The 55,772-nt window shown below is 64.5% G+C and carries 57 protein-coding genes and 1 riboswitch (1 of these 58 cut by a window edge); of the genes, 33 read left to right on the forward strand and 24 right to left on the reverse strand.

Annotated features, from left to right (window positions below):
* The 3 genes in view from flhF to P3T23_RS05910 are tightly spaced (at most 30 nt apart) and all read left to right on the forward strand, a layout consistent with a single transcriptional unit that may run on beyond the window.
* Positions 1-224 carry the 3' portion of a flagellar biosynthesis protein FlhF gene (flhF, locus tag P3T23_RS05900; protein WP_429315237.1) on the forward strand. 1,987 nt of this gene lie to the left of the window's left edge, so the window shows 224 of its 2,211 coding nt (coding positions 1,988-2,211); its start codon lies off the left edge, out of view; it ends in the stop codon at positions 222-224.
* Positions 217-1,086 carry an AAA family ATPase gene (locus P3T23_RS05905; protein ID WP_429315238.1) on the forward strand — a complete coding sequence of 290 codons (870 nt, stop codon included), beginning with the start codon at positions 217-219 and terminating at the stop codon, positions 1,084-1,086. The genes flhF and P3T23_RS05905 overlap by 8 nt, the downstream gene beginning before the upstream one ends.
* Positions 1,087-1,116: 30 nt before the next feature.
* Positions 1,117-1,851 (forward strand): RNA polymerase sigma factor FliA, encoded by a 735-nt coding sequence (locus P3T23_RS05910; protein WP_133661315.1) that lies wholly within the window; start codon positions 1,117-1,119, stop codon positions 1,849-1,851.
* A 115-nt stretch (positions 1,852-1,966) separates the two neighbouring features.
* Here the strand turns inward: P3T23_RS05910 and P3T23_RS05915 are convergent, their stop codons facing one another.
* The 5 genes from P3T23_RS05915 to flgA all read right to left on the reverse strand — a co-directional run bounded on the left by P3T23_RS05915 (position 1,967) and on the right by flgA (position 5,397).
* On the reverse strand, positions 1,967-2,254 hold the full coding sequence (locus tag P3T23_RS05915) for a type II toxin-antitoxin system RelE/ParE family toxin (RefSeq protein WP_429315239.1): 288 nt from the start codon (positions 2,252-2,254) through the stop codon (positions 1,967-1,969).
* Complete coding sequence (locus P3T23_RS05920) at positions 2,251-2,727, reverse strand: hypothetical protein (RefSeq protein WP_429315240.1); 477 nt, start codon at positions 2,725-2,727, stop codon at positions 2,251-2,253. Before P3T23_RS05920 ends, P3T23_RS05915 begins: the two co-directional genes overlap by 4 nt.
* Before the next feature lie 287 nt (positions 2,728-3,014).
* Positions 3,015-3,464 carry a flagella synthesis protein FlgN gene (locus P3T23_RS05925; protein ID WP_429315241.1) on the reverse strand — a complete coding sequence of 150 codons (450 nt, stop codon included), beginning with the start codon at positions 3,462-3,464 and terminating at the stop codon, positions 3,015-3,017.
* A 95-nt stretch (positions 3,465-3,559) separates the two neighbouring features.
* Entirely contained in the window at positions 3,560-3,916 is a 357-nt protein-coding gene (gene flgM / locus P3T23_RS05930; RefSeq protein WP_429315242.1) for a flagellar biosynthesis anti-sigma factor FlgM, read from the reverse strand.
* 140 nt (positions 3,917-4,056) lie between these two features.
* Complete coding sequence (gene flgA / locus P3T23_RS05935; protein WP_429315243.1) at positions 4,057-5,397, reverse strand: flagellar basal body P-ring formation chaperone FlgA; 1,341 nt, start codon at positions 5,395-5,397, stop codon at positions 4,057-4,059.
* A gap of 236 nt (positions 5,398-5,633) precedes the next feature.
* Here flgA and flgB point away from each other — a divergent pair, with 236 nt between their 5' ends.
* The 12 genes from flgB (at position 5,634) to flgL (ending at position 17,944) form a co-directional block, all read left to right on the forward strand.
* The gene (flgB, locus tag P3T23_RS05940; protein WP_429315244.1) at positions 5,634-6,125 is read left to right on the forward strand and encodes a flagellar basal body rod protein FlgB; all 492 of its coding nucleotides are present in this window, start codon (positions 5,634-5,636) and stop codon (positions 6,123-6,125) included.
* Positions 6,126-6,224: 99 nt separating this feature from the next.
* Positions 6,225-6,650: a flagellar basal body rod protein FlgC gene (flgC, locus tag P3T23_RS05945; protein WP_429315245.1), complete on the forward strand. Its 426-nt coding sequence runs from the start codon at positions 6,225-6,227 to the stop codon at positions 6,648-6,650.
* 11 nt (positions 6,651-6,661) lie between these two features.
* Positions 6,662-7,372 (forward strand): flagellar hook assembly protein FlgD, encoded by a 711-nt coding sequence (gene flgD, locus P3T23_RS05950; protein ID WP_429315246.1) that lies wholly within the window; start codon positions 6,662-6,664, stop codon positions 7,370-7,372.
* Between the two features lie 33 nt (positions 7,373-7,405).
* Positions 7,406-8,911 (forward strand): flagellar hook-basal body complex protein, encoded by a 1,506-nt coding sequence (locus P3T23_RS05955; protein ID WP_429315247.1) that lies wholly within the window; start codon positions 7,406-7,408, stop codon positions 8,909-8,911.
* Positions 8,912-8,934: 23 nt separating this feature from the next.
* Positions 8,935-9,693, forward strand: coding sequence for a flagellar basal-body rod protein FlgF (gene flgF, locus P3T23_RS05960; protein ID WP_429315248.1), 759 nt, complete (start codon positions 8,935-8,937; stop codon positions 9,691-9,693).
* A 41-nt stretch (positions 9,694-9,734) separates the two neighbouring features.
* Complete coding sequence (gene flgG / locus P3T23_RS05965) at positions 9,735-10,523, forward strand: flagellar basal-body rod protein FlgG (protein WP_429315249.1); 789 nt, start codon at positions 9,735-9,737, stop codon at positions 10,521-10,523.
* Positions 10,524-10,561: 38 nt separating this feature from the next.
* Positions 10,562-11,272, forward strand: a complete 711-nt coding sequence (gene flgH, locus P3T23_RS05970) for a flagellar basal body L-ring protein FlgH (protein ID WP_429315250.1) — start codon at positions 10,562-10,564, stop codon at positions 11,270-11,272.
* A 2-nt stretch (positions 11,273-11,274) separates the two neighbouring features.
* A complete protein-coding gene (locus P3T23_RS05975; protein ID WP_429315361.1) occupies positions 11,275-12,492 on the forward strand; it encodes a flagellar basal body P-ring protein FlgI in 1,218 nt (405 codons plus the stop codon).
* Positions 12,493-12,501: 9 nt separating this feature from the next.
* On the forward strand, positions 12,502-13,431 hold the full coding sequence (gene flgJ / locus P3T23_RS05980) for a flagellar assembly peptidoglycan hydrolase FlgJ (RefSeq protein WP_429315251.1): 930 nt from the start codon (positions 12,502-12,504) through the stop codon (positions 13,429-13,431).
* Between the two features lie 274 nt (positions 13,432-13,705).
* Positions 13,706-14,470, forward strand: coding sequence for a flagellar brake protein (locus P3T23_RS05985; protein WP_429315252.1), 765 nt, complete (start codon positions 13,706-13,708; stop codon positions 14,468-14,470).
* Between the two features lie 238 nt (positions 14,471-14,708).
* Complete coding sequence (gene flgK, locus P3T23_RS05990) at positions 14,709-16,709, forward strand: flagellar hook-associated protein FlgK (RefSeq protein WP_429315253.1); 2,001 nt, start codon at positions 14,709-14,711, stop codon at positions 16,707-16,709.
* A 14-nt stretch (positions 16,710-16,723) separates the two neighbouring features.
* The gene (gene flgL, locus P3T23_RS05995) at positions 16,724-17,944 is read left to right on the forward strand and encodes a flagellar hook-associated protein FlgL (RefSeq protein ID WP_429315254.1); all 1,221 of its coding nucleotides are present in this window, start codon (positions 16,724-16,726) and stop codon (positions 17,942-17,944) included.
* Positions 17,945-18,056: 112 nt separating this feature from the next.
* Here flgL and fliR read toward each other — a convergent pair whose 3' ends face one another.
* The 14 genes from fliR to fliF all read right to left on the reverse strand — a co-directional run bounded on the left by fliR (position 18,057) and on the right by fliF (position 30,592).
* Positions 18,057-18,839 (reverse strand): flagellar biosynthetic protein FliR, encoded by a 783-nt coding sequence (fliR, locus tag P3T23_RS06000; RefSeq protein ID WP_429315255.1) that lies wholly within the window; start codon positions 18,837-18,839, stop codon positions 18,057-18,059.
* Between the two features lie 25 nt (positions 18,840-18,864).
* Complete coding sequence (gene fliQ, locus P3T23_RS06005) at positions 18,865-19,134, reverse strand: flagellar biosynthesis protein FliQ (RefSeq protein ID WP_133661297.1); 270 nt, start codon at positions 19,132-19,134, stop codon at positions 18,865-18,867.
* A gap of 25 nt (positions 19,135-19,159) precedes the next feature.
* The gene (gene fliP, locus P3T23_RS06010; protein ID WP_429315256.1) at positions 19,160-20,029 is read right to left on the reverse strand and encodes a flagellar type III secretion system pore protein FliP; all 870 of its coding nucleotides are present in this window, start codon (positions 20,027-20,029) and stop codon (positions 19,160-19,162) included.
* Positions 20,030-20,614, reverse strand: a complete 585-nt coding sequence (fliO, locus tag P3T23_RS06015) for a flagellar biosynthetic protein FliO (protein ID WP_429315257.1) — start codon at positions 20,612-20,614, stop codon at positions 20,030-20,032.
* Entirely contained in the window at positions 20,611-21,078 is a 468-nt protein-coding gene (gene fliN, locus P3T23_RS06020) for a flagellar motor switch protein FliN (protein WP_429315258.1), read from the reverse strand. Before fliN ends, fliO begins: the two co-directional genes overlap by 4 nt.
* Positions 21,071-22,069: a flagellar motor switch protein FliM gene (fliM, locus tag P3T23_RS06025; protein ID WP_429315259.1), complete on the reverse strand. Its 999-nt coding sequence runs from the start codon at positions 22,067-22,069 to the stop codon at positions 21,071-21,073. The genes fliN and fliM overlap by 8 nt, the downstream gene beginning before the upstream one ends.
* Positions 22,070-22,124: 55 nt before the next feature.
* Positions 22,125-22,637, reverse strand: coding sequence for a flagellar basal body-associated protein FliL (fliL, locus tag P3T23_RS06030; RefSeq protein ID WP_429315260.1), 513 nt, complete (start codon positions 22,635-22,637; stop codon positions 22,125-22,127).
* An 87-nt stretch (positions 22,638-22,724) separates the two neighbouring features.
* Entirely contained in the window at positions 22,725-23,057 is a 333-nt protein-coding gene (locus P3T23_RS06035; RefSeq protein WP_429315261.1) for a hypothetical protein, read from the reverse strand.
* A 500-nt stretch (positions 23,058-23,557) separates the two neighbouring features.
* On the reverse strand, positions 23,558-25,126 hold the full coding sequence (locus tag P3T23_RS06040) for a flagellar hook-length control protein FliK (protein WP_429315262.1): 1,569 nt from the start codon (positions 25,124-25,126) through the stop codon (positions 23,558-23,560).
* A gap of 54 nt (positions 25,127-25,180) precedes the next feature.
* Positions 25,181-25,630, reverse strand: a complete 450-nt coding sequence (gene fliJ / locus P3T23_RS06045) for a flagellar export protein FliJ (protein ID WP_429315263.1) — start codon at positions 25,628-25,630, stop codon at positions 25,181-25,183.
* 11 nt (positions 25,631-25,641) lie between these two features.
* Positions 25,642-27,183: a flagellar protein export ATPase FliI gene (fliI, locus tag P3T23_RS06050; protein ID WP_429315264.1), complete on the reverse strand. Its 1,542-nt coding sequence runs from the start codon at positions 27,181-27,183 to the stop codon at positions 25,642-25,644.
* Positions 27,177-27,845 (reverse strand): flagellar assembly protein FliH, encoded by a 669-nt coding sequence (fliH, locus tag P3T23_RS06055; RefSeq protein WP_429315265.1) that lies wholly within the window; start codon positions 27,843-27,845, stop codon positions 27,177-27,179. The genes fliI and fliH overlap by 7 nt, the downstream gene beginning before the upstream one ends.
* Positions 27,838-28,833 (reverse strand): flagellar motor switch protein FliG, encoded by a 996-nt coding sequence (gene fliG / locus P3T23_RS06060; protein WP_429315266.1) that lies wholly within the window; start codon positions 28,831-28,833, stop codon positions 27,838-27,840. The genes fliH and fliG overlap by 8 nt, the downstream gene beginning before the upstream one ends.
* Entirely contained in the window at positions 28,823-30,592 is a 1,770-nt protein-coding gene (gene fliF / locus P3T23_RS06065; protein ID WP_429315267.1) for a flagellar basal-body MS-ring/collar protein FliF, read from the reverse strand. Before fliF ends, fliG begins: the two co-directional genes overlap by 11 nt.
* Positions 30,593-30,828: 236 nt before the next feature.
* On the opposite strand from fliF, the gene fliE reads away from it, so the two are divergent.
* The 5 genes from fliE (at position 30,829) to P3T23_RS06090 (ending at position 34,058) form a co-directional block, all read left to right on the forward strand.
* Entirely contained in the window at positions 30,829-31,164 is a 336-nt protein-coding gene (fliE, locus tag P3T23_RS06070) for a flagellar hook-basal body complex protein FliE (protein ID WP_429315268.1), read from the forward strand.
* A gap of 255 nt (positions 31,165-31,419) precedes the next feature.
* Positions 31,420-31,854, forward strand: coding sequence for a flagellar export chaperone FliS (gene fliS, locus P3T23_RS06075; RefSeq protein ID WP_429315269.1), 435 nt, complete (start codon positions 31,420-31,422; stop codon positions 31,852-31,854).
* Positions 31,851-32,180: a flagellar protein FliT gene (locus P3T23_RS06080; RefSeq protein WP_429315270.1), complete on the forward strand. Its 330-nt coding sequence runs from the start codon at positions 31,851-31,853 to the stop codon at positions 32,178-32,180. Before fliS ends, P3T23_RS06080 begins: the two co-directional genes overlap by 4 nt.
* Positions 32,181-32,259: 79 nt before the next feature.
* Positions 32,260-33,705 (forward strand): flagellar hook-length control protein FliK, encoded by a 1,446-nt coding sequence (locus P3T23_RS06085; RefSeq protein ID WP_429315271.1) that lies wholly within the window; start codon positions 32,260-32,262, stop codon positions 33,703-33,705.
* A complete protein-coding gene (locus tag P3T23_RS06090) occupies positions 33,702-34,058 on the forward strand; it encodes an EscU/YscU/HrcU family type III secretion system export apparatus switch protein (RefSeq protein ID WP_429315272.1) in 357 nt (118 codons plus the stop codon). Before P3T23_RS06085 ends, P3T23_RS06090 begins: the two co-directional genes overlap by 4 nt.
* A gap of 29 nt (positions 34,059-34,087) precedes the next feature.
* On the opposite strand, the gene P3T23_RS06095 is transcribed toward P3T23_RS06090, so the two are convergent.
* Positions 34,088-35,527, reverse strand: coding sequence for a coniferyl aldehyde dehydrogenase (locus P3T23_RS06095; RefSeq protein ID WP_429315273.1), 1,440 nt, complete (start codon positions 35,525-35,527; stop codon positions 34,088-34,090).
* Positions 35,528-35,612: 85 nt separating this feature from the next.
* Positions 35,613-37,289 (reverse strand): isovaleryl-CoA dehydrogenase, encoded by a 1,677-nt coding sequence (locus P3T23_RS06100; RefSeq protein ID WP_429315274.1) that lies wholly within the window; start codon positions 37,287-37,289, stop codon positions 35,613-35,615.
* 308 nt (positions 37,290-37,597) lie between these two features.
* On the opposite strand from P3T23_RS06100, the gene P3T23_RS06105 reads away from it, so the two are divergent.
* On the forward strand, positions 37,598-39,229 hold the full coding sequence (locus tag P3T23_RS06105) for a GMC family oxidoreductase (protein WP_429315275.1): 1,632 nt from the start codon (positions 37,598-37,600) through the stop codon (positions 39,227-39,229).
* Here the strand turns inward: P3T23_RS06105 and P3T23_RS06110 are convergent.
* The gene (locus P3T23_RS06110; RefSeq protein WP_429315276.1) at positions 39,171-40,124 is read right to left on the reverse strand and encodes a LysR substrate-binding domain-containing protein; all 954 of its coding nucleotides are present in this window, start codon (positions 40,122-40,124) and stop codon (positions 39,171-39,173) included. The genes P3T23_RS06105 and P3T23_RS06110 overlap by 59 nt on opposite strands.
* Positions 40,125-40,237: 113 nt before the next feature.
* Here P3T23_RS06110 and P3T23_RS06115 point away from each other — a divergent pair, with 113 nt between their 5' ends.
* The 12 genes from P3T23_RS06115 (at position 40,238) to P3T23_RS06170 (ending at position 53,781) form a co-directional block, all read left to right on the forward strand.
* A complete protein-coding gene (locus tag P3T23_RS06115; RefSeq protein ID WP_429315277.1) occupies positions 40,238-40,684 on the forward strand; it encodes a CidA/LrgA family protein in 447 nt (148 codons plus the stop codon).
* 32 nt (positions 40,685-40,716) lie between these two features.
* Positions 40,717-41,439 (forward strand): LrgB family protein, encoded by a 723-nt coding sequence (locus P3T23_RS06120; RefSeq protein WP_429315278.1) that lies wholly within the window; start codon positions 40,717-40,719, stop codon positions 41,437-41,439.
* Between the two features lie 71 nt (positions 41,440-41,510).
* A riboswitch (S-adenosyl-L-homocysteine riboswitch) is annotated at positions 41,511-41,646 on the forward strand.
* A gap of 31 nt (positions 41,647-41,677) precedes the next feature.
* Positions 41,678-43,099 (forward strand): adenosylhomocysteinase, encoded by a 1,422-nt coding sequence (gene ahcY, locus P3T23_RS06125; RefSeq protein WP_133661276.1) that lies wholly within the window; start codon positions 41,678-41,680, stop codon positions 43,097-43,099.
* 246 nt (positions 43,100-43,345) lie between these two features.
* Positions 43,346-43,699, forward strand: coding sequence for a phage holin family protein (locus tag P3T23_RS06130; protein WP_133661275.1), 354 nt, complete (start codon positions 43,346-43,348; stop codon positions 43,697-43,699).
* Between the two features lie 33 nt (positions 43,700-43,732).
* Positions 43,733-44,563, forward strand: coding sequence for a methylenetetrahydrofolate reductase [NAD(P)H] (gene metF / locus P3T23_RS06135; protein ID WP_429315279.1), 831 nt, complete (start codon positions 43,733-43,735; stop codon positions 44,561-44,563).
* A 197-nt stretch (positions 44,564-44,760) separates the two neighbouring features.
* Positions 44,761-46,404 (forward strand): ABC transporter substrate-binding protein, encoded by a 1,644-nt coding sequence (locus P3T23_RS06140; protein WP_429315280.1) that lies wholly within the window; start codon positions 44,761-44,763, stop codon positions 46,402-46,404.
* A 189-nt stretch (positions 46,405-46,593) separates the two neighbouring features.
* On the forward strand, positions 46,594-48,225 hold the full coding sequence (locus tag P3T23_RS06145; RefSeq protein ID WP_429315281.1) for an ABC transporter substrate-binding protein: 1,632 nt from the start codon (positions 46,594-46,596) through the stop codon (positions 48,223-48,225).
* Between the two features lie 129 nt (positions 48,226-48,354).
* Entirely contained in the window at positions 48,355-49,365 is a 1,011-nt protein-coding gene (locus P3T23_RS06150; protein ID WP_429315282.1) for an ABC transporter permease subunit, read from the forward strand.
* Positions 49,366-49,452: 87 nt separating this feature from the next.
* Positions 49,453-50,370 carry an ABC transporter permease subunit gene (locus tag P3T23_RS06155; protein ID WP_429315283.1) on the forward strand — a complete coding sequence of 306 codons (918 nt, stop codon included), beginning with the start codon at positions 49,453-49,455 and terminating at the stop codon, positions 50,368-50,370.
* A 93-nt stretch (positions 50,371-50,463) separates the two neighbouring features.
* Positions 50,464-51,468 (forward strand): ABC transporter ATP-binding protein, encoded by a 1,005-nt coding sequence (locus P3T23_RS06160; RefSeq protein ID WP_429315362.1) that lies wholly within the window; start codon positions 50,464-50,466, stop codon positions 51,466-51,468.
* Positions 51,465-52,490 carry a peptide ABC transporter ATP-binding protein gene (locus P3T23_RS06165; protein WP_429315284.1) on the forward strand — a complete coding sequence of 342 codons (1,026 nt, stop codon included), beginning with the start codon at positions 51,465-51,467 and terminating at the stop codon, positions 52,488-52,490. Before P3T23_RS06160 ends, P3T23_RS06165 begins: the two co-directional genes overlap by 4 nt.
* Positions 52,483-53,781 (forward strand): TraB/GumN family protein, encoded by a 1,299-nt coding sequence (locus P3T23_RS06170; protein WP_429315285.1) that lies wholly within the window; start codon positions 52,483-52,485, stop codon positions 53,779-53,781. Before P3T23_RS06165 ends, P3T23_RS06170 begins: the two co-directional genes overlap by 8 nt.
* A gap of 58 nt (positions 53,782-53,839) precedes the next feature.
* Here the strand turns inward: P3T23_RS06170 and P3T23_RS06175 are convergent, their stop codons facing one another.
* Complete coding sequence (locus P3T23_RS06175; RefSeq protein ID WP_429315286.1) at positions 53,840-54,793, reverse strand: DUF979 domain-containing protein; 954 nt, start codon at positions 54,791-54,793, stop codon at positions 53,840-53,842.
* Positions 54,790-55,554 (reverse strand): DUF969 domain-containing protein, encoded by a 765-nt coding sequence (locus P3T23_RS06180; RefSeq protein WP_429315287.1) that lies wholly within the window; start codon positions 55,552-55,554, stop codon positions 54,790-54,792. Before P3T23_RS06180 ends, P3T23_RS06175 begins: the two co-directional genes overlap by 4 nt.
* Between the last annotated feature and the right edge of the window lie 218 nt (positions 55,555-55,772).

The raw sequence follows: 55,772 nt of genomic DNA on the forward strand, positions 1-55,772 counted from the left end.
TCGATACGGTGATCCGCTACAGGCTGCCGGTGCACTACGTTTCGACTGGCCAGAAGGTGCCGGAAAACCTCTACGTGGCGACAAAGAAATTCCTGATCAAGAGCGCGTTCTGCATTCCGCGCGACGGCTCGCCGTTCGTGCCGCACGACGACGATATCCCGGCGTTGCTCTCGGCCCTGTCGGCCCGTTCGACCGCGGAACTGCACGAGGTTCGTTTTGGATAAATTCGTGCTGGACCAGGCGGAAGGTCTGCGGCGGCTGCTCGCGCGCTCAGGCGCGCGCGTGGTGGCCGTGACGGGTGGCTCGGTGGGCGTCGGCCGCACGACGACCGTTGTGAATCTGGCGGCCGCGCTCACGGAGCAGGGCAAGGATGTGCTGGTGATCGACGAGTGCCCCGGTGAAAACGGGGTAAGCGCGCAGCTCGGCGGCGTGCGCGGCGCGGGCAATTTTTCGGCCGTGATACGCGGTGAAATGGCGCTCGAAGAAGCCGTCGGGCGGCATGCACTGGGCTTCGCCGTGCTGGCCGCATCGCGGGGCAATCGCGAAGGATGCACGCCGGAGCAGCTCGCCATCCTGTTGAGCGGACCGGCCGACATCGTGCTGATCGACGCCCAGCTGGATCGCGACGGTTCGCTGTCGACGCTCGCGATGCAGTCGAACGACGTGATGATCGTCACGCGCGTGGCGGGGCAGGCGATCACTGACGCGTACGCCTGCATGAAACGTCTGCATTACGCCCACGCGATCCCGCAGTTTCGCGTGCTGGTGAACCATGTTCAGAGCGTGTCCGATGCGACCGCCGCCTTCGAGAATCTGGCGGGCGTGGCGGGGCGCTACCTGACGGTGTCGCTCGAGAACGCCGGCTGCATCGCAGCCGATCCGCGGATGGCGCGGGCGGTGGAGCTGTCGCGCTGCGTCGTCGATGCCTTTCCGTCGACACCGGCCGCGCGGGACTACCGGCATGTCGCCGCAGAACTGCAGTACTGGCCGATGCGGCCAGCGATGTCGTCGCGCACGCCCGGAGCGGCTTTGGCGACAGTAACAGCGGCGCAACACGCCGACCAACCGTCTGCGCAGCACGCCTGAGGGGCGGGGCACGCAGACAAGGGGAGCACGATGTACAACGCTCAGGGAAAGATTTCCCAGGCCGACGTCCTGGCAAAGTACGCACCGCTGGTGCGGCGCCTCGGCCTGCAGCTCGTCGCCAAAATGCCGGCGAGCGTCGATCTCGACGATCTGATCCAGGCCGGCATGATCGGCCTGCTGGATGCGGCGAGCCGATACAAGGAAGATCAGGGCGCCCAGTTCGAGACCTACGCAAGCCAGCGGATTCGCGGCGCGATGCTCGACGAGCTGCGCAGCAACGACTGGCTGCCACGCAGCCTGCGGCGCACGTCGCGTGAGGTCGAGACGGCCGTGCACAAGGTCGAGCAGAATCTCGGGCGCTCGGCGAGCGAGGCGGAAATCGCCGAGCAGTTGAAGATGCCGCTCGACGAGTATCAGTCGATGTTGCAGGACCTGCACGGCAGCCAGCTGATCTATTACGAAGACTTCGATCGTTCCGCTGACGATGAGCCGTTCCTCGACCGGTATTGTGTCGATCGTGCGGATCCGTTGTCGGCATTGCTCGACGAGAGCCTGCGTTCGGCGCTGGTCGAAGCGATCGAGCGCCTGCCGGAACGGGAGAAGCTGTTGATGTCGCTGTACTACGAGCGCGGCCTGAATCTGCGCGAGATCGGCGCAGTGATGGAAGTCAGCGAATCGCGGGTCTGCCAGTTGCACAGCCAGGCGGTCGCGCGTCTGCGTACGCGTCTGCGCGAGATGGCCTGGGCAGGGGCCGAGGTGAGCTGAGGGTGAGCTAAGGGCAGGTTGAGGGAGGTTGAGGGACGTTGAGGGAGGTTGAGGGAGATTGAGTGAGGTTGAGGGAGGTTGAGGCCGGCGTTCCGTTGGACGCGAGGCCCTCGGGCTAGACCTGGGCGACCGGTTGCTGGCGGGCGTGGCGAACCCGCAGTATGTCCACCCGCTGTTGTTCGTCATCGACGCGATAGACGATCACGTAGTTCGCCGCGACGACAATCTCCCGTGTGCCGGCGACGCGTCCTTCCCGATACAGACGCGGATGCGCGGAGAGGACGTCGGTCCTGCTGCGAACGAGCGCGCCGAATTCCGCCGCTGCGTGCGGACTGTCGGCAGCGATGAAGTCGATGATCTCCAGCAACTGTTCCAGCGCGCGCGGCCGCCAGACTACCCTCATCGGGCTGCTTTCCGCTTACTGGCGCTCACATAGGCCGCGAGGCGCGCTTCCAGCTGGGCCATCGCGTCGGCGTGATCGATGCCGGGCGCAGAAGGGTTGCCAGCTTCCGCCAGCCCCGCTTCGATATCGGCGATGAACGCCACATGTTCTGCCGCGGCCTCGTGCTTCGCTTTCATCTCCGCCGCCGAATCCGGACGGCTCCACGCCCGCCGGGGCGCATCCGGATTCCACTCTGCCAGCGCGAAACGTCCTTCGGTGAGACCCAGTTCCCGCAGTACCTTCAGCGCCTGCACCGGATCGCGGAACGTCCTGCGCTGCCGGCCGTTGGACGTCACCAGTTCGGCTGCTCCCCGCTCGCGCGTTTCGAATTCGATGTAGAAACTGTTCCCGTCCGCGCGCAGGACGGCCGACACGACCCCCCCTGAGTTCACGGCAGCAGTGGCTTGGGCGACATCAAACGTGGTGAGGGTCATAAGAACTCCAAGGCGAGGGTCAGCAACGACCTGATCGATGGAGTGTAGCATTTCAGTCCACGAAATGCAGCTATTCGTGGCGTGGTTCGGTGTTGTGATTGCAGTGTCCAATGGCGCTCATCCTCGAAGAATCGACAGGCAGCTGCCCGGTCGGGGCGCAAGCCGCGATGCCGGGCAACTTCAACGTCATTGGAAGGCAAAATGCGTTCGTCGGACACCTGGCCGGACGGCCAGTGGAGGCGTGGGTGCTTGGGCCAGCGCAAGCCCGTTATTAGCGTGAACAGGCCCTAAAGGCTGCTGTAGGCCGGAATCCGTCCGTCCGGACCGTAGAATCCGACCTTTTCCGTCGTGACCGCGACGTTGAGCGCGGTCAATGCCCGCTGGTTGTATTCCATGCGCGTGCGGATCAGCGAGCCGTTGAGCGTGTTGGAGCGTTGCGCGCGTTCGGCGGCTTTTTGCAGCAGGGACCACTGCGCGGCGATCCGCGTATCGCTGCCCGCCGCCAGTTCCATGCCTTTCCAGCCGCCGGGGAAACCCAGTTCGGCCAGCTGCGTATCGCGCATTTTCTCGAGCGTCGCGAGCTTTCCTACCAGTTCGGTTTTCTTCTCGACGATCGGCGGGAGCATTTCAAGCGGCTCTACCGCCGTGAGGGCCTTTTCTTCCAGGGCCAGAACCGAGGCGAACGCCTCTACGGTCGAATACTCGTCGATGACGGTGGCAAGCAGGGCGTCTTTCATCACAACTCGCTAAACACGCTGGTCCGCGCGTTGCACGCGGACCCTGTTTCACAAATGCCGCCCGGCACCTGGCGCACCTTGCCTCGGTGCGTCGATCAGTTGCCGGTCGACTGGCTCTTGTTCTGCAACAGGTTGCGCGCCGTTTCCAGCACGCCGTCGGCGATCTTGCCCGAGTCGATCGTCAGCGACCCGTTCTGGATCGCCTGCTTGATCGAGTCGACGTGCGCCGTATCGATGTCAGCGGCGCCCGAACTCGCGAGGCCGTGCAGATGCCCGGAGAGACCCGACAGGCTCACGTTCGCGTCACCGCCCGACGTGCTGCGGGACGTCGACGCCGCCGCGCCCGCACCGGTCGTGCCGGCGCCGGTGGTCGACGCATCGCCTTGCTGCGTACGCTGCAGGCCGTCTTTCAACGTCTGCAGACCTGAACTGGTGGTGGAATCAACTTTCACGATTGGCTTCCTGATGATTTGAATGTGATAACGGCAATCACCAATCGAAACTTTAGCTCAATCGTCACCGCCCTTTTTGGGGTTGATCTCACCGGAATTTCACCTTCGCGCCGTCGCCCCGAGGCCTTCCATCTCGAATCCTAAAGCTGGATCTCGACGGTCCCGCCGTCCTTCACGACACCCTGGATGATCTGTCCTGTGGCCGTCTTGACCCGTACTGGCTGGCCTGGCGCCGCGTTGTTCATCGCGCTGCCTTCCGACGAAATAGCGAAGCCGGGGCCCTGGGCGACGACCCTGACCGTCTGCCCAATGGTCACCGAGGAAGCGCTGCGCAGTATGTCCTGACGCAGAGGCAAGCCTGCTGCGACGCGCATCAATGCGACGGAGCCGACTGCCTGCGAGGGGTCCGTGACGATCGCCTGCGGCATGTTGGTCAGATCGCCGTCACGGGCGACGAGATCGGCGGCAGTCAGCATTTCGCCCGGCGCGATGGCGCGCGAGGCAAGGTAGTAGGTGGCGTGCAGCGAAATCCGCGCCTGCAGGTAAAGCGTCCACGGATGTTCGCCGGCGCAGCGTACACCGACCGTGGTACGGCCCCACAGACGCGTGCCGGTCGGCATGAACGGCGCGAGCGCCGTGCATGCCGCGAGGCCGCGCGGAAAGACCGGCGCGACGGTGATGTCGATCTTGCCGGGCAGGCCGGCCGCCTGCTGCTGGAGAAACGCGAGCGCGGCGCGGCGGATCGATTCGGCGTCCTGCTGTCCGGCGGCCGTGGGCTGCACGGGCTGGGCCACCGGCCGGGAAGCAGCGCTGCCTTGCTGGGCCTCGGCCTGAAGCCGGACTTGCGAGGCCGGGACTACCCGACCGATGTCGTTGGCGGGTACACCCGCGCTGCTGCCTGAGCGCAACTGCGGCGGCTCTCCGCGCGACGCAAGCGGGTCGAGCGAGCCGCCCGAAGTGCCCGAACCATCGGGCGGATTCATCGCAACGGCCTGCGCCGCTGCGGGCTGCTGCCCCACCGCCCGGGCCGGCGCGACCACGACCGGCAGCACTTGCCGGCTTGCTGTCTGCTGGCTCGCGCGCGTCAGCGCGGGCTGTTGAACGGGCGCCGCGGCAACGCCTGCGCCCGGGATCACAATCGCGCCGTCCGCCTTTGCCGCGCTGGCGAAGCGATCTCCGTTGTTGCGCTCGTCTGCTGAAGGCGCCGCCACCGGCATCTGCGTGGCGGCCGCTGCTGCCGGCGGGGCAGCGACGGCAGCAGGCGCGTTCACACGTTCCGCCAACGCAGCCAGCGCGGCGGGATTCTTTTCGGCGGGGCCGGGAATCACGATCGGTCCGCCCGCCTCCTGTGCGCGGGTGCTGACCGGCAGCACGATGGCGACGCTGCCGGCGGCGAACATTGCCCATGCCGCCAGCGTCCGCGCGGCACCAGCGCCGGCGCGGCGCGCTGTGCGGGGGACATCGGAAGCGGACAGGCCCATCGTGATTCTCCATCGAATGCATCAGTACGAATCGCATTCTAGAGACGCCACCCGTTGCGCAAACGTTGAATAGAGGGCGGCTTCCCCGGTTATTCGTCCGATTGCCGCTTGCATTGCGCCCATAAGATGCACCACATGCAAAAAAAGGCCTTGCTGGCCGCCAGCCACTCTTTCGTCTCGCGTGAGATGGAAGGAGGCCGGCGCAGGAAGCCTCGGACCGTCATCCGGAGAGAACCATGCTGGACAAACTCGATGCCGAATTCGCCTTTGGCCGTCAGGCGCTCGATGTGCGCGCTTATCGCCAGGAACTGCTGTCGTCGAATATCGCGAACGCCGACACGCCAGGCTACAAGGCACGTGATGTCGATTTCGCGTCGTCGCTCGCCGGCGCGCTGAAGAAGAGTGGGGGCGCCACGCCCGGCGCGTCGAACAGTTCGTCGCTGGCGATGACGCAGCCGGCCAGCGTAACGAGCGGCATGTCGATGGTGTCCACCGAGCCGGGCCACATGACGGGCAAGGCCTCCCTGCAGGCGACCGGCGGCCCGACCGACGACTTCGGCACCGTGGCTTACCGCATCCCGACCCAGCCTGCGCTTGACGGCAACACGGTCGATCTCGACGCCGAGCGGGTCCAGTTCGCCGACAACTCGCTGCACTTCGAGTCGGGCATGACCGTGTTGTCGCAACAGATCAAGACGATGCTCTCGGCCATCACGTCGGGCTCGTAACGAAGCACGCAGTTGCAAGGCACCACCTTTGAGCACCGCCAGAAACCACACGCTACGGGACTAGAAGCCGGACACACCGGCAAGAGAGGTCAGCAAGCCATGCCATCCCTGATGAACATTTTCAACGTCGCCGGTTCGGCGTTGTCCGCGCAGTCGCAGCGGCTCAACGTTACGGCGTCGAATCTCGCCAACGCGGACAGTACGACCGGCCCCGACGGCCAGCCGTACAAGGCGAAGCAGGTCGTGTTCGCCGTGAACCCGATCGGCGGCGCGCGCACCGGCTCCGGCCAGCAGATCGGCGGCGTTCAGGTGACGGGCGTCATCGACGATCCGACGCCGATGAAGACGGCCTACGACCCGAGCAATCCGTCGGCCAACGCGGATGGTTATGTGACGCTGCCCAATGTCGACCCCGTGCAGGAAATGGTCAACATGATCTCGGCCTCGCGCTCGTACCAGGCGAATGTGGAAACACTGAATACCGCGAAACAGCTGATGCTGAAAACGCTAACGATCGGAACCTGAGGAGCATTTCCTTGACGACCAACACCACTATCGGCAGCAACGGCACGACCGTTTCGCAGACGCTGCTCGACACGATGAACGGCACGAACAGCAGCACTTCGAGCACGCAATCGACCGGCAACACGGCAACCGACCTGCAGAACACCTTTCTGCAACTGCTCGTCGCGCAGATGAAGAACCAGGATCCGACGAGCCCGATGGACAGCTCGCAGATGACTTCGCAGCTTGCGCAAATCAACACGGTGACGGGTATCGGCCAGCTCAACACGTCGCTCACGTCGCTGTCGACGCAACTGACGGCCGGCCAGCAGACCCAGGCCGCGAACCTGATCGGCACGACCGTGCTGGCTCCGGGCAGCACCTTCTCCGTCGCGAGCGGCAAGGCCACGGGCTTCGGCGTGACGCTCGCGAACGCCGCGTCGGACCTGCAGGTCGTCGTCAAGAACTCGGCCGGCACGATCGTCAACACGATCGACCTGGGCAAGCAGTCGGCGGGCACGATTCCGGTCGGCTGGACGCCGGTCGACACGGCAGGCAATGCGCTGCCGGACGGCACCTACACGATCACCGCGACGGGCACGGTGGGCGGCAAGGCGGCAACCGCGACGACGTTGTCCGCCGCGACGGTTCAAGGGGTCATCAAGCAGACCGACGGCACCGCGGGCCTCGTCCTGTCGAACGGCAGCACGGTCGGTCTGTCGACTGTGGCCGCCATCATCTAACTGCATCCAGATACATCAGACACGGAGACCGTCATGGGTTACCAGCAAGGGTTGAGCGGTTTGGCAGGCGCGTCGAGCGATCTCGACGTGATCGGCAACAACATCGCCAATGCAAATACGGTGGGCTTCAAGCAGGGCACGGCGCAATTCGCCGACATGTACGCCAATTCGGTGGCCACTGCAGTCAACAACCAGATCGGTATCGGCTCGCGCCTCGCGTCGGTGCAGCAGCAGTTCTCGCAAGGCACGATCACGACGACCAACCAGGCGCTCGACGTCGCGATCAACGGCCAGGGCTTCTTCCAGATGTCGAACAACGGCTCGCTGACGTATTCGCGTAACGGCGTGTTCCAGCTCGACAAGAACGGCTATATCGTCAACGCGGACGGCCTGCAACTGATGGGCTACGCCGCCAACAAGAACGGCATCATCAATTCGGCAGGCACGGTGCCGCTGCAGGTGCCGACGGCGAACATCGCGCCGACCGCGACCACGACCATCACGGCCGGTCTCAACCTGAACGCCCAGGACAACCTCGTGCTCAGCACGCCGACGGTTGCGTTCCCGACGGTCAGCGCCGGCTCGACGCTGGCAAGCAGCGGCGCGACGATCACCAATGGCGCAGCGGGCACCAACGCGAACACCTACACGATCACCTTTACCGGTGCGAACAGCTATAACCTGTCCGACGGCACCACGACCACGGCAGGCACGTACACCGCAGGCCAGGCAATCACACTCGGCAACGGCGAAACGCTGACCCTCACCGGCGCCGCCGTCACTGGCGACGTGGTCACCGTCACGCCCAACCGCCCGGCCTTCAACCAGACCGATTCGACGACCTACAGCTATTCGACTTCGGTCCCGGTGTACGACTCGCTTGGCGGCCAGCAGCAGGTCAACATGTACTTCGTGAAGACGGCCGCCGGCTCGTGGGACGTCTATGCAGGCCCATCGACGGGCACGGCGAGCAAGATCGGCACGGCGCAGTTCGACTCGTCGGGCAACCTGTCGAGCACAACCGACGCCGCCGGCGTTGCGACCGCCACGCCGCTCGCGTTCAACTTCTCGATTCCGAACACCGACGGTTCTGCCTCGCCGCAAAGCCTGCTGCTGAAGATCGGCGGCACGACGCAGTACGGGAGCAAGGACGGCACCAATTCGCTCGCCCAGGACGGTTTCGCCGCCGGCCAGCTGACCAACTTCACGGTCGGCACTGACGGCACGCTCACCGGCAACTATTCGAACGGCCAGACGGCCGCCCTGGGCCAGGTCGTGCTCGCGAACTTTGCGAACCAGAACGGCCTCATCGACCTCGGCAACAACGAGTTTCAGGCAACGGCGGCTTCGGGCGTCGCACAGATCTCGACGCCGGGCAGCACGAACCACGGCACGTTGCAGGGCGGCGCGCTGGAAAACTCGAACGTCGACCTGACGAGCGAACTGGTGAACCTGATCACGGCGCAACGCAACTACCAGGCGAATGCGCAGACGATCAAGACCCAGCAGGCCGTCGATCAAACGCTGATCAACCTGTAAGCGCTGCACTCACCGACACCATCATGGACCGGCTCATATACACCTCGATGTCGGGCGCCACGCAGGCGCTCGATCAGCAGGCTGTGATCGCGAACAACCTCGCGAACGCTTCGACGACGGGCTTTCGCGCGCAGCTCGCGACCTTCCGTGCCGTGCCGATGGCGTTCGGCGACGGCAGCACCGTCAACAACACCACGACCCGGACCTTCGTGCTGTCGTCGACGCCGGGCGCGGACTACACGCCCGGCCCGATCCAGCAGACCGGCAATCCGCTCGATGTCGCCGTGCAGGGCCCGGGCTGGCTGTCCGTGCTCGCCGCCGACGGCAACGAAGCGTACACGCGCGCCGGCGCCTTGCACGTCGATCCGAATGGCCAGCTCGTGACGGCGACGAACCAGCCGGTGCTCGGCACGGGCGGCCCGATTTCGGTGCCGCCGGGCGCCCAGATCACGATCGGCAAGGACGGCACCGTGTCGGCACTGACGCCGGGCGATCCGCCGACCGCCGTCGTGGTCGTCGACCAGCTGAAGATCGTCAACCCCGACCCGGCAACGCTCGCGCACGGCGACGACGGTCTCTATCGCACCTCAGACGGCAACCCGGCCGATGCCGATCCGAACGCGATCGTCATCGGGGGCGCGCTCGAAGGCAGCAATGTGAATCCGGTTGCGGCGATGGTGTCGATGATCACCAACGCGCGGCAGTTCCAGATGCAGACGAAGATGCTCGAAGCCGCCGACCAGAACGACCAGTCGGCCAACAAGCTGCTCGACTTCAGTTAATACCGGCTGCAGGCACGCCTGCGCACCAGGAGAAATACACCGTGAATCGCTCACTCTATATCGCCGCGACCGGCATGAATGCGCAGCAGGCGCAGATGGACGTGATCTCGAACAACCTCGCGAACGTCAGCACCAATGGCTTCAAGGGCTCGCGCGCCGTGTTCGAGGATCTGCTGTATCAGACCATCCGCCAGCCGGGCGCGAACTCGACGCAGCAGACCGAACTGCCGTCGGGCATCCAGCTCGGCACCGGCGTGCAGCAGGTCGCAACGGAACGCCTCTACACGCAGGGCAACCTGCAGCAGACCGGCAATTCGAAGGACGTCGCCATCAACGGCAACGGCTTTTTCCAGGTGCAGATGCCGGACGGCACGACCGCCTACACGCGTGACGGCTCGTTCCAGACCAACGCCCAGGGCCAGCTTGTCACGTCGAGCGGTTATCAGGTGACGCCGCCGATCACGATTCCCGTCAATGCGACGTCGCTCACGATCGGCAGCGACGGCACCGTGTCGATCACCACGGCCGGCTCGACTGCGACGCAGCAGGTGGGCTCGATGCAGCTCGCGACGTTCATCAATCCGGCCGGCCTCGAAGCGAAGGGCGAAAACCTGTTCTCGGAAACCCAGTCGTCGGGTGCGCCGAACGTCTCGCAGCCGGGGCTGAACGGCGCCGGCGCGCTGAATCAGGGCTATGTCGAGGCATCGAACGTGAATGTCGTGCAGGAACTGGTGAACATGATCCAGACCCAGCGCGCGTATGAAATCAACAGCAAGGCCGTGACGACTTCCGACCAGATGCTGCAGACCCTCAGCCAGATGCCGGTTTAACGGCTTGACGGTTTAGAAACAGACAGGCGGTAATCAAGATGTCGCACTCCATCCGACTCCCTAAAGAAACGCGCTGCGCGCGCGCGGTGTGGTTCGCCGCGTTCGCCGGCACGTTGATGGCCGGCCTCGGCGGCTGCGCGCTCGTGCCCAGGGAGCCGATCATCCAGCAGCCGATGACGGCCGCTCCACCGGCGCCGCCGGTGAATTCGTCACCGGGTGCGATCTTCAACCCGGGCTACGCAGGCCGGCCGCTTTTCGAAGACCAGCGGCCGCGCAATGTCGGCGACATCATTACCATCGTCATCGCCGAAAACATCAACGCGACGAAGTCGTCGCAGGCGGCGGCGAACCGCAATGGCAGCACGAAACTCGGCGTGCCGACGGCCGGCTTTCTCAGCGGCCTGTTCAACCGGGTCGACCTCGACGCGAGCGGCGCCAACACGTTCCAGGGCACGGGCGGCGCGAGCGCGGCCAACACCTTCAACGGCACGATTACCGTCACTGTCACCGGCGTGCAGCCGAACGGCAACCTGATCGTCAGCGGTGAAAAGCAGATGCTGATCAACCAGGGCAACGAGTTCGTGCGTTTCTCGGGTGTCGTCAATCCGAACACGATTTCGGGCGCGAACTACGTGTACTCCACCCAGGTGGCGGACGCGAAGATCGAATACTCGGCGAAAGGCTATATCAACGAGGCCGAGAACATGGGTTGGCTGCAACGCTTCTTCCTCAACGTTTCACCGTGGTGATCATGGGACTCGCAATCTGCCGCCGTGCCGGCTTCGCCCGCATCCGCCGTCCGCATGGCCGCTTCGGCTCCGTCTGCCGTGCGCTCGCCCTGTTCGCGCTGACGTGCGCAGCGCTGCCCGTTGCCACGCCGGCGGCCCATGCCGAACGCCTGAAAGACCTTGTGTCGATCCAGGGCGTGCGCGACAACCCGCTGATCGGCTACGGCCTTGTCGTCGGCCTCGACGGCACGGGCGACCAGACCACGCAGACGCCGTTCACGACGCAGACCCTCGCGAACATGCTCGCGAACCTCGGCATCTCGATCAACAACGCGCAGGCCAATGCGGGCAGCAGCAGCGGTTCGTCTTCGCTGTCGAACATCCAGCTGAAAAACGTCGCGGCCGTGATGGTGACGGCGACGTTGCCGCCGTTCGCGCGGCCCGGTGAAGCGATCGATGTGACCGTCTCGTCGCTCGGCAATGCCAAAAGCCTGCGCGGCGGCACGCTGCTGCTCACTCCGCTGAAGGGCGCCGACGGCCAGGTGTACGCGCTTGCGCAGGGCAACATGGCGGTGGGCGGTGCGGGCGCGAGCGCCAACGGCAGCAGGGTGCAGGTGAACCAGCTTGCAGCGGGCCGCATCGCAGGCGGCGCGCTCATCGAGCGCGCCGTGCAGACGTCGATCTCACAAGCCGGCACGATGCAGCTTGAACTCAACGAGATGGATTACGACACGACGCAGCGGATCACCTCGGCCGTGAACAATGCGTTTGGCTTCGGTACCGCCGTCGCGCTCGACGGCCGCACGATCCAGTTGCGCGCGCCGGCCGATCCGGCGCAGCAGGTCGCGTTCATGGCGCAGCTGCAGAATCTCGACGTGAAGCCGGCGCAGGCGGCCGCGAAGGTGATCCTGAACGCGCGCACCGGCTCGATCGTGATGAACCAGATGGTGTCGTTGCAGAACTGCGCTGTCGCGCACGGCAATCTGTCGGTGGTGGTGAATACGACGCCGGTGGTGAGCCAGCCGGGCGCGTTCTCGAACGGCCAGACCGTGGTTGCACAACAGTCGCAGATCCAGTTGAAGCAGGACAACGGGGCGTTGAAGCTCGTCAGTGCGGGAGCGAATCTCGCGGATGTGGTGAAGGCGCTCAACGCCCTTGGGGCGACGCCGGCGGATCTGATGTCGATCCTCCAGGCGATGAAGGCAGCAGGCGCGTTGCGCGCCGACCTCGAAATCATCTAAGGAACAGCGATGAATTCCGATTCGACACTGAACGCACCCGACCTGTCGCAGCGCTTCGCGCTCGACGTGCAGGGCTTCGACGCCATGCGCGCCCAGGCGAAGGCCGCGCCGCAGGAGGCGATGAAGTCCGCCGCGAAGCAGTTCGACGCGGTGTTCACGCAGATGATGCTGAAAAGCATGCGCGAAGCGACGCCCTCCGACGGCCCGTTCGATTCGCATGACAGCGCGACGTTCACGTCGATGCTCGACCAGCAACTGGCGCAGCAGATGTCGAACAAGGGCATCGGCGTGGCCGATGCGATGCTCAAGCAGTTGATGCTTAATTCCGGCATGCAGGCCGGCGACGCGAATGCCGGCAACAGCACCGCACTCAACGCGCTCGCGAAGGCCTATGCGAACCCCGCGAACAATGGCGCGTTGCAGTCGGGTAAGGGTTATTCGGCGAACAGCGCACTGACGCCGCCGATGAAAGGCGACGGCTCGTCGCCGACGGTCGATGCGTTCGTCGACAAGCTCGCGGCGCCCGCCCAGGCCGCCAGCGAGGCGACCGGCATCCCGGCGCGTTTCATCATCGGCCAGGCGGCACTGGAATCGGGTTGGGGCAAGAGCGAGATCAGGAAGCTCGACGGTTCGACGAGCCACAACGTGTTCGGCATCAAGGCGACGAAAGACTGGACCGGCAAGACGGTATCGACGGTCACGACCGAATACGTTGACGGCAAGCCGCAGCGCAAGGTCGAGAAATTCCGCGCCTACGACTCCTACGAACAGGCGATGACCGATTACGCGGGCATGCTGAAAGCGAATCCGCGCTACGCCCAGGTGCTGAATTCGTCGCACGATGTAAACGGCTTTGCGCACGGCATGCAACGCGCCGGCTACGCGACCGACCCGCACTACGCGAAAAAGCTCATCTCGATCATGCAGAGGATGGGCTGACGCGGCGCAAGCTCATGCCGGACATCGCCTCTTTTCGCTGCACTGCGCCGCACTGCCGGTCCCGCGCGGGTTGAACGTTTGCGGAAAATATTTCGCGAGACGGCCCTAAACTTTGGGGATCCGCTGCCGCTAATCAGATAGACCCGATACCGGAAAGGTGCAGTAAGCAACTCCGGCTGAACGCGCGTCTGAAGGCAACGGACGAGGCCTGCAAAACGGCTCCCCGTCCCCACCCGCAGGACGTGCCCGCAAGAACAGGCATACCGGCAAGCTCATGGAAACCACCCAGTCAAATGGCGTCGAAAACAGCCCGGCGGACGACGCTGAAAGCGGCCACGATTTCGGTCGCCGCAATCCGCTGGAAATCGGCGTTCAGCTGCGCAATCTCGTCAACCGTGGCGATTTTCTGACTGTCCAGTACAAGGGCGGACAGCTCGTTACGAAAATTCTCGATGTCGATGTCCGCGGCCGAACGTTTACGTTCGACTGGGGCGCGCTCGCCGAGCAGAACCAGGGATTGCTCGGCGCGCCGCGCAGCCATTTCCACGCGTCGCCGGACGGCGTGCGCGTCGAATTCGCCACGTCGACGCCGCGCGCGACCCAGTTCGAAGGCCGGCCGGCATTCGAGTCGGATTTCCCGGAAGTGCTCTTCTACGTGCAGCGCCGCGAGTATTTCCGCGTCGAGGGGCCGATACTCGATCCGTATATCTGCAGCGGCCGGCTGCCGGAGGGCGGGCCGTTCCGCTTCGACGTGCAGGACCTGTCGCTGGGCGGCGTCGGCATGCGCACGACGGATGAGCGCGTCGCACAGCTACTGCTGGGCGCGCTCTTGCCCGATACCGAACTGAGTCTCGGCGCGCTCGGCAAGCTGACGGTCGACCTCGAACTCGTTTCGACGCGCGCGGTCGCGCAACCGAACGGCACGCAGCGCTATCAGCTTGGTTTTCGCTTCGTCACGCTGCCGGGCAACGCGGAGAACACGCTGCAGCGCCTCATCACGCAGCTTGAAATGAAGCGCCGCTCGCTCGTTCGGGCCTGACGGAAACAGGCCGAAAGCAGGTCAGCCGCAGACCGCGGTCAGTTCAAAAGCAAGCCTAAGGCACGCACGCGAAAATCGCGTGCGCTGCACTCGCGACCGACGCCCGCAGAACACGAAATATCCCGCTAAAAAGGGCGTCCCGATCCGCAATTGGCCCTCAATCTTTTCGCGGGCTGGCCGATATACATGATGTTCAGTCAACTCGGCGGCACCTGTGGGTCGCCATTCAGGATGACGCATGTCCAGTACCCTTTTCAATATCGGCCTCAGTGGACTCAACGCAGCCCAGTGGGGGCTGACGACGACAGGTCAGAACATCAGCAACCAGGCGACGGCCGGCTATTCGGTCGAGCGTCCCGTCTATTCGGAAACGGGTGGGCAGTACACGGGATCGGGCTATCTGCCGCAGGGCGTGTCGACGACGACCGTGCAGCGCCAGTACAGCCAGTACCTGACCACTGAACTGAACACGGCGCAGTCGCAGTCGGGCTCGCTGACGTCCTACTACACGATGATCGCGCAGCTCAATAACGCGGTCGGCAGTCCGACCACGGGTATTTCGAGCGCGATCACGAGCTACTTCACGGGTTTGCAGAACGTCGCCAACAGCGCATCCAATCAGGCCATGCGCCAGACCGCGATGAGCAGCGCGCAGTCGCTCGCCGACCAGATCAACGCTGCGGGCGACCAGTACGACCAGTTGCGCCAGAGCGTGAACACGCAGCTCACCAACACCGTTGCGCAGGTCAACACCTACTCCGCGCAGATCGCGCAGCTGAATACGCAGATTGCGGCCGCCAGCTCGTCCGGTCAACCGCCGAACCAGCTGCTCGACCAGCGCGATCTCGCGGTTTCGAACCTGTCGCAACTCGTCGGCGTGCAGGTCGTGCAGGGCAGCAGCGGCTATAGCGTGTTCATGGGCAACGGCCAGCCGCTCGTGGTGAGCGACAAGAGCTTCAATCTCACCACCATGACTTCGCCGTCGGATCCGACGGAACTCGCGGTGGCGTACGCGGGGCTGGCCGGTCAGAATCCGGCGCCGACGCCGCAGGCCATCCCGGACAGCACCGATGTGGGCGGCCAGCTTGGCGGCCTGCTGACATTCCGCAGCCAGTCGCTTGATCCGGCCGAAGCCCAGCTTGGCGCAATCGCCACGAGCTTCGCGGCCCAGGTGAACGGGCAGAACGCGCTCGGGATCGATCTGTCGGGCAACAAGGGCGGCGCGCTGTTCACGGTCGGTAGCCCGACTGTCTACACCAACCCGAAAAACACCGGCGGCGCGACGCTGGGCGTCTCGTTCGCGAACGCGGCCCAGCCAACGACGAGCGACTACACACTCGCCTTCGACGGCACCAACTACACGCTGACCGACAAGGCGACGGGCAGCATCGTCGGCCAGGCGACGAGCCTGACCAATCCGATCGGCGGGCTGCAGTTCGCGTTGACAGGTTCGATGGCGGCGGGAGACTCGTTCACGGTCGAGCCGACGCGCGCCGCGCTGGGCAACTTCGCGCTGACGACCACGAGCGGCTCGGCAATCGCCGCATCTTCACCGGTGCTCGCGACAGCCGGGACGTCGAACGCCGGGTCGGCGACGATCACGCAGGGCACGGTCACTGCAGGTTACTCGCTGCCTTCGTCGACGACGACACTCACCTATAGCTCGACGGCCGGCGGCCAGTTGACGGGCTTTCCGCCGTACTCGGTCGTGACCGTGGCGGGGACGCCAGCCACCACGTACACGATCAACGCGGCCGGCACGACACCGGTGCCGTACAGCGCCGCTTCGGGCGCGACCCTGACGATCAATGGCGGCGCTACCGTGCCGGCAGGCGGCGCCATGAACGGTGTGACCGTGACGATCAGCGGTGCGCCCTCGAACGGTGACACGTTCGCGATTGCAACGAACACCGGCGGTGGCCAGGACGGCCGCAACGCGCAGGCAATGTCGAACCTCGTGACAGCGAAGCAGCTGAACGGCGGCTCCGTCACGTTGACCGACGCGTACGCGAACTACGTCAACAACATCGGCAATCAGACCAACCAGGTGCAGACGGCGAACACGGCGCAGAGCTCGCTCGTCACGCAGATCACCACCGCACAGCAGGCGGTGTCGGGCGTCAACATCAATGAGGAAGCGGCCAACCTGCTGCAGTATCAGCAGCTGTATCAGGCAAACAGCAAGGTCATCCAGACCGCCAACACGCTGTTCCAGACCATCCTCGGCATTTTCCAGTGAGGCGTTGAACGCATATGCGCATCTCTACGAGCCAGTATTTCGGCATGAACGTCCAGACGATGGACAACCAGCAGTCGACGCTCGCGCAGCTCTACCAGCAGCTCTCCAGCGGCGTGGCAATCAGCACGCCGTCGGACAATCCGGTGGGCGCCGCCCAGGCCGTCCAGCTGAGCATGCAGGCATCGACGCTGTCGCAGTATTCCACCAACCAGAATACTGCGCTCTCGTCGCTGCAGGCGGAAGACTCGACGCTGTCGAGCGTCAACAGCGTGCTGACCAACATCAACACGCTGCTCGTGCGCGCCGGCGACGGCTCGCTCAACGACAGCAACCGGAGCGCGATCGCGACGCAATTGCAGGGTCTGCGCAAGCAGCTGATGGGGCTCGCGAACAGCACCGACGGATCGGGCAATTACCTGTTTGCGGGTTTCCAGTCTGCCAACGCGCCGTTCAGCGTCGGCTCGAGCGGCGCTGTGCAGTACACCGGAGATAACGGCGTACAGAGCGTGCAGGTCACCGGCTCGCGGACCATCGCGACCGGCGACACCGGCGCGCAGGTATTCCTCAGCGTGGGGGCGGCGGGCACGAGTTCGATTCCTTCGGGAGCGGCCGGGAATACCGGTAGCGGGACGATCAGCCCGGTAAGCACGACCAACGCCGGGAGCGCGACCAATGCGGATCAGTTCTCGATTGCGTTCACAAGCCCGACAACCTATACGGTAACCAACGTTACCGCGGGCACGCCTGCGGTAGCCGGGACGTACACCGCTGGCTCGGCGATCGCGCTCGGCGGCGGCCAGACCGTCGCGATCTCGGGGGCGCCGGCCACAGGCGACTCGTTCAGCGTCACGCCTGCGACCCAGGCCGGCACCGACGTGTTTGCTAACCTCGATGCGGTTGTGGCCGCGCTGCAGGTTCCCGTAGGAAGCTCGACGGCGGCGGCAGCGACCCTGAACAACGCACTGACGACGGGCATGAGCAAGCTCGCCAATACGTTGAACAACGTCGTCACGGTGCAGGCTTCGGTCGGTGGCCGCGAAAACGAAGTTCAGGCACTGCAGTCGGTCACGCAGAGCAACTCGCTGCAGACGCAAAGCAACCTGGCCAATTTCACGGATATCGACATGACGAAGGTCGTCAGCAAGTACACGATGACCCAGTACTCGCTGCAGGCGGCGCAGCAAGGCTTCACGATGATCCAGAAGATGTCGCTGTTCAACTACATCAGCAACTGACCGGCAGTGTCATGACTGGCAGAACAAAAAGAAAGCCCGGGGACCGCAAGGCCCCGGGCTTTCTTTCTGTCCGTATCTGAAGTCCATCTGGCGTCGGTCCGGCTGTTCGCCGCTACCGGAAGGCTGCCGCTACGCGTCCCATTTCTTCGATACCGTTGTCGAACAGCCGGGCGAAGTACGGGATCATGTTTGGCAGCATCAGTTGCACGAGCAGGAGACCGACGATCATCGTCAGCGGCAGGCCCACCTGGAAGACACCGATCTGCGGCGCTGCGCGGTTGAGAATGCCGAGCGCGAGGTTGCATATCAGCAAGGCGGTCACGACAGGCAGTGACAGCAGCAGTCCGGCCGAGAGAACCGTGCTGCCATACCCGGCCAGCATGCGCCAGCCGTTCGCACCCAGCAGACTGGCCGATATCGGCACCGACTGGAACGTCGCGATGAGCGCACTCAACATCTGCAGGTGGCCGTCGAAGGCAAGGAACGTGAGGACGGCGATCGCCCACATGTAGCGCGACAGCACGGCGCTCGAGCCGCTCGCGTGAATGTCGAAGAACGTTGCGAAGCCGAGGCCCATGCCGAGCCCGACGATTTCGCCGGTCGCCTCGACCGCGGCGAACACGATCTGCATCGTGAAGCCGAGCGCGATGCCGATCAGGAACTGGTTGACGATAATCCACAAGCCGTCAGACGAGAAGACGCTGACCTGCGGCATGGCGCCGAGCGTCGGTGCGACGATGATCGTCACGAAACCCGAAAGGCCCACCTTCACGCGCGTCGGCACCGACTTGTCACCGAACGCGGGTGCGCTCGCGACGAGCGCGAGAATGCGCACGAACGGCCAGAGAAAGGCGGTCATCCAGGCATTCAGTTGCGCGTAGGTGACGGAAAACATCGAACGTGCGGTGGCGGAGTGAGGCTCAGGTCGCGAACGACGGGATGCTCGTGAACATGTGACGCATGTAGTCGAGCATCGTCGACAGCATCCACGGGCCGATGATGACGAGCGTGAGTATGATCGCCGCCAGCTTGGGAATGAACGACAGCGTGGTTTCGTTGATCTGCGTGGCTGCCTGAAACAGGCTCACGACGAGGCCGACCACCAGCGCCACGAGCAGTAGCGGCGAGGCGAGCATCAGGGCGACGTACATCGCTTCATGCGCGAGTGTGGTGACTGCTTCGGGCGTCATGCTCGATATTCCGTGTTTGCGGCGGTCACACGAAGCTCTGCGCGAGCGAACCCAGCAACAGCTGCCAGCCGTCGACGAGCACGAACAGCATCAGCTTGAACGGCAGCGAGATCGTCGCGGGCGAGATCATCATCATCCCCATCGACATCAGCACACTGGCCACCACCATGTCGATGATGAGGAACGGAATGAAGATCGTAAAGCCGATCTGGAAACCGGTCTTCAGTTCGCTGGTGATGAACGACGGCACGAGCAGCGACAGCGGCACATCTTCCGGGCCCTGCATCGGCGCGGCGTGAGAGATCCGTGCAAAGAGTGCGAGATCGGTTTCACGCGTTTGCCGCAACATGAACGTCTTGAACGGCGCAAGCCCGCGTGAGACCGCCTGGTCCATCTGCAGGGTGCCTTCGGAGAAAGGCTTGTAGCCATCGGTATAGGCCTTGTCGAGCACCGGCGACATCACAAACAGCGTCAGGAACAAAGCGAGACCGACGAGCACCTGGTTCGGCGGCGTCGTAGTCGTGCCGAGCGCCTGGCGCAGCAGCGACAGCACGATGATGATCCGCGTGAAGCTCGTCATCATCAGCACCATTGCCGGCAGGAACGTCAGCATCGTGAGCAGCAGCATCGTCTGCACGCTCAGCGAATACGTCGTGCCGCCGTTCGGGCCGGGGCTCGTGTTGAAGGCGGGGAGGCCGGCCGTTTGCGCGAACGCGAGCGTCGGCAGCGCGAGCATCAGTGCAGGAACCGCAAGCGGCGCGACGCGGCGCAATGCCGTGCCGACACGGCTGCCTGAGCGGGGCAGGGCGCCTGCGCGTGCGCCTTTTCGTGCGTTTGTCAGCGCGTGGCTGGCCGGCGCGCAGGCATCCTGCGCTTCTCGATGATTGAACTGCATTTACTGTTCTCCGCTCGCGCGTCGCTGAAAACGTTTGCCTGCTTCGTTTTTGAGCGCGTCGCGAAAGCGTTGTCCGAAAGTGCCGGGCAGCGCGCCGGGCGCAGCCGGTGTGCCCGCGGGCGTGAGGTCCGCGCCGGCCGGGCCGGCGGGCATGGTATGAAGCAGCCGCACGTTGCCGGGCGCGGCGCCGAGCACGAGCCACGTGTCGCCGATCTCGACGACCGCAACGCGCTCCTTGCCGCCGAGCGACGCGCCGCCGATCGTCTTCACGAGGCCGCTGCGCTGCGACGGCTGAAGGCCGAGGCGCCGGGCGAGCCCTGCGCAACCGAACACGAGGCCGATCACGACGAGTAGTCCCACGAGCGTTTGCAGCACCGCGCCGAAACCGAGCGCCGGCACCGCGGAGCCCGCGCCCACGCCCGAAGCGATTTGTGCGGCGTGGTTGACTGCGTTGATGTCGGCGGCGCGCGCCACGGTGGCGGCGACCGCCGCCGGGATCACTGCGGCCAGCGAGGCGAGGCGCGTGCGCAGACGAAACGGCACGCCGCTTCGTTCGGGCACGGCGAGGCCTGTCACGCGTTTCATCGGTTCAGTTTCCGGATGCGCTCGGACGGCGTGATGATGTCGGTCAGGCGGATGCCGAACTTGTCGTTCACGACCACCACTTCGCCCTGGGCGATCAGGCAGCCGTTCACGAGCACGTCCATCGGTTCGCCGGCGAGGCCGTCGAGTTCCACCACCGAGCCCTGCGCGAGTTGCAGCAGGTTGCGGATTGCGATCTTGGTGCGGCCGAGTTCGACGGTCATCTGGACGGGGATGTCCAGGATCATGTCGATGTCGTTACGCGTGGTGGTCGGTTCGACCTTCGACAGCGGCTGGAACACACCGGCCGTCGCCGCGTTCACTCCGGGGTTGTCGTTCTGCTCGGCGAGCGCGCTTGCCCAATCGTCCATTGCAATCTCATCTTCTTCAGTTGCGGCTTCCGTGACGGCCAGTTGCGGCTCGCCGACCGGGAGTTCCTTCTCCGGCGTGGGGTTCAGCTCACTCATATCCACCTTCCTTCATCGTGTCCGCTGCGCTGATCATCTTCTGGACCCGCAACGCGTACTGACCATTGAAAATTCCGTAGCCGCATTCCATCACCGGCACGCCATCGACCTTTGCCGTGATGTGCTCGGGGATATTCAGCGGCAGCACGTCGCCACGGCGCATGTTCAGGATTTGTTCGAACGTGACCTGCACCTGCGCGAGATCGGCGGTCAGCTCGACTTCCGCCGACTGAACCTGCTGCGACAGCACGCGCACCCAGCGGCGGTCGATATCCATGGCTTCGCCCTGGATCGGCGAGGACAGGATGTCGCGGATCGGCTCGATCATCGAATACGGCATGCAGATGTGCAGCGTGCCGCCCGTCGAGCCGAACTCGATCGAAAACTGCGTGACGATGACGATTTCGTTCGGCGTGGCGACGTTGGCGAACTGCGTGTGCATTTCCGAGCGCACGAATTCGAACTGCAGCGGGCGCACGCTCTTCCACGATGTCGCGTAGTGCTCGAACACAAGGTTGAGCAGTTTGCTGATGATGCGTTGTTCGGTTGCGGTGAAATCCCGGCCTTCGACGCGCGTGTGGAAGCGGCCGTCGCCGCCGAACAGGTTGTCGACGACGAAAAACACGAGGTTCGGGTCGAACACGAACAGCGACGTGCCGCGCAGGGGCTTCACGTGGACGAGGTTCAGGTTCGTCGGGATGGGCAGATTGCGGGTGAACTCGCTGTACTTCTGCACCTTCACCGGGCCGACGGAGATTTCCGCCGTGCGCCGCATGAAGTTGAAAATGCCGACGCGCAAAAGACGCGCGAAACGGTCGTTGATGATTTCGAGGCCGGGCATCCGGCCACGGACGATGCGTTCCTGCGTGGCGATGTTGTACGGGCGTATGCCGGACCTGTCGCCTGCGTCGGATTCGGCGTCCGATTCACCGGTAACGCCCTTGAGGAGGGCATCGACCTCCTCCTGGGACATGAACTCTTCGTGGCCCATTCCTATTCCTCGTGCGTCCCGTGTCGGTTAATGATGGCAGTCGCGTGAGACGGCGTCACTGCACGACGAATTCGGTGAACAGCACATCGGCGACGTGTACTGGCTGACCGCCCGTTTCGGTCGGCTGCTCGATCAGCGTTTCGAGTTCTTTGGCGAGCGCGTGCTTGCCTTCGAGCGGCGCGAGTTCTTCCGGATGTTTGTTCGACAGTGCGAGCAGGACACGGCTGCGGATTTCCGGCATGTGTTCGGTGAGATGTTGCTGGGTTTGCTGATCGTTGAGCTTGAGCGTGAGGCCGATGCGCAGATAGTGCTGCTGGCCGTCGTCGGACTGGAGGTTCACGGTCATCGGCTCGAGCGGGAAGAACACCGGGATCGGGCTGGGCGCCGGTGCCGCCGGCGATGTGGAGGCGGCTTGCGCCGGGGCGCTTCTGGACATGAAGAACCAGGTGGCCGCGCCGGCCGCACCAGCGGCGACCAGTACGATCAGCAGGATCACGATGATGCGCTTCATCAGGCCCGGTGAGGACGGCTGCGCGCTGGCTTGCTGGTTTGCGGTCGTGGTTGCCATGGGGTTTTTGATTGCCTCAATACTGTAAGGTGAATTCTCAGGTTTCTTACGGGTTTGCGATGGGTCGAAAAGAAGGGGTTATTCTGGTTAGCTCATGTGTTTGAGCCTGCCGGCTGGCTTTTTCTGTTTCTGATTTTGGTTTTGGTTGTTGTTGTTGTTGTTGTTGTTTGCCTGGGGTGGTGCCTTTCCTTGTTTTGCTTCTGGTTTATTGGCGTTGCCCCTGTGCGGGGCGGCACCTACTTTTCTTTGTCTTCCAAAGAAAAGTAGGCAAAAGAAAGGCGCCGAAAGCGCGTCTTTTCTCGATGTGTCGCTGACCGGGAATGGCAACCCATGAAGTGTCGCCCTCGCAAGGGATTCGACATTGGTCCGACGCCAGACCATCCCTCGCGCAGTACCGCCTGTGACAAAGCACTCATCCATCCGACTCCGCGCTACGCGCGTCGCCGACCGGCGTAACCCCTCGTGCATGCCTTTGCCGACCGACGGCACGCTGATTCGCAGGCGAATGGCCGCACGTCCAAGTGTGCCGGGGGGCATCGCCGGTGCGCAAAACGTCCGCCCTGACCATCACCCGAAAAGCCCCTCCGCGACGCACGTAGTGCGGAGTGGGATGAATGAGCCCTTTGTCACGGGCGGTACTGCGCGAGGGATGGTCTGGTGTCGGACCAATGTCGGTTCCTTGCGAGGGCGACACTTCATGGGTTGCCATTCCCGGTTAGCGACCCATCGAGAAAGGACACGTTTTCGGCGCCTTTCTTTTGCCTACTTTTCTTTGGCAAGACAAAGAAAAGTAGGTGCCGCCCCGCACAGGGGCAACGCCAATAAACCAAAGGCAAAACAAGGAAAGGCAAACAAACCAGGCAAACAACCAGACCCCAAACAACAACAAAAAAAAAAAAGCAAAAAAACGAGCAGAAAAATCAGGCAAAAGTATCAACCAACCCAACAGTCCGCCGGACAGGCACATTAGCGACACTGACAGCGCCATCAGAATCCGCACTGTCGCCGCCGCGACCGCTCCTGCTACCGCCCCGCGAGGAAGAAGAACCCCCATCTTGCTGGGCAGTCTGCCTCGCAAATCCATCACTCACACTCGCGCTGCCAAGCCCAATCCCCCCTTGCTCCATCGCTTCGCGAAGCTTCGGAAGCGCAGCTTCCACCGCCTCCCGTACCTGCTGATGCTGCGAAACAAACAGCGCATGTGCATGGTTATCGGCAACTTGCAGCACGACCTGTAGCGGTCCGAGATCCTTCGGGTTCAAGGTCAGTTCAGCCGTCTGCTGGTGCGCATTCGAAAGAAACACGACTTTCTGGCTCAGCGCTTCGTCCCAGTCGGGCGTGCCGACCTGCGGGGTCAGCGCCGTGCTGGCCACCGCGATTGCGTTCGGATTGGTCGTCGGCGACACGGCGTTCGACGCGGCCGCTGCAGATGCCGCCTGAGTCGCGGCGAGCGCCGCTTGCGCGGAGTCGGCGCTGTCCTTCAGCGTCGCAAAACTAGCCTGTGCATTGCCGGCGTTCGCGGCCGCCAGCGCCTCGCCAGCGCTGCGCCCGGCGAGTGCATCGGGCGTCGCCGCCACCGCCGCGTTCGCAACCGTAGACTTCACGTTGTCGCCCAACCCGCCCTTGCCATCGGCAAGCTTCGCGCCAGGCGACAGGCCCGTGCCCGCGCCAGCACCGCGCGCGCCAAGCCCCGTCGCGTCCGCGCCGCCAGCCGTTGCAGTGCCCGCCGCAGCGGCCGTCGTCGCTGGCATTGCCGCCGCTGCGCCCTGGCCGCTCGCCAACGCCGCCAGCGCTGCCTGTAACCCGTCCTGAACCGCTTTCGGATCGAGTGACGCGATCTTCTTGCCGATATTCGTGCCGACGACCGGAGTCGATGCGACGGGCGTAGTGGCCGGGACCGTCGCTGCCGGGTCGGCCGGCAATGCGTCCGTGGCCGCCGTGGTTGCCGCCGCGCTCGCCTGCGCCTGTGCCTGTGCGGCAGCCGCCGCCGCTGCGGTTGCCGCCGCCGCAGCCGTCGTGGGCGGCGTCGCCGGCGCGTTCGCATCCTGTTGCGGCTTCGACGTCGTGCTGCCAGCCGGGTTGCCGCTGCCGTTGCCGGAGGCCTGCTGCGAGTTGCCCGTCGACGGGTTCGTCGCCGTCGTGCTGTCCGTGGACTGCTTGCTGCCGGCCGCGTCCGCGCTGTTCGACGAACTGTCCGGCGTCGGCACATCGTGCACGCTCGACGAATCTGGCGACGCAGCGGAAGACGAATCCGACGACGAAGCGGAAGACGAATCCCACGACGATGGGGAAGACGAAGCCGACGACGATGACGAGGACGACGCGTCTTGCGACGCACTGGCGCTCGCCTGTGCCGCGTTGTTTTGCGAATCGATGCTCTGCTGCAGCGTCTGCGCAAACGGCAGGGCGCTCGAGCTTGCCGGCGAGCCGCTGGACGACGTGCCGCTGGCGGTGCCGAGCAGGGAGTTGATCAGTGAAAGAGGCGACATACGTTATCTCTCGTTCGTGTATCCGTTCGTATCAGTCAGTCATGCGCGGGCGCGTCAGACGCCTTCCACGCGCATCCGGAGAATTCTTGCCGCGTGTTCGTCGGCGTCGCGCTGCTCACGCCGCGCGGTCTGCTTTGCTTCGACAGCTTCGCCGCGTGCCTGCAAGACTTCAAACGAGCCGAGCTTCTGCTTCTGGCGCTGCCATTCGGGCTTGGCCGCTTCGACCCGTGCCGTCGCGGTGACGAGGAGCTTGCGTTGCTGGTCGATGGCGGCATCCAGCGTGTCGATGAACGCCTGGAAGTTGCGCATGTTGCCGGCAGGCATCCCGGATTGCGCGGTGGCCGTAAAGCGCGCGTGGTACTCGTCGCGATACTGGATCAGCGAATTCAACTGCGCTTCCACGTCGTTGCGCTCGCGCTGCACACGTCCGAGCCGTTGCGCGGCAGCGTCGACGTCGTCCTGGGCGAGACCAATCAGCGTCTTGATCGGAAAATGCTTCGACATCTGTCCACTCCTTATTCGAACAGCGAGTCGAGCATGGCTACGCTCGACTCGAAGCCAGCGCTTTCGCGATAGCCCTGTTGCAGGAACGCTTCCATCCTCGGATACAGCGCGATTGCACGGTCGAGCACCGCGTCACGGCCACTCGAATAGGCGCCTACGTTGATCAGGTCGCGATTGCGCTGATAGCGCGACAGCATCTGCTTGAAAAGACGCGTCCGGTCGAGGTGCGCATCGTCGATCAGCGCGGTCATCGCGCGGCTGATCGAGGCTTCGATATCGATGGCCGGGTAATGGCCGGCTTCTGCGAGCGCGCGTGACAGCACGATGTGGCCGTCGAGGATCGCGCGTGCCGAATCGGCGATCGGATCCTGCTGATCGTCGCCTTCGGTCAGTACAGTATAGAAAGCGGTGATCGAACCGCCACCTTCCGGACCATTGCCGGTCCGCTCGACGAGGGCCGGCAGCTTCGCGAACACCGACGGCGGATAACCCTTGGTTGCCGGCGGTTCACCGACGGCGAGGGCGATCTCGCGCTGCGCCATCGCATAGCGGGTCAGCGAGTCCATCAGCAGCAGGACATGCTTGCCCTGATCGCGGAAGTACTCGGCGAGCGACGTGGCATAAGCCGCGCCCTGCATGCGCAGGAGCGGCGACACGTCGGCCGGCGCGGCAACCACGACCGAGCGGGCGAGACCTTCCTCGCCGAGAATCTGTTCGATGAATTCCTTCACTTCGCGGCCGCGTTCGCCGATCAGGCCGATCACGATCACTTCGGCGCTGGTATAGCGGGCCATCGTGCCGAGCAGCACCGACTTGCCGACACCTGAGCCGGCAAAGAGACCCATGCGCTGGCCACGGCCGACGGTCAAGAGCGCATTGATCGCGCGCACGCCGACGTCGAGCACCTTGTGGATCGGCTCGCGGCGCAGCGGGTTGATCGACGGCGCCGACAGCGGCGCATCAGCCGCCGCGCCGAGCGGACCGAGACTGTCGAGCGGCCGGCCGGATGCATCGACGACACGCCCCAGCAGCTCCCAGCCGACCGGCAGACGCTTCGCGCCCGCCATCGGATCGGCGATCGGCGCGCTCTCGAGCGGATAGACGCGCGCGCCGGGCAACAGGCCGTGGACTTCGGTGGTCGGCATCAGGAACAGCCTGTCGCCCGCAAAGCCGACGACCTCCGCTTCGGCCATGGCGATCGGACTGCCGGGCGGCAGTTCGATCATCACTTCCGCGCCCACTGACAGACGCAGGCCAACCGCTTCGAGCACGAGACCGGCGGCGCGCGTGAGGCGCCCGCAGCCGCGCAGCGGCCGCGCGATGGCGTTGCGGGCGCGCAGGCCGTCGAGATGCGCGCGCCAGGCCTGAAAATGCGGATTCTGCACAAGCGCGGGATCCGGCCTGAAAACCGGTGCTGACTCGCGGCTGGCCGCGGCGGCAGCGGGTTTCGCGGGCGGCAGCGTTTCCGGCGTGCCGAACGACGCCAGCGCCAGCTCGCGTTCGAGCGGCGTCAGGTCGCTGGCTTCGATTTCCTGAAGGGTCGGCTTCACCACGTGCTCACCTTGCCCAGTGCCGCGGCGACGCGTTCCCAGCGGGTGCCGATGCCGGCATCCACTTCGCCGGTGCCGGCATGCGCCCGGCAACCGCCGCGCTCGACCAGCGGATCGGTGCGCACGGTCCAGCCGCGCGCCTGGAGTTCTTCAAGCAGATAGGCTTCGACGACCGGCAGGTCCGCCGGGCTCACGATCAGACTCGGTGCGCCGACAAGGGCCGGTTCGGTCGCCAGCACCTCGCGGGCGGCGGCGATCAGCGCGGTGGGATCGTGCTGCACGTGCTGACGGACGACCTGCTGCGCGATGTCGAGCGCCAGCGCCACGAGCGTGTCGGCGATCTCGCCCTGCGCGCCGCCGAGTGCGGCCGAGAACGTGTCGGCAATGGCGGCAAGGCGCATGCCTTCCGCGCGCGCTTCAACGCGGCCCTGCTCGAGACCCTGCGCGTAACCCTGTTCGTAGCCCGCCTGATAGCCGAGCGCCTGGCCCGCGACATGGCCGGTTGCGACACCCTGCGCGTGCGCGGCGTCGCGCAGGCGCTCCAGTTCGGCTTCGAAAGCGCCTTCGTCGACCGGTTCCGGTTCCGGCACCGGGTCGAACGAGGCCATCTCCCAGCGCTGGTAGGCCGAGAGGCTCTCCTTGCGCGTGGAGTTCTGATCAGACATAGGCGTCTTCCGCCTTGCCGCCTAGCGCGATCTGGCCGCTTTCGGCCAGGTTGCGCACGACCTGCAGGATGCGGCGCTGCTGCGTCTCGACTTCCGAGACGCGCACCGGGCCGCGTGCGTCGAGGTCTTCCGCGAGCAGTTCCGCGGCGCGCTGCGACATGTTCGACAGGAACTTCTGGCGCAGCGCAGGCGGCGCGCCCTTCAGCGAAATGATCAGCGATTCGGACTCGACTTCCTTCAGCAGCAGCTGGATCGCGCGGTCTTCGAGGTCGAGCAGGTTTTCGAACACGAACATCTGGTCGATGATCTTCTGCGCGAGTTCCGAATCGTACTGGCGGACGTTCTCGAGTACCGATTCCTCGTGGCCGCTCGACATGAAGTTGAGAATTTCCGCCGCCGTGCGGATGCCGCCCATCGGGCTGCGCTTGAGGTTGTCGCTGCCGGACAAGAGGCCCGTCAGGACATCGTCCAGTTCGCGCAGCGCGGCCGGCTGGATGCCGTCGAGCGTCGCGATCCGCAGCAGCACGTCGTTACGCAGCCGCTCGGTGAAGTTGGCGACGATCTCGGAAGCCTGATCGCGATCCAGGTGGACCAGAATCGTCGCGATGATCTGCGGGTGCTCGTTCTTGATCAGTTCGGCGACCGCGGCCGAATCCATCCACTTGAGGCCTTCGATGCCGCTCGTGTCGCTGCCTTGCAGGATCCGGTCGATGATCGCGCCGGCCTTGTCGTCGCCGAGCGCCTTGGTCAGCACCGAGCGGATGTAGTCGCTCGAATCGAGCGACAGTGCGGTGTGCTGTTCCGCTTCCTTGACGAATTCCTGCAGCACCTCGTCGATCTGCTCGCGCGTGATGTTTTTCAGCGCCGCCATGGCGACGCCGATCTTCTGCACCTCGCGCGGACCGAGGAACTTGAACACCTGTGCGGCCTCCTCCTCGCCGATCGACATCAGCAGGAGCGCGCTCTTCACTACGCCTTCAGCGCTCATCGGACACCCAGTTCTTGACGACAGTCGCTACGATCTTCGGATCCTGGCGCGCGATGTTGCGGGCGAATTCCAGGTTCCGCTCATATTTATGCTTCTCATTTTCGAACGAGAGCAGATTGTTTTCCTCTTCCACCTCGACGGCCGTCTTGTCGGGCGAGGGCAGGCCGTCGAGCAGCATCGGCTCGTCCGGCGACTGCAGCGCCGCGACAGGCGGTTGCGGCGGCGGGAACGCGCGGCGCAGCGCCGGGCGCACCATCACGAAGTAGAGGAACAGGGCCACCGCACCGATGCCCAGATACGTCGCGACCTGTTTTGCGAGCGCGATCATCTCCGGCGTGCGCCACCATGGCAGGTCGGCGTTCGGGTCGACCTCGGTCGTGAACGCACTATTGACCACGTTTACCGAGTCGCCGCGGCTCGCGTCGTAACCCATTGCGTCCTTTACCAGCTGGTTGACCTGCGCGAGCTTGTCGGCGGACATCGGCTGCATCGTCGCGTGACCCTTCGCGTCGACCTGGCGCTGGTAGTTGACCACCACCGCCACCGACAGCCGCTTGATGCCGCCCATCGGCTGCTCATAGTGCCGCACGGTCTTGTCGAGCTCGTAGTTGGTGGTCTGGTCCTTGCGGTCGCTGACCGGCGTCGTGGTCACGCTGCTCGCGCCGTTGGCGCTCGCGACGACCGGCGCGGATGCCGGCTGCGGCGGCTGGTTGGACAGCGCGCCCGGCACGCCCGAGGCGCCGCCCTGCGTCATTTCCGTCGCCGTGCTGGTTTGCTGGCTGCGGATCGCAGCCTGGTCCGGTGTCGCGTTCGGGCCGTACTTTTCGGACGTCTGCTCGAGCTTGGCGAAATCGACGTCGGCGCTCACCTGCGAGTGCGCGTTGCCGGCGCCGAACAGCGGGGCGAGGATCGCGTCGATGCGCTGCTGCGTGTTGCGCTCGATCTGCTGGACAAACTTCAGCTGGCTCGCGTCGAGACCGGTGCCGGACGCGGGCTGCGTCAGCAGGTTGCCGTCCTGGTCGACGATCGTGACGTTGCGCACCGGCATGTCGGCCACCGCCGACGAAACCATATGGGTGATCGCGACCACCTGGCCTTCGTCGAGCGTGCGGCCCGGGTACAGGTTGACGAGCACTGAGGCCGACGGCGCTTCGTGGTCGCGCACGAACACGGAGGGCTTCGGAATCGCGAGGTGCACGCGCGACGACTTCACCGCTGAAATGGACTCGATGGTCTGCTGGAGTTCGCCTTCGAGGGCGCGCTGGTAGTTGATCTGCTCGGCGAACTGGCTGATGCCGAACTTCTGGTTGTCCATCAGCTCGAAGCCGACGGAACCGGCTTTGGGCAGCCCCTGCGAGGCGAGCCGCAGGCGCATTTCGTGAACCTGCTCGGCGGGCACGAGGATCGCGCCACCGGAATCGCTGAACTTGTAGGGGATGTTGGCAGCCTGGAGCGCGGTGATGATCGCGCCGCCGTCGCGGTCCGACAGATTGCTGTAGAGCACCTTGTAGTCTGGCGCGCGCGACCAGAGCACGAGACCCGCGACGATCGCAACCAGCAGCGCGACGGCGAAGATCAGCGGCGCCCGTGGATTGCCGCGCATCTGTGTGAGCGAGGTCGGAAACGCTGACAGGCGCTGGCCAAATCCCCCGCCGAGGTCGGCGGCACCGGGCTGGCCGGCGCCGCCCGCGCCAGTTTGCGCACCGGCGAGTCCCATGCGGGCGTCGGGGTTAATCAAAGAGTTGGCTGACGAATCCATGCGTCGGGTATCTCCGGGGATGCCTTGCGTTCTGCTGCCGGCCGCCGCGTCAGGCCGACGGGCGCAGGGGCAGACACTTTCACGTTAGGGATTATCCCCACCAGGATGCAACCTGATTGGTCGAATAGAGCGGGGTTTCACCCCTACTTTCAAGTCTTTCGAAAAATGCCCGCTGCTATGCTTTCGTCCAGATCGGCACGCCTTGCCGCGCCGCTTTTCCCTCTTATGGAGACAACATGACTTTGCCCGTGAACGCGCTTTCGTCGGCGCTTGCGCAGATGCAGTCAATGGCGGCGCAGGCTGCCGGCGGGACCGCCCCGGCGGCGTCCAGCTCCGGCGCGGCGACGGCTGGCGGCTTTGCCTCGGCCCTGAAAGCCTCGATCGACAAGATCAGCAACGACCAGCAAACCTCCCTCGGCGAGGCGCATGCTTTCGAAATCGGCGCGTCGAACGTGTCGCTGAACGACGTGATGGTCGATATGCAGAAGGCCAACGTCGGCTTCCAGTTCGGCCTCCAGGTGCGCAACAAGCTCGTCTCGGCCTACAACGAGATCATGCAGACGGCCGTTTGAGTCAGTCGCGCGCTGCGCGTTTTTTTGCGTGTCCAGCGGCGTCGCCACAAGCCGCCTGCGCCACCAGGGTGCAGCAGCCGGGGGCCGCCAGGCCGGCCGCTCGCCCTGTTACGCACTGAGCCGTTCCTCCAGCGGGCTAAAGCTTTACGCGTGCTTTCCGATAACCCGGATACAGGCATGCATGCTGATGCACGGCAACGCGCACCAGCGGCCCGCTAACCAACCCGCAATCTGCATCAAACAGGAGGAGCGCCGATGTTTTCCGCAGCCCACTCTGGAGCCAATGCTTACGCACGCGTCGGAGTCGAAACCGGGGTGATGGGCGCGAGTCCGCATCGCCTGATCGTGATGCTGTATCAGGGCGCCCGGAAGGCCATCGCTCAGGCGCGCATGCACCTGCAGCAGGGCAATATCGCGGCGCGCGGGGAGGCGATCACCAAGGCGATCCAGATCATCGGGAGCGGTTTGCAGGAGGCGTTGAACGTGGAAGCGGGCGGCGAAATCGCGGCGCGGCTGGACGCGCTTTATAGCTATATGACGCGGCGCCTGTTCGAGGCCAACCTGAAACAGAGCGAGGCCATGCTCGTCGAAGTCGACGGCTTGCTGGCCACGCTCGAAGAAGCCTGGATGGGGATTGCCCCGGAGATCGCGCGGATGGCGACACAGTCGTCCGCGGAAAGCATGAGATGACTTCGAACGCAGAATATTTCGCCCGCTACGAGGCGATCGCAGTGATTTCCGGGCGCATGTTGGTGGCAGCACGCAACGCCCTCTGGAACGATCTGGTCCGGCTTCAGGACGAGTATCGCCAGCTGGTCGAGGCGCTGAAGAGCGCGGAAGCCGGCGTCAAGCTGGACGACGGGGAACGGGCGCGCAAGTTCGACCTGATCCGCCAGATTCTCGCCGACGACGCCGCCATCCGCGACCTGGCGAATCCGCGCATGGCGAAGCTGTCGGCGTTGTTCGCGGCGCCCCGGCCCTCCTGCGTGCTGAAAGAACTTTATCGGGCGCGCTGAGCGCGTTTTTTCGACCCGCATCATCGGGGCCTGTCCGCCGCCGGTGGACACGCGCGAATCGTGCGCGAGAGGAATCGGCATGAACGGAATCGACACGGCGGTGGCTTCTGTGCTGGCAAGCCGCGTCGACAGCCTGCTCTCGATCGGCGCGCGCCCTGATGCCACGGCGTCGCAGACGGGCGCTTCCGCGCTGAGCGTCGATACGCCCGTCGCCCGCGGCGGGGCATTGCCTGACACATCCTCCACACCACCCGCTTCCGCGCAGACCGCGCTGTCCGCCGTCGCCCTGACGCTTGACGCCATCGCGCGCTCTGGTGGCGATGCGACGCCAGCCGTCGTCGGCCAGACGCCGGTGTGGCCGGCGGCGCCGGCGCTCGATGTCGCGCTGGCCGAGCCGTTGCCGCTCTTCGGTACGCTGGCGACCGACGCTTCCGCAACGGCAACGGCGGGCACAACGCCGCAGGCCGGGGCGGCCACGAGTGCGGCGGCAGGAGCGGCGGCGACCAGCGTGGTGGCTTCGCCGCTGCCTGTCGCGGCGCTGGCCGCGGCACTCAGGCAGACGGTCGCCGAAAGCGGACTGTTCTACGAATCGCATCTCGCGCAGTGGCTGTCGGGGCAGCGCACGCCTGCATCGCTCGCCGGCGAGCCGCAAAACCGTCTGGTCGACGCGGCGGCGCAATTGCCACTCGACTGGAGTGCCGATGCGGATGCTTCGGCGCAGCCATGGTCGAGCGGTGCGGGGCTAGAGGCGAGGGCGGCGGCGGGACTCAATCCGAATCCGGCTGCTGCTGGCACTGTCAATGCCCGAGGCGCGCCGGACGGCCCGCAGTCGCAGGCAGCACGCTTTGCGACGGCCGATTCCCAGGGCAACACGGCGTTTTCCGGCTCCTCGTCGTCGCGCTCTCAGATGCATGGGGCCGCGGGCGATCCGCTCGGCCTCGACACTCACGATGCGCCCCCGCCGCAGTCTGCCGCGCCCGCAATTCATCCGGCGACCGTTCCGCTTGTGCGGCAGCAGCTCGATCTGCTCGCCACCGGCGAATTCCGCTGGACTGGCGAAGCCTGGCCCGGCGCCCGGCTCGACTGGACGATCCAGCAGGAAGGCGACGAGTGGCATCGTGGCGGGCAGGGCGTCGAGACGGACGACCCGTATCCGTGGCGCACGCGGCTGACCTTGTCGCTGCCATCGCTCGGCACCGTCGACGCCGAACTGACGCTCACCGGCACGCAACTCGTGGTGCGGGTCCAGGCGAACCCGGGCGGCGCGGCGCGGCTCGCGGCGCAAGGCGAGACGTTTCGCCAGCGGCTTGCCGCAGCCGGCATCGAACTGAGCGGGCTGTCGATCCGCGAAATCGGCGGTGGTGCGCCGGCAGTCGGGACACCTGCGGCGGCAGCGGCGGCGCAGGCCACAACGGCCTATGCATGCTCCGCCGCAGCCGGCGACGAAGCGACAGCCGCATCCGCCGCCCGGCATAGAGGGGCCGGCACGAAGGGCGCCACAGATTACGACTGGGACCTGTCATGAGCCGCACGCATCGCCGGAGCGCGGCGGCGCTCGTCTACGATTCGCAGTTGGGCGACCCTGCGCCGCGCGTGGTGGCGAAGGGCTACGGTCTCGTCGCGGACATGATCGTGCAGCGGGCCAAAGAGGCCGGCCTGTATGTGCACGAGGCGCCGGAGATGGTGTCGTTGCTGATGCAGGTCGACCTCGACACAAGGATTCCGCCGCAGCTGTATCAGGCGGTCGCGGAACTGCTGGCGTGGCTGCACCGGCTGGAAAGCGGCGCGGCCGACGATGCGCCCGGCGCCGAGCCTGCAACCGTCGCTGGAACGACATCGGGCACGCCGGAAAGCGGAAGCGGCAGCGCGCCGCGCTAACCCGCGCCGCGCGGCATTGCCTGCGCGGACTAGAACCGCATCATCAGCCGGATCAGCACGTTGAATACCTTGCCGTAGGGCGGCGCGACCAGGGCGCGCGCGTTCAGGCGCGCCTGCTGCAACACGGGTTTCATCTTCGAAAACGTCACGAAGCCTTCATGGCCGTGATACGCGCCCATCCCGCTCGCGCCGACGCCGCCAAACGGCAGGCTCTCGCACGCAAGATGCATCAGCGTTTCGTTGACTGCCATGCCGCCCGCGACCGTTTCGTGCGTCACGCGTTCGATCGTCGCGGCGTCGTCGTCGTAGAGATAGAGCGAGAGGGGCCTCGGCCGCGCGTTGATGTAAGCGATCGCCTCATCGAGCGTGTCGTAGGGGACGACAGGCAGCAGCGGACCAAAGATTTCCTCCTGCATCAGGGCCGATTCGTCGGGTGCGTTCGTGACGGCAACGAGCGGAAAGCGGCGCGTGTCGGGATCGCCCAACCCGGTCCCGGGCGCGCCGGGAACGTCGGCCAGCGTGTGCAGCTGTGCGCCGGACGCCTGCGCTTCATCGGCGAGCCGCTGCAGGCGCTCGAAATGACGCGCGCTGATGATCGTCGTGTAATCGCGGTTGCGGGCGAAGTCGGGGTACAGCTTCTTCATCTGCACGCGGGCGCGGTCGATGAACGCCTGCTCCTTGCCGCGCGGCACCAGCACATAGTCAGGCGCCACGCAGGTCTGACCCGCGTTGAGCGTCTTGCCGGTGACAATGCTGCTCACCGCGTAGTCGAAGCGCGCGTGCGGTCCGACGATCACCGGCGACTTACCGCCCAGTTCGAGCGTGACGGGCGTGAGGTTGTCGGCGGCGGCGCGCATGACGTGACGGCCCACCTGCGTCGAACCGGTGAAGAGCAGGTGGTCGAATGGCTGCGCGCTGAAGGCTGCGGCAAACGCGGCGTCGCCGTTGACGACCGCCACATGATCGCGCGCGAAGGTTTGTGCGATCAGCTGCTCGAAGAGCGCCGAGGTGCGCGGCGTCAGCTCCGACATCTTGATGATCGCGCGGTTGCCGGCCGTGAGCGCGCTGATGAGCGGACCGGCGGCGAGCAGCACCGGATAATTCCACGGCGCGATGATGCCGACTACGCCAAGCGGCTGCGGCACGACTTTCACACGCGCCGGCAACAGCCATTTGTTGGTGCTGCGCCGCTGCGCTTTCATCCAGCGCCTGCCGTGACGCAGCGCGCCGTCGATCTCACCTTTCACGAGCAGGAATTCAGCAAGCAACACCTCCTGCTTCGCGCGATTGCCGAAGTCCGCGTTCATGGCGTCGGCCAGCGCGTCGCGATGGTCGAGCAGCATGCTGCGCAGCGCCTTCAGATGCGTGGCGCGTGTCTCCCAGGACGGATAAGACGCACGCAGGTACGCGTGCCGCTGTCCGCGTAGCAGCGCTTCGAGCGCGGCCACGTCGGGTAGATCGTTTTTCATGAGCCCCCATCCTGGAGTCAGTACGCGTAGCGTCGCGTTTGCCGTATTTGAATCTGCGTCGACACTGCGCGCGCGCCGCGGACGATCAAGCCGCAAACGCGCGGGCGATGATCGCCGCGTGGTCGAACGCGGCCGGCAGCGTGCCGTACACGCGCCCGCTTTCGCCGCAGCCGTCGGCGAGCCGCGTCGCGATGAAGGCATCCGCGACTTGCGCCGGTGCATGTTCAACGAGCAAGGTCGCCTGCGCGATGAGAACGATCGACTGGGCGATGCGGCGCGCTGCGGCCTCACGCAGATCGGGCGCGCCGCCGAGTGCGGCGGCAAGCCGGTCGAGCGCCGCTCCGAGAGCGGGATGCCCTGGCGCCCTGTTGCGCCACGCGGCGAAGAGCGCCTGCGCCGCTTCGGGCTCGCGCTCCATCGCACGCAACACGTCGAGGCACATCACGTTGCCGGAGCCTTCCCAGATCGAATTGACCGGCGCTTCGCGATAGAAGCGCGCCATCGGACCTTCCTCGACGTAGCCGTTGCCGCCCCAGACCTCCATCGCTTCGCCGGTGAATTCGAGCGCGCGCTTGCACACCCAGTACTTCGCCGCCGGCGTGACGATGCGCCGCCACGCACGCTCTTCGGGCGCGTTCGCGGCGTCTTCGAAGGCGCGAGCGAGACGCATGAACAGCACCGTCGCCGCTTCGGATTCGAGCGCGAGGTCGGCCAGCACGTTGCGCATCAGCGGCTGGTCGGCAAGATGCCGGCCGAATGCGCTGCGATGCCGCGCGTGATGGATCGCCTGCACGAGCGCGGCGCGCATGAGCCCCGCGCTGCCGATCACGCAGTCGAGCCGCGTGTAGTTCGCCATCTCGATGATGGTCGGCACGCCGCGTCCTTCGTCGCCGATCAGCATGCCGTAGGCGTCGAGAAATTCGACTTCGCTGCTCGCGTTGGAGCGGTTGCCGAGCTTGTTCTTGAGGCGCTGGATCTGCACCGCGTTCTTGCTGCCGTCGGGCGCGAAACGCGGCACGAAGAAGCACGACAGGCCTTCGTGATCGCCGGTGCGCGCAAGCACCAGATGCGCGTCGCACTGCGGCGCCGAGAAAAACCATTTGTGCCCGACGAGCCGGTATGGCGCGCCACGACCGCTGCCGTTGCCCGCCGCGAACGCGCGGGTCTGGTTGCTGCGCACGTCCGAGCCGCCCTGTTTCTCGGTCATGCCCATGCCGATCATCATCGACCTTTTCTGCGCAAGCGGCAGGTCGCGCGGATCGTGCTGGCGGGTGTAGAGCTTGTCGCGCAACGTTTCAAAAAGCGCGGGCTCACGTTGCAGCACCGGAATGCTGGCGAAGGTCATCGTCAGCGGGCACAGCGAACCCGATTCAAGCTGCGCATGCAGGTAATAGCCCGCGCAGCGCGCGGCCATCGCGCCGCGCTGCGGATCTGAAAAAGGCAGCGCATGCAGCCCTTCGCGCCGCAGCAACGCGAGCAACGTATGCCATGAAGGATGAAACTCCAGCGCGTCGATGCGTTCGCCGCGCGGTGAATGCGTGAAGAGTTCGGGCGTGTGACGGTTTGCGAGGTCGGCGAGGGCGAGGATGTCCGGTGTCGTGAGCGCGGCGCCGTGGCGCTGCAATGCGTCGCGGTGCCAGCCCGCGCCGTCGCGATCGACGGCGGCGGCGAGAGCGGAGTCGCTTTCGAACAGGTTGTAGTCCGCAAGCGGCGGGACCTGGTTGGTCACGTCATGCGTCGTGCCGTGGCGGTGCGATTCCATCTGCTGTCTCCATTCACCGGATGCGCGCAGGCGTGGTTTTGTTTTATCGGCGCCTGCTATGTCGCGCAACGACGGGCGGCGCGTTTTGCGCCAGGCTTCCCGCTACGTCTGAAGGTCACGCTGTCAGGCTGCAAAGTCAGACGACAGCTTTTCATCATAGAGGCGCGGCGCGGGTTTCGTTTAGAGGGATCGCTCTGACGCGAAGCCGTCGCGCGCGCCATCGTGTCCCTACAATGCGCGTCAGCACACGTAGACAAGTGTGCACGAGACGGGGTTCGCGAACAACGCGACCCGCATAGGAGGAGCGGATGCAATACGACTACATCATTGTCGGCGCAGGCTCAGGCGGCTGTGCGCTGGCAGGCCGGCTTGCGGACAGTTGTCCCGATGCCTCGATCGCACTGATCGAGGCTGGCCCTCACACGGAACGCAACCTGTTCGTCAACATGCCGGTCGGCGTCGCGGCGCTTGTGCCATTCCAGCTGAAGACCAACTACGGCTACGAGACCACGCCGCAACCCGGTCTTGGCGGCCGGCGCGGTTATCAGCCGCGTGGGCGCGGCTTCGGCGGCTCGAGCGCGATCAACGCGATGGTCTACTCGCGCGGCCATCCGCTCGACTACGACGAATGGGCGGACATGGGTTGCCATGGCTGGGCATGGGCGGATGTCTTGCCGTACTTCCGGCGCGCTGAAGGTAACGAGCGCGGGGGCGACGCGCTGCACGGCGCCGACGGCCCGCTCACCGTGTCCGATCTGCGATTTCGCAATCCGTTTTCGCACCGCTTCGTGCAGGCTGCCCTCGAAGCTGGTTACCGTACGAATAACGATTTCAATGGGCCTGAGCAGGAAGGCGTCGGCTTCTATCAGGTGACGCAGCGCGACGGCCGCCGGTGCAGCGTCGCGCGTGCCTACGTGTACGGTCGTGAGCGGCCGAATCTCCACACGATTGCCGATGCGACCGTGCTGCGCGTGACCTTCGAGGGCAAGCGCGCAACGGGCGTCGAGGTGGTGCACGGTGGTCGCACCGCAACGCTGGAAGCTCGCGCGGAAGTCGTGCTTGCAGCCGGCGCGTTCAACTCGCCGCAACTGCTGATGTGCTCGGGAATCGGGCCGGCGAACCATCTTCAGGCGGTCGGCGTGGCGGTGATCCACGACGCGCCGGAAGTCGGCCAGAACCTGACCGACCACATCGATTTCACGATCAACAAGCGGGTGCGCTCAATCGAGCCGACCGGCTTTTCGTTGCGTGGCATCGCGCGGATGGGGCCGCAGTTCGTCGCCTTCATGCGCGAAGGCCGCGGCATGCTGTCGAGCAATATCGCGGAAGCGGGCGGTTTTCTGAAGAGCCGGCCCACGCTTGCACGGCCCGATCTGCAACTGCATTTCTGCACGGCGCTCGTCGACGATCACAATCGGCAGATGCATTGGGGCCACGGCTATTCGCTGCATGTCTGCGTGCTGCGTCCCCATAGCCGCGGGACGGTGATGCTTGCGAGCAGCGACGCGCGAGTCGCGCCGGTGATCGATCCGTGCTTCCTGAGCGATTCGCGCGATCTCGATCTGCTGGTGGAAGGTGTGCACATGGCGCGACGGATTCTCGATGCGCCTTCGCTTGCGCTGTGCGGCGGCAGGGAGTTGTACACGCGTCCCGGCCAGAACAACGCCGAACTGCGCGCGACGATCGCGGAGCATGCGGACACGATCTATCACCCGGCCGCGACCTGCCGGATGGGCAGCGACGCCCGTTCGGTCGTCGATCCGCAGTTGCGTGTGCGTGGCGTGACGGGCTTGAGGGTGGTGGACGCGTCGGTGATGCCGACGCTCATCGGCGGCAACACGAACGCGCCGACGGTGATGATCGGCGAGCGTGCCGCGGAGTTCATCGCGGCGGCACGGCGGGCCGGGGAACAGGCGGCCCGGGCATCGGCGCATGCATGAAATCGTTGCCGGCCTGGCCCGGCAGCGTCTCGCGGGCGACGTCGAGCCACGCGCGTGCCGCGTGCGACAGATAGCCGTTGCGCCGCCAGCCGATCGCCATTTCCCACGGAATTTCCGGTTCGACGACCGGCCGGCAGGTGAACTGCGTCGCGTCGAGTCGCCGGCAGTAAGGCGCGGGCAGGAGCGCGATGCCGACGCCCGCCTGCACCAGCGCCGCCATGAAATCCCAATGCCCGCTGCGTCCGACGATGGTCGGCGCGAAGCCGGCCTGCCGGCAGGCGTTCAGCACCACGTCGTTGAGCGCGAGGCTTTCGCCGTAAAACACGAACTGCTCCATCGCGAGCGCTGCAAGCGGCACCTCGCGCAGGTCGTCCCAGCGCGAACCGTGGCGTGCGACGAGCCACAGCACCTGGCGGGTGACCGGCAGCACGTCGATCATGTCCGGATCGACCGGCAGCAGCACGCCGCCCAGTTCCAGCTCACCGTTGATCAGTGCGGCCTCGATTGCCCGCGAACCCTGCTCGAACAGCTTCAGGTCGATCTTCGGGTAGCGCTGCCGGAAGGCGGCGATTGCGGGCGTGAAAAGCGAGCCGCCCATCGGCGGAATACCGATGGTCACTTCGCCGCTGCCTAGCGTGCCGAGATCGTTCAGCTCGGCCTGCAACAGCGCGTGCGCGGCCAGCACGTCCTGACCGCGCTGGTAGACGATCCGGCCGGCGTCGGTGAGGACCATCTGGCGGCCATCGCGCAGCAGCAGCGGGGAGCCGATTTCGTCTTCCAGCGACTTCACCATCTTGCTGATGGTCGGCTGCGTGACGAACATCTGCTCGGCCGCGACGGTGAAGCTTTGCTGACGGACGACTTCAACAAAATAACGCAGGGCGCGCAGTTCCACGTTCAACGGCTCCTTGATTCCAGATTGGAATGAAGTGAATGATGTTAAGTCATTATATTTATGTTGCGGTGCAACCTATACTCACTTTCATCAAAAGTCACCTGGGGATTGCCATGACGACACGTTTTTCGACTCAAGCTGCGTCCGCGAGCGTGGTCCGTGTCGCCCGGATCGCGCTCCAGAGTGCTGCGCTGGCTGGCGTATGGTACGTCGCCGATTTGCTGGTGCGTCGGCTTGGATTGCCGGTGCCGGGCGGCGTGGTCGGCCTCGCCGCCTTGCTCGCGCTGCTGTTCTGCGGCGGCCTGCCGTCGCGCTGGATCAAGGCCGGCGCCGACTGGCTGCTGTCCGACATGCTGCTCTTCTTTATTCCTGCAGCGGTCGCGGCGGTGCAATACGGTGGCCTCTTCAAGGAAGACGGTTGGCGTCTCGCGCTGGTGGTCGTCGCGGGTACGCTGATGGTGATGGTGGCAGTGGCGTTCGCCGTCGAGCAGGCCGCGCGGCTCGAACGCCGTCTTGCGCTGCGTCGCGTGCTGGTCACGCGCCATGCCGCTCGCGCTTGATGTGGCGTGATGTGACATCCCCAGTCCCGGCCATGAACGCCTTCTATTCTTCCCTTTTCGCTGATAGCGCTTCACGGCTGATCGCGGCCGGCTGCCTCGTGCTGACGGTCGCGCTCTATTTCGCCTCGAAGCGCCTGTACGCGCGCTTCAGGATGCCCTGGCTGACGCCGCTTCTCGCCGTGCCGGTCGTGCTGGCGGTGATCGTGCTGGCCGCACACATTCCGTATCCGGTCTATTTCGAGGACACGCGCTGGTTGATGTGGCTGCTTGGCCCCGCTACCGTCGCGTTCGCGGTGCCGATCTACGAATACCGCGACCTGATGAAACGGCACTGGATTTCGCTGACGGTCGGCGTGACGGTCGGGATCATCGTCGCGGTGGGCGGGTCGCTTGCGCTGGCGAGGCTACTGCACCTGTCCCCTGAACTTCAGCGCAGCCTGATGACACGCTCGGTGTCGACGCCGTTCGCTCTCGCCGTCTCCGACAAGATCGGCGCGCCGAAGGATCTAACCGCGCTCTTCGTGATCGCGACGGGCGTCTGCGGGATGCTGTTCGGTGAAATCGTGCTGGCGCTCGTGCCGCTGCGCACGCGCCTCGCGCGCGGCGCGCTGTTCGGCGCGGCGGCCCACGGTGTGGGCACGGCGAAGGCCCGCGAGCTGGGCAGCGAGGAGGGCGTCGTCGCCAGCCTGACGATGATGATCGCGGGTGTCGTGATGGTGCTGCTCGCGCCGGCGCTGGGCTTTCTGCCCGTCTGACGAAGCGTCGGTTCGACCGCCCCGCATTTCAGACATCCCGAATCCATCTCGATTTGCTACAATCGCCGTTCGTCTTCGAGGAGCGTTGCGACGGGCACAGCGAATATCTGCATTCGCATGCCGCCCGCCAGGCTCGGAGGCTTCAATCGGACGGCTAGAATGCGCCACGCGCTTTCCATCCACCGCATCGAACCGCGCTCACGTCAAATTTCTAGTCAATTTTAGAAAGGAGGGCGTGATGAACGCCGCAGTTTACGATTCCAAAGATTCCAAGGACTTCATCGTTGCCGACCTGTCGCTTGCCGACTGGGGCCGCAAGGAACTCAACATCGCCGAAACGGAAATGCCCGGCCTCGTGCAGATCCGTGACGAGTACAAGGCGCAGCAACCGCTGAAGGGCGCACGTGTGGCAGGCTCGCTGCACATGACGATCCAGACCGGCGTGCTGATCGAGACGCTGAAGGCGCTCGGCGCCGACGTCCGCTGGGCATCGTGCAACATCTTCTCGACCCAGGACCACGCCGCAGCGGCGATCGCCAAGGGCGGCACGCCGGTGTTCGCGTACAAGGGCGAAACGCTCGACGAATACTGGGAATACTCGCACCGCATCTTCGAATGGCCGAACGGCGAATTCGCCAACATGATCCTCGACGACGGCGGCGACGCCACGTTGCTGCTGATCCTCGGCTCGAAGGCCGAGCAGGACCGCTCGGTGATCGCAAAGCCGACCAACGAGGAAGAAGTCGCGCTGTACAAGTCGATCGCCCGTCATCTGGATGCCGACCCGGTGTGGTACTCGACGCGCCTCAAGCACATCCAGGGCGTCACCGAAGAAACGACGACCGGCGTGCACCGCCTGTACCAGATGGAGAAGGAAGGCCGTCTGCCGTTCCCGGCGATCAACGTCAACGATTCGGTGACGAAGTCGAAGTTCGACAACCTCTATGGCTGCCGTGAATCGCTCGTCGATGGCATCAAGCGCGCGACCGACGTGATGATCGCCGGCAAGATCGCGGTCGTCGCCGGTTACGGCGACGTGGGCAAGGGCTGCGCGCAGTCGCTGCGCGGTCTGGGCGCGACGGTGTGGGTCACGGAAATCGATCCGATCTGCGCGCTGCAGGCTGCCATGGAAGGCTACCGCGTCGTGACGATGGAATACGCCGCCGACAAGGCCGACATCTTCGTGACTGCGACCGGCAACTACCACGTGATCGGCCACGATCACATGAAGGCGATGCGCCACAACGCGATCGTCTGCAACATCGGTCACTTCGACTCGGAAATCGACGTTGCCTCGACACGTCAGTACACGTGGGACAACATCAAGCCGCAAGTCGATCACATCATCTTCCCGGACGGCAAGCGCGTGATCCTGCTGGCTGAAGGCCGCCTCGTGAACCTCGGTTGCGCGACGGGCCACCCGTCGTTCGTGATGTCGAACTCGTTCACGAACCAGACGCTCGCGCAGATCGAACTGTTCACGCAGGGCGACAAGTACGAGAACAAGGTGTACGTGTTGCCGAAGCAGCTCGACGAAAAGGTCGCGCGTCTGCATCTGGCGCGTATCGGCGCAAACCTGACCGTGCTGTCCGACGAACAGGCTGGCTACATCGGCGTCGACAAGAGCGGTCCGTTCAAGCCGAACCACTACCGCTACTAAGCGGCTAGACGGTTAAAGGCGCCGGCCGCCATGGCGGATGCGGCGGTTCAGTCCGCCGCCGCGTGCTGCGTGCTGCATGCAGTTCGAACGCAGGCGACCGGCGGGCGTCCCGTCACGCAGCGCGCATCGTAAAAGACGCGCTGCGTGATGGGCGCTGATCCCCACGCATGGAGCACGGCTCGCGCGACCCACGAATCCGCCCGGTCCGGATTTCATCCCGGACTTCCCGTTGACAAGGAGCTCTACATGACTGTGCTGCTGACATGGCTGATCAATGCGCTCGCCCTGCTGATCATCACGTATCTGGTGCCGTCGATTCACATCCGCAGTTTCGGCACTGCACTGATCATTGCGCTGGTGCTTGGGCTCATCAACGCCGTGTTGCGACCGGTGCTCATCCTGCTCACGCTGCCCGTCACGATTATCACGCTCGGATTGTTCATTCTGGTCGTCAACGCGCTGTGCTTCTGGCTGTGCGCGTCGCTGCTGAAGGGCTTCGAGGTGTCGGGTTTCTGGTCGGCGTTTTTCGGCTCGATCCTGTACAGCATCGTCTCGTGGCTGCTGTCCGCGCTGATCTTCGGTAACCGCAGCATCGGCTGACGGCGTCCCGAAGACGGGCAACCCTGGTAAATCATGAACCCGATCGAACTCTCATTCGAATTCTTCCCGCCGAAGACGCAGGAAGCCGTCGACAAGCTGCGAGCCACACGCGCGCAACTCGCCCCGCTCAAGCCCAAGTTTGTGTCCTGCACGTTCGGTGCGGGCGGCTCGACGCAGCAGGGCACGCTGGATACCGTGCTCGACATTGCGAAGGACGGCATCGAAGCCGCGCCGCACCTGTCGTGCATCGGTTCGTCGAAGGAAAGCCTGCGCGCGATCCTCAACGAGTACCGCTCGCATGGCATCCGCCATATCGTCGCACTGCGCGGCGACCTGCCCTCGGGCATGGGCGAAGTGGGCGAACTGCGTTACGCGTCGGAACTGGTGAGCTTCATCCGCTCCGAGTTTGGCGACTGGTTTCGCATCGAAGTGGCCGCCTATCCGGAATACCATCCGCAGTCGCGTTCGCCGAAGGCCGATCTGGAAAACTTCGCGCGCAAGGTGAAGGCCGGCGCGAATTCGGCGATCACGCAGTATTTCTTCAATGCGGACGCGTACTTCCGTTTTGTTGACGACGCACGCAAGCTGGGCGTCGATGTGCCGATCGTGCCGGGCATCATGCCGATCACGAACTTCTCGCAACTGATGCGCTTCTCCGAGATGTGCGGCGCCGAAGTACCGCGCTGGATCGCACGCCGCCTGGAAAGCTTCGGCGACGACCGCGAAGCGATCCGCGCATTCGGCCTCGATGTCGTGACGAATCTGTGTCAGCGGCTCGTCGATGCGCAAGTGCCAGGCCTGCACTTCTACACGCTCAATGGCGCGGCGGCCACCAAGGCCATCTGCGAACGCCTGGGCGTCTAGACACCGAGGCAACCCGCGCACCGCATCGGCTGTTCGATGCGCCCTGACTGACTGCTGCGGCCCGGCGAAACGCCGGCCGCAGCAGCCCGCATGTCGGCCGGACTCGCTCGCGGAGGCTGGATAGCCCTTATTGAAGCTGAATATTGACGTGACTATGATCCAGACGCAGCCAACCCGACTGCTGAGCGGAGAACGTTATGACGGTATCAGCCCTGCGGTGTGTAGTTCGCCAGCTTTGTGTACCTGTTCTGACTGCCGTGTCCCTGGCCACGGCCTGCCTGATTCCGGCGACGGCCGGTGCGGCTTCCCTGCCGGATAAAACCCTCGTATTCTGTTCCGAAGGCAGTCCGGCTGGTTTTGATACCGCGCAGTACACCACCAGCGTCGAATTCAGCGCGGGGTCTTACACGGTCTATAACCGTCTCGTCGAATTTGGCCACGGCAGCACGGATATCGAGCCGGGGCTCGCCGAAAAGTGGGACGTCTCCGACGACGGCCTGCAATACACCTTCCATCTGCGGCCAGGCGTGAAGTTTCAGACCACGTCGTTCTTCAAGCCGACGCGTGAATTCAACGCGGACGACGTCGTCTTCACCTACGAGCGGATGCTCGATCCGGAGCAGCCGTTCCGCAAGGCGTACCCCGTCCCGTTTCCGTACTTCAGCGATCTCGGTCTCGCGAAAAACATCACGAAGATCGAGAAGCTCGATCCGTATACGGTCCGCTTCACGCTGACAGAAGTCGATGCGCCGTTCCTGCAGCAGATCGCGATGCCATTTGCGTCGATCCTGTCGGCCGAATATGCCGATCAACTGCTGAAGGCAGGCAAAGCTGCCGATATCAACCAGTTCCCGGTCGGCACCGGGCCGTATATCTTCCGTAGCTACACGAAGGACGACACGATCCGCTTCGATGGCAATCCGGACTACTGGAAGCCGGGCGTCGTGAAGGCGGGCAAGCTGATCTTCGCGATTACCGTCGACCCGGCGGTGCGCCTGCAGAAGTTAAAGCGCGACGAATGTCAGGTGATGAGCTATCCGCGTCCGGCGGATATCCCGCAGATCAAGGCCGATCCGTCGCTGAAATTGCCGAGTCAGGTGGGCTTCAATCTCGGCTTCATCGCGTACAACACGACGAAAAAGCCCCTCGACAATGTGCTGGTGCGCCGCGCGCTGGACATGTCGATCAACAAGAAGGCGATCATCGAATCGGTGTATCAGGGCGCGGGTCAGGCCGCGACCAATCCGATGCCGCCGACGCAGTGGGGCTACAACAAGAGTCTGAAAGACGCACCGTACGACATCGAAAAGGCCAAGGCGCTGCTGAAGGAAGCGGGCCTTCCCGATGGCTTCGACCTGACCTTGTGGGCCATGCCGGTGCAGCGCCCGTATAACCCGAATGCGCGGCTGATGGCTGAAATGCTGCAGGCCGACTGGGCCAAGATCGGCGTGCGGGCCAAAATCGTCACTTTCGAGTGGGGCGAGTACATCCGGCGCGGGCATGCCGGCGAGCATGAAGCCATGCTGATCGGCTGGACCGGCGACTACGGCGACCCGGACAACTGGCTCGGCGTGTTGCTGGGCTGCGACGCCGTGAACGGCAGCAACTTCTCGAAATGGTGCTACAAGCCCTTCGACGACCTGATCAAAAAGGGCCGTGGCACGACCAATATGGCCGATCGCACCAAAGCCTATATGGATGCACAGGTCATCTTCAAGGATCAGGTGCCGTTCACGCCGATTGCCCACTCCACGGTCTATCAGCCGCTGAGCAAGAACATCACCGGCTTCAAGATCGATCCGTTCGGGCCGACACAATTCTGGGAGGTCGGTCTGAAGTGAAAAAATGACCTTTTTTGTTCCGAAGGCGCACACTAATCTTGATGCCGGCTGCTGCGGCAGTGCAGCAACCGGTGTCAAGCGGTGTTTCCGATCGTGAACACAGGGAATTTCCTCCGCTTGTTCGGGTGAGCCTTGCTCAAGTAATATCGCGCTACACCGGCGGTAGCCGGTTCCGAACCTGGAGGAAACATGAAGCAAAACAAACTGTTGCGCGCCGCGCGTCTGACCACGCTCGTCGCCGCTGCAGCGGCATCGATGGCCGTGTCCAATATTGCGGGCGCTGCCGGGATTCCGAACAAGACCCTGGTTTACTGCTCAGAAGGCAGTCCCGCGGGTTTCGATCCGGCCCAATACACCACGGGCGTGGATTTCACGGCCAACACGTTCACCGTTTATAACCGCCTCGTCGAATTCGAACGCGGCGGCACCAAGGTCGAACCCGGCCTCGCCGAAAAGTGGGATGTTTCCGCCGATGGCAAGACCTACACGTTCCATCTGCGTCACGGTGTGAAATTCCAGACCACGTCGTTCTTCAAGCCGACGCGCGAATTCAACGCGGACGACGTCGTGTTCTCGTTCCAGCGCATGCTGGATCCGAACCAGCCGTTCCGCAAGGCGTACCCGGTGCAGTTCCCGTACTTCACCGATATGGGCCTCGACAAGCTGATCACTAGCGTCGAAAAGGTCGACCCGTACACGGTCAAGTTCACGCTGAAGGAAGTCAACGCCCCGTTCATCCAGAATCTGGCGATGGAATATGCGTCGATCCTGTCGGCGGAATATGCGGACCAGTTGCTGAAGGCCAGCAAGGCTGCCGACATCAACCAGTTCCCGGTCGGCACGGGCCCGTTCATTTTCCGCAGCTACACGAAGGACGCGACGATCCGTTTCGACGGCAATCCGGACTACTGGAAGCCGGGCGCCGTGCAGATCTCGAAGCTGATCTTCTCGATCACGCCGGACGCCGGCGTGCGCGTGCAGAAGATCAAGCGCGACGAATGCCAGGTGATGAGCTATCCGCGTCCGGCCGACATCGCGCCGCTGAAGGCTGAGCAGAACATCGCGATGCCGTCGCAACCTGGCTTCAATCTCGGCTATCTCGCGTACAACGTGACGCACAAGCCGGTCGACAAGGTCGAAGTGCGTCAGGCGCTCGACATGGCGATCAACAAGAAGGCGATCATCGAGTCGGTGTACCAGGGCGCAGGCCAGCCGGCGACCAATCCGATGCCGCCGACGCAATGGTCGTTCTACAAGGATCTGAAGAGCCTGCCGTACGATCCGGCGAAGGCGAAGGACCTGCTCGCGAAGGCGGGCTACGCCAACGGCTTCGAGCTCACGCTGTGGGCGATGCCGGTGCAGCGCGCCTACAACCCGAACGCGCGGCTGATGGCTGAAATGATCCAGGCCGACTGGGCGAAGATCGGCGTGAAAGCGAAGATCGTCACGTACGAGTGGGGCGAGTACATCAAGCGCGCGCACGCTGGCGAAGACGACACGATGCTGATCGGCTGGACTGGCGACAATGGCGATCCGGATAACTGGCTCGGCACGCTGCTCGGCTGCGAAGCGGTCAATGGCAACAACTTCTCGAAGTGGTGCTACAAGCCGTTCGACGACCTGATCCAGAAGGGCCGCACGACGTCGGATGTCGCCCAGCGCACGGAGCATTATGTGGAAGCACAGAAGATCTTCGCGCAGGAACTGCCGTTCTCGCCGATGGCTCACTCGACGGTGTACCAACCGGTCAGCAAGAAGGTTGTCGACATGCGCATCGAGCCGCTCGGCTATGCACGCTTTGATGGTGTTAGCGTGAAGTAATACTGACGCAGTAAGCTTTTCGTACCATTAGAAAACTGGTCGAAATGGTCCGGCGACCGGGGTCACGAGCCCTCGTCGCCGGTTGCGTTTTTTCCTTTCATCCAAGAGTCAAGACCAGAGGGACGAACCATGTTCCGATTCGTTTTGCGCCGCATCGGAATGGTGATACCGACTTTCATCGGCATCACGATTCTGGCGTTCGCGCTGATCCACCTGATCCCCGGCGACCCCATCGAAGTGATGATGGGCGAACGTGGGGTCGATCCGGCGATGCACGCTGCTGCGCTGCACCGCCTCGGGCTCGACGAGCCCCTGCCGATGCAGTACATCCACTACGTCGGCCGTGCCCTGCATGGCAATCTCGGCATGTCGATCATCACCAACACCAGCGTGATGGGCGAATTCCTTGCCCGCTTTCCCGCCACTGTCGAGCTGTCGTTCTGCGCGTTGCTGTTCGCGTTGATCCTCGGTCTGCCGGCGGGCGTGTTCGCTGCGTTAAGACGTGGCACCGTGGTCGATCACGGCGTGATGGGCACGGCGCTCACCGGCTACTCGATGCCGATCTTCTGGTGGGGGCTGATCCTCATCATGGTGTTTTCCGCCAACCTCGGCTGGACGCCGGTGTCTGGCCGGATCGCAGTCGAATACGACATTCCGCACGTGACCGGCTTCATGCTGGTGGACGCGCTGCTTGCTCCCGACGAAGGCTCGTTCAGGTCGGCCGTGAGCCATCTGATCCTGCCGGCCATCGTGCTCGGCACGATTCCTCTTGCTGTCATCGCACGGATGACGCGCTCGGCGATGCTCGAAGTGCTGCGCGAAGACTACATCCGCACTGCGCGGGCAAAGGGGCTCGCGCCGGCACGCGTGATCGTCGTGCATGCGCTGCGTAATGCGCTGATTCCCGTGGTGACGGTGATCGGTCTCCAGGTTGGGACGCTGCTCGCAGGCGCGGTGCTGACCGAGACGCTGTTCTCGTGGCCCGGCATCGGCAAATGGCTCATTGATGCGATCAGCCGGCGCGACTATCCGGTCGTGCAGGGCGGGATCCTGATGATTGCGACTTTGGTGATCTTCGTGAATCTGATCGTTGATCTGTTGTACGGCGTGTTGAATCCGCGCATTCGCCATACGAGGTAAAAGACTCATGTACCCCCACGCTCACATTCGTTCGCTGCCCCCCGAGGGGGCGCATGCCTCCCTTGAGGCGGCTCTGCGGGAGGCATGATGGCAGACATCCAAAATACAGTCCCCACAGCAGTAACGCCGCCCAGTGGCCGCGCACTTGCAGCCCGTGAATTCTGGGCAAACTTCTCGCGCAACCGTGGCGCCGTGACAGCGGGCGTCATCGTGCTGGTGTTGATCGTCGTCGCGATCTTCGCACCGCTGATCGCGCCGCACAGCCCGATCGAGCAGTATCGCGACTCCGTGAAGATTCCGCCGGCATGGCTTGCAGGCGGTAACTGGAAGTTCATCCTCGGCACTGACGAAGCGGGCCGCGACATCCTCTCGCGTCTGATGTATGGCGCGCGGCTGTCGTTCTGGATCGGCTTCGTGTCGGTGGTGCTCGCGCTGATTCCCGGCATCGTGCTCGGTCTGATCGCCGCGTTCTTTCAGAACTGGGCCGACACGCCGATCATGCGCATCATGGACGTGCTGCTCGCGCTGCCGTCGCTGTTGCTCGCGGTCGCGGTCGTCGCGATCATCGGCCCGGGTTTGACCAATACGATGCTTGCAATCGCAATCGTTGCACTGCCGGGTTATGTACGTCTCACGCGCGCATCGGCGCTCGGCGAACTGCAGAAGGAATACGTGACGGCTTCGCGCGTCGCGGGTGCGGGCACGCTGCGTCTGATGTTCTCGCAGGTGCTGCCGAACTGCACCGCGCCGCTGATCGTGCAGGCGACGCTCGGTTTTTCGTCGGCGATTCTCGATGCCGCGGCACTCGGCTTTCTCGGCCTCGGCGTACAACCGCCTTCGGCGGAGTGGGGCGCGATGCTGGCGTCGGCGCGCGATTACATCGACAGCGCATGGTGGATCGTCACGATGCCAGGTTTCTCCATTCTGATTTCGGTGCTGTCGATCAACCTGCTCGGCGACGGGCTGCGTGATGCGCTCGATCCCAAACTGAAACGGATGGCCTGAATGGAACAGCCCCAACACTCACTTCATTCGCTGCCCCCCGAGGGGGCGGGTCAGCACGCTTCGGGCGGCCGTGCGCGTGCTGACAGCAATCTATTGACCATCCGCAATCTTTCGGTGAATTTCAGCGGCTTGCCCGCTGTCGACCGGATCAACCTGAACGTGGCGCCCGGTGAAGTGGTAGGCGTGGTCGGCGAATCGGGCTCGGGCAAGAGCGTGACGATGATGGCGCTGATGGGCCTCATCGACGCGCCCGGCAAGGTGACCGCCGACGAAATCACCTTCGACGGCAAGGATCTGCTGAAGGCTTCCGCGAGCGCGCGCCGCAGGATCATCGGCAAGGACATCGCCATGGTCTTCCAGGACGCGCTGACGAGCCTGAACCCGAGCTACACCGTCGGCTACCAGATCAAGGAAGTGTTGAAGCTGCACGAAGGCCTGCGCGGCGACGCGCTGCACCGGCGTACGGTGGAACTGCTGGATCAGGTGGGCATTCCCGACGCGAAGAACCGCATCACGTCGTTTCCGCACCAGATGTCGGGCGGGATGAACCAGCGCGTGATGATCGCGATGGCCGTCGCGTGCAATCCGAAGCTCTTGATCGCCGACGAGCCGACCACCGCGCTCGACGTGACGATCCAGGCGCAGATCATGGAACTGCTCGTGAAGCTGCAGAAGGAACGCGGCATGGCGCTCGTGCTGATTTCGCACGATCTCGCTGTCGTGTCGGAAGTCGCGCAACGCGTGGCCGTGATGTATGCGGGCGAGATCATCGAGACGAACCGCGTGCCGGATATCTTCGCCGCGCCTCATCATCCGTACACGGAAGCGCTGCTGGCGGCGATTCCCGAGCATAACGTCGGCGCGGTGCGGCTTGCCGCGCTGCCGGGCATGGTGCCGGGTCGCGATGACCGGCCGCGTGGGTGCCTCTTCGCGCCGCGCTGCAAGTACGTCGTCGACGACTGCATGAAGGCGCGGCCCGCGCTCGGGCCGTTGCCGAATCATGGTGAAGCGACCCAGGTGCGCTGCATCAAGCCGCTGAACCTGACCGGCGACGCGAACGTCCACACGAAAGCACAACCCCAGGGAGGCGCACGATGAATGCAGTACCCGAAACGCGGCGCCCTCAGTCCACGGGCCCGTCGCACGACAAAGTGCTGATCGCCGACCAGCTCGCGCGGTATTACACCGTGAAGCGCGGCATGTTCGGCCATGGCACGGTCAAGGCGCTCAACGGCGTGTCGTTCTCGCTCGAGCGGGGCAAGACGCTCGCCGTGGTCGGCGAGTCCGGCTGCGGCAAGTCGACGCTCGCGCGGCAACTGACGATGATCGAAGCGCCGACGGCCGGGCGTCTTCTGATCGACGGTGAAGATGTCGCGGGTGCCGATCATGCGAAGATCGCGGCGTTGCGCCGGCGTGTGCAGATGGTGTTTCAAAACCCGTTTGCATCGCTGAATCCGCGCAAGACTGTCGAACAGACGCTCGGCGAGCCGCTGGCGATTAACACGCAGGCGAGCGCCGCCGAGCGCGCCGAACGGATCGCGCAGATGATGCGCACCGTGGGCCTGCGGCCTGAGCACGCCAAACGCTATCCGCATATGTTTTCGGGCGGTCAGCGTCAGCGCGTGGCGATTGCGCGCGCGATGATTCTCGATCCGCAGATCGTCGTTGCCGACGAACCCGTGTCCGCGCTCGACGTGTCGATCCAGGCGCAGATCCTGAACCTGTTCATGGACCTGCAGGACCAGTTCAAGACGAGCTACGTCTTCATCTCGCACAACCTGTCGGTAGTCGAACACGTCGCCGACGATGTGATGGTGATGTACTTCGGCGGCGTCGTGGAACTGGGCGACAAGAAGACGATCTTCGGCCGGCCGCGGCATCCGTACACGCGGGCGCTGATGTCGGCGACGCCATCGATCTTCGAAGCCGATCGTCGCATCCAGATCAAGCTGCAGGGCGAAATGCCGTCGCCGCTCAATCCGCCGTCGGGCTGCACGTTTCATCAGCGCTGCCCGTATGCGATCGACCGCTGCCGAAGCGAAGAGCCGAAGCTGCGCGAAGTGGATGGCCGTCAGGTGTCGTGCCACCGTGCCGAGGAGGTAGGGGACCCGGATGCCTGATGCGTTGGCGGCGCGTCGTCCTGCGCGCCGCCTGCGTGAAGGTGGGCGGTGTGTCGTCTGCACGGCCGCCTTCACTGTCGTGCTTGCGGCTTTCTTGATGGCCTTCTTTCTGGCCGCATTGATGGTCGTCTCCTGGGGTGCCGGCGTGATCGGCAGTGCTGTTGTCAGCGCTGTTGTTTGCGTCGTAACCCGATCTGGCGGCCTCATCGTTGTGCTCGAGCGGCGCTGGGCGGCGTCGCGGCTCGCATGCGCTTCGCTCGTTCTGGCGCCGTGCGGCGTGCTGCTGCCGATTCCGCTGGCGTATGCCGCGGGTGCGTCGGCGAATACGCCGGTGCAGGCCGGGCGGCCGGTTGCGGGCGCACCTGCGCCTCCTGCCGCGCCGCCTGCCGCGCTGCCCGGTTTCAATCCGCCGCCGGCGAGTCCCGGCACTACGGCCGGTGGTCCGGTGCGCAGGCAGCCCGCGCGCATGCCGTTCTATGTCGCCACGCGCGGCACCACAACCATTTACGTGCTCGGCACATTGCACGTTGGCGACCCGTCCGACTATCCGACGGACCAGCCGTTTCGCAAGTCGATCCTGGCCGCGCTCGCGGCTTCACCCATCCTCGCGCTCGAACTGTCGCCCGACGATCTGCTGGTATCGCAGGACGACGTGTCGAAATACGGCGTCTGTACGCACGAATGTTTGCCGCGGCTGTTGCCGGAGCCGTTGTGGCGCAAGCTCGCGTACCGGCTGCGTGGCAATCCCGCGGCGCTCGAAGAGATCAAGAAGATGCGGCCCTGGCTCGCGTCGCTGCTGGTCGAAACCTACGATTCGCTGAGCGCCGGCCTGCAGACCGAGTACGGCACCGAAGCACAGTTGCAGAACGTCTACCTGCGCACGCGCGGCAAGATCGTGGGCCTCGAGACGCTGTCCGAACAGATGCGCGCGTTCACGGGGCTGACGCTCGCGCAGCAACGCGAAATGGTCGCGCAGGATCTGGTGCAGACGCCCGCTGAGAACGTCGCCGATGTGCAAACGTTGCACCGTCTCTGGCAGGTGGGCGATGCGGACGCGATTGCGGCGTGGGAAACGGCAAAGTCCGAGAAGCTGGCACGTGACCAGCGGCTGTCCGCTTCGATCGACAACAAGATCGTGTTCGATCGGAACCGGCGTTTCGTGTCGCGGATGATTGCGATCGCCGCGCCGAACAAACCCGTATTCGTCGCGATCGGCGCGCTGCACCTGGGCGGACCGAAGGGCGTGCTGGCGCTGTTGAGGCAGCGGGGATTCGTGGTTGAGCCGGGGTGACGAAGGGTGATCAGGGGCGGCGTCATGCGCCGCGCCCGATCGCACCACACGGCCGTTCTTACAGGAACATCAGGAAGTTCAGCAGGAGAATGTTCACGACCAGCATCGGCAGCGCGGTCGGCACCTGAACCTTGATCACCGCGTTCTTGTCCGGCAGTTCGAGCAGCGCAGCCGGCACCATGTTGAAGTTCGCGGCCATCGGCGTCATCAGCGTGCCGCAGTATCCCGAGAACATGCCGATCGCGACCATCACGGCCGGGTTGCCATGAAACACACCGACGAGGATCGGCACGCCCACACCACCCGTCATCACCGGAAACGCGGCGAAGCCATTGCCCATCACCATCGTGAAGAGCGCCATGCCGATGCAGTACACGGCAACCGCGACGATCCGATAGTCGAGATTGACGTAAGCGATGGTCAGATGCGCGACCGCCTTGCCGACACCCGCGTCCGAGAACACGAGGCCGAGCATACCGAGCATCTGCGGCAGCACGGCAGCCCACGACAGGGCATCGACGAGCCGTCGCGCTTCCTTCATCGACTGGCCGACGGTATCGCGTGTCATCACACAGGCGACGGCAAGCGCGATCACGCACCCGATGCCGAAGCCAATCAGCGTGACGTTCTTCAGTTCGATGAGCGGCATGCCGCCGAACACGAGATGGCTGGCCGACAGCGTCAGCACGACCGTGACGACCGGAATCGTCAACGCGGGAATGAAGAGCTTGTTGCCAAGACGCCTCGCGCTCGCACGACGAACTTCTTCGGACAATACCTTGGGCTTCGCTGCCGTGACGCCGCCAAAACCGGCGATCACCGCCATGACGATCACCAGCACGCCGACGACTTCCGGCGGCAGCCTGTCGCCGACAAGGAAGATCAATGCGTAGAGGATCCAGAAGCCGCCCGCGGTGAAGCGGCGCGGATGTTCGCGATCCGTGATGATCATGCCGCCCACGATCAGCAGCACAATCCCCAGCAGCCAGAACAGGTAGTTGATCGTGATCATGCGCGGTCTCCCGATGCGCCCGCGGCCGTCCGGGTTGCCGCCGGCTTTTGTGCGGCGCCGCCTGCTGAGAGGTTGCCGCGCAGTTCACGTTCGAGTTTGCGGTCGAGCAGCCAGAGCCGGAAGCCGTGGATCAGGAATGCGCAGACTGCGGTCGGGATGCCCCACACGGCCACATGCATCGGTTCGACGGTGATGCCTGCTTCTTTAAGGAAGGTGACCATCAGCACGATCGCACCGAATGCGACGAAGATGTCCTCACCGAAGAAAAGCCCGACGTTGTCGGTTGCCGCCGAGTACGCGCGCAGACGGAAACGCACCGCGTCGCTGATCTTGCCGAAGCGGCTTTCGGTGGCGCCCTCGGCCATCGGCGCGATCAGCGGACGCACCATCTGCGGATGACCGCCGAGCCCGGTCAGCCCGACTGCTGCAGTCAGTTCACGCACCAGCAGATAGACAATCAGGAGACGCCCTGCAGTCGCCGCCTTGATGCTGGAAATCCACATCTGCGCACGCTCGCGCAGGCCGTGCCGTTCAAGCAGCCCGATGACCGCGAGCGGCAGCAGGATGATGAGCGGGATGTTGCGGGTCTTGATGAAGCCAGTACCGATCGCCGCGAGGATCTTCTCGGGCGGAAAGTGCGCGGCGAGTGCGGTGGCGATGGCCGCCGCGGCCACGATCAGCATCGGGTTGAAGCGCAACACGAACCCGACAATGATGACGGCCACGCCAATGAGAGGCCATAAACTGACTGTTGTCTGCATGTGGATCTCCAAACAGGGTTTTTCCGGTTGAACCGGTTGCCGCTCGTGGCGGCGCGTATTGAACGGCGCGTGGGAGTGCCGCGGGTCGTCCTCGCTTTAGCGGCTCCAGGCGGCCGCATCGACTTCATCGTTGTTGCTGGTGCTGCGGTGCCTCAACTTCGGCGTTTCAGAACTGCCTCTTCTACTTCCATACTTCGATGATCTCTGCGGCATCTGGC

The organism is Paraburkholderia sp. GAS448, from assembly GCF_050435685.1.
Lineage (GTDB): Bacteria > Pseudomonadota > Gammaproteobacteria > Burkholderiales > Burkholderiaceae > Paraburkholderia.

Excerpts from the sequence above, each read along its gene's own strand:
- P3T23_RS06145 (WP_429315281.1), top strand. The coding sequence starts at position 46,594 with ATGAAGCAAAACAAACTGTTGCGCGCCGCGCGTCTGACCACGCTCGTC.
- P3T23_RS06105 (WP_429315275.1), top strand. The coding sequence starts at position 37,598 with ATGCAATACGACTACATCATTGTCGGCGCAGGCTCAGGCGGCTGTGCG.
- P3T23_RS06150 (WP_429315282.1), top strand. The coding sequence starts at position 48,355 with ATGTTCCGATTCGTTTTGCGCCGCATCGGAATGGTGATACCGACTTTC.
- ahcY (WP_133661276.1), top strand. The coding sequence starts at position 41,678 with ATGAACGCCGCAGTTTACGATTCCAAAGATTCCAAGGACTTCATCGTT.
- P3T23_RS06180 (WP_429315287.1), bottom strand. The coding sequence starts at position 55,554 with ATGCAGACAACAGTCAGTTTATGGCCTCTCATTGGCGTGGCCGTCATC.
- P3T23_RS06175 (WP_429315286.1), bottom strand. The coding sequence starts at position 54,793 with ATGATCACGATCAACTACCTGTTCTGGCTGCTGGGGATTGTGCTGCTG.
- P3T23_RS05985 (WP_429315252.1), top strand. The coding sequence starts at position 13,706 with ATGGAAACCACCCAGTCAAATGGCGTCGAAAACAGCCCGGCGGACGAC.
- P3T23_RS06080 (WP_429315270.1), top strand. The coding sequence starts at position 31,851 with ATGACTTCGAACGCAGAATATTTCGCCCGCTACGAGGCGATCGCAGTG.
- flgC (WP_429315245.1), top strand. The coding sequence starts at position 6,225 with ATGCCATCCCTGATGAACATTTTCAACGTCGCCGGTTCGGCGTTGTCC.
- fliP (WP_429315256.1), bottom strand. The coding sequence starts at position 20,029 with ATGCAGTTCAATCATCGAGAAGCGCAGGATGCCTGCGCGCCGGCCAGC.
- P3T23_RS06155 (WP_429315283.1), top strand. The coding sequence starts at position 49,453 with ATGGCAGACATCCAAAATACAGTCCCCACAGCAGTAACGCCGCCCAGT.
- fliQ (WP_133661297.1), bottom strand. The coding sequence starts at position 19,134 with ATGACGCCCGAAGCAGTCACCACACTCGCGCATGAAGCGATGTACGTC.
- flgL (WP_429315254.1), top strand. The coding sequence starts at position 16,724 with ATGCGCATCTCTACGAGCCAGTATTTCGGCATGAACGTCCAGACGATG.
- P3T23_RS06040 (WP_429315262.1), bottom strand. The coding sequence starts at position 25,126 with ATGTCGCCTCTTTCACTGATCAACTCCCTGCTCGGCACCGCCAGCGGC.
- P3T23_RS05910 (WP_133661315.1), top strand. The coding sequence starts at position 1,117 with ATGTACAACGCTCAGGGAAAGATTTCCCAGGCCGACGTCCTGGCAAAG.
- fliM (WP_429315259.1), bottom strand. The coding sequence starts at position 22,069 with ATGGGCCACGAAGAGTTCATGTCCCAGGAGGAGGTCGATGCCCTCCTC.
- flgJ (WP_429315251.1), top strand. The coding sequence starts at position 12,502 with ATGAATTCCGATTCGACACTGAACGCACCCGACCTGTCGCAGCGCTTC.
- fliG (WP_429315266.1), bottom strand. The coding sequence starts at position 28,833 with ATGAGCGCTGAAGGCGTAGTGAAGAGCGCGCTCCTGCTGATGTCGATC.
- fliS (WP_429315269.1), top strand. The coding sequence starts at position 31,420 with ATGTTTTCCGCAGCCCACTCTGGAGCCAATGCTTACGCACGCGTCGGA.
- P3T23_RS05915 (WP_429315239.1), bottom strand. The coding sequence starts at position 2,254 with ATGAGGGTAGTCTGGCGGCCGCGCGCGCTGGAACAGTTGCTGGAGATC.
- P3T23_RS06115 (WP_429315277.1), top strand. The coding sequence starts at position 40,238 with ATGACGACACGTTTTTCGACTCAAGCTGCGTCCGCGAGCGTGGTCCGT.
- fliJ (WP_429315263.1), bottom strand. The coding sequence starts at position 25,630 with ATGTCGAAGCATTTTCCGATCAAGACGCTGATTGGTCTCGCCCAGGAC.
- P3T23_RS05955 (WP_429315247.1), top strand. The coding sequence starts at position 7,406 with ATGGGTTACCAGCAAGGGTTGAGCGGTTTGGCAGGCGCGTCGAGCGAT.
- metF (WP_429315279.1), top strand. The coding sequence starts at position 43,733 with ATGAACCCGATCGAACTCTCATTCGAATTCTTCCCGCCGAAGACGCAG.
- P3T23_RS06100 (WP_429315274.1), bottom strand. The coding sequence starts at position 37,289 with ATGGAATCGCACCGCCACGGCACGACGCATGACGTGACCAACCAGGTC.
- fliR (WP_429315255.1), bottom strand. The coding sequence starts at position 18,839 with ATGTTTTCCGTCACCTACGCGCAACTGAATGCCTGGATGACCGCCTTT.
- fliE (WP_429315268.1), top strand. The coding sequence starts at position 30,829 with ATGACTTTGCCCGTGAACGCGCTTTCGTCGGCGCTTGCGCAGATGCAG.
- P3T23_RS06090 (WP_429315272.1), top strand. The coding sequence starts at position 33,702 with ATGAGCCGCACGCATCGCCGGAGCGCGGCGGCGCTCGTCTACGATTCG.
- fliF (WP_429315267.1), bottom strand. The coding sequence starts at position 30,592 with ATGGATTCGTCAGCCAACTCTTTGATTAACCCCGACGCCCGCATGGGA.
- flgH (WP_429315250.1), top strand. The coding sequence starts at position 10,562 with ATGTCGCACTCCATCCGACTCCCTAAAGAAACGCGCTGCGCGCGCGCG.
- P3T23_RS06085 (WP_429315271.1), top strand. The coding sequence starts at position 32,260 with ATGAACGGAATCGACACGGCGGTGGCTTCTGTGCTGGCAAGCCGCGTC.
- flgA (WP_429315243.1), bottom strand. The coding sequence starts at position 5,397 with ATGGGCCTGTCCGCTTCCGATGTCCCCCGCACAGCGCGCCGCGCCGGC.
- fliN (WP_429315258.1), bottom strand. The coding sequence starts at position 21,078 with ATGAGTGAGCTGAACCCCACGCCGGAGAAGGAACTCCCGGTCGGCGAG.
- flgB (WP_429315244.1), top strand. The coding sequence starts at position 5,634 with ATGCTGGACAAACTCGATGCCGAATTCGCCTTTGGCCGTCAGGCGCTC.
- P3T23_RS06035 (WP_429315261.1), bottom strand. The coding sequence starts at position 23,057 with ATGGATGAGTGCTTTGTCACAGGCGGTACTGCGCGAGGGATGGTCTGG.
- P3T23_RS06170 (WP_429315285.1), top strand. The coding sequence starts at position 52,483 with ATGCCTGATGCGTTGGCGGCGCGTCGTCCTGCGCGCCGCCTGCGTGAA.
- P3T23_RS06130 (WP_133661275.1), top strand. The coding sequence starts at position 43,346 with ATGACTGTGCTGCTGACATGGCTGATCAATGCGCTCGCCCTGCTGATC.
- fliH (WP_429315265.1), bottom strand. The coding sequence starts at position 27,845 with ATGTCTGATCAGAACTCCACGCGCAAGGAGAGCCTCTCGGCCTACCAG.
- P3T23_RS05920 (WP_429315240.1), bottom strand. The coding sequence starts at position 2,727 with ATGACCCTCACCACGTTTGATGTCGCCCAAGCCACTGCTGCCGTGAAC.
- fliO (WP_429315257.1), bottom strand. The coding sequence starts at position 20,614 with ATGAAACGCGTGACAGGCCTCGCCGTGCCCGAACGAAGCGGCGTGCCG.
- flgK (WP_429315253.1), top strand. The coding sequence starts at position 14,709 with ATGTCCAGTACCCTTTTCAATATCGGCCTCAGTGGACTCAACGCAGCC.
- P3T23_RS06165 (WP_429315284.1), top strand. The coding sequence starts at position 51,465 with ATGAATGCAGTACCCGAAACGCGGCGCCCTCAGTCCACGGGCCCGTCG.
- P3T23_RS06120 (WP_429315278.1), top strand. The coding sequence starts at position 40,717 with ATGAACGCCTTCTATTCTTCCCTTTTCGCTGATAGCGCTTCACGGCTG.
- fliL (WP_429315260.1), bottom strand. The coding sequence starts at position 22,637 with ATGGCAACCACGACCGCAAACCAGCAAGCCAGCGCGCAGCCGTCCTCA.
- P3T23_RS05925 (WP_429315241.1), bottom strand. The coding sequence starts at position 3,464 with ATGAAAGACGCCCTGCTTGCCACCGTCATCGACGAGTATTCGACCGTA.
- P3T23_RS05975 (WP_429315361.1), top strand. The coding sequence starts at position 11,275 with ATGGGACTCGCAATCTGCCGCCGTGCCGGCTTCGCCCGCATCCGCCGT.
- flgF (WP_429315248.1), top strand. The coding sequence starts at position 8,935 with ATGGACCGGCTCATATACACCTCGATGTCGGGCGCCACGCAGGCGCTC.
- P3T23_RS06095 (WP_429315273.1), bottom strand. The coding sequence starts at position 35,527 with ATGAAAAACGATCTACCCGACGTGGCCGCGCTCGAAGCGCTGCTACGC.
- P3T23_RS06140 (WP_429315280.1), top strand. The coding sequence starts at position 44,761 with ATGACGGTATCAGCCCTGCGGTGTGTAGTTCGCCAGCTTTGTGTACCT.